Origin of the sequence: Desulfovibrio sp., from assembly GCF_009712225.1 — a bacterium.
Lineage (GTDB): Bacteria > Desulfobacterota > Desulfovibrionia > Desulfovibrionales > Desulfovibrionaceae > Desulfovibrio.
On the sequence record NZ_WASP01000003.1, the window covers coordinates 56,389 to 114,059 of the forward strand.

At 54.1% G+C, this 57,671-nt stretch carries 50 protein-coding genes and 1 tRNA gene (1 of these 51 running past the window's edge); 10 read left to right on the forward strand and 41 right to left on the reverse strand.

The window, feature by feature from the left end:
* Window positions 1-122: 122 nt before the first annotated feature.
* Genes traF through F8N36_RS01370 form a run of 15 tightly spaced genes read right to left on the reverse strand, consistent with a single transcriptional unit; the run spans window position 123 to window position 11,073 of the window.
* Window positions 123-695: a conjugative transfer signal peptidase TraF gene (gene traF, locus F8N36_RS01300; protein ID WP_291330943.1), complete on the reverse strand. Its 573-nt coding sequence runs from the start codon at window positions 693-695 to the stop codon at window positions 123-125.
* Window positions 673-1,164 carry a type IV secretory system conjugative DNA transfer family protein gene (locus F8N36_RS01305; protein WP_291330944.1) on the reverse strand — a complete coding sequence of 164 codons (492 nt, stop codon included), beginning with the start codon at window positions 1,162-1,164 and terminating at the stop codon, window positions 673-675. Before F8N36_RS01305 ends, traF begins: the two co-directional genes overlap by 23 nt.
* Window positions 1,118-1,696, reverse strand: coding sequence for a hypothetical protein (locus F8N36_RS01310; RefSeq protein WP_291330945.1), 579 nt, complete (start codon window positions 1,694-1,696; stop codon window positions 1,118-1,120). Before F8N36_RS01310 ends, F8N36_RS01305 begins: the two co-directional genes overlap by 47 nt.
* Window positions 1,696-2,616, reverse strand: a complete 921-nt coding sequence (gene trbG / locus F8N36_RS01315; protein WP_291330946.1) for a P-type conjugative transfer protein TrbG — start codon at window positions 2,614-2,616, stop codon at window positions 1,696-1,698. The genes F8N36_RS01310 and trbG overlap by 1 nt, the downstream gene beginning before the upstream one ends.
* An 8-nt stretch (window positions 2,617-2,624) precedes the next feature.
* Window positions 2,625-3,353, reverse strand: coding sequence for a type IV secretion system protein (locus F8N36_RS01320; RefSeq protein ID WP_291330947.1), 729 nt, complete (start codon window positions 3,351-3,353; stop codon window positions 2,625-2,627).
* Window positions 3,354-3,363: 10 nt separating this feature from the next.
* Window positions 3,364-4,476 (reverse strand): P-type conjugative transfer protein TrbL, encoded by a 1,113-nt coding sequence (gene trbL, locus F8N36_RS01325; RefSeq protein ID WP_291330948.1) that lies wholly within the window; start codon window positions 4,474-4,476, stop codon window positions 3,364-3,366.
* Between the two features lie 9 nt (window positions 4,477-4,485).
* Window positions 4,486-5,286, reverse strand: a complete 801-nt coding sequence (trbJ, locus tag F8N36_RS01330; protein WP_291330949.1) for a P-type conjugative transfer protein TrbJ — start codon at window positions 5,284-5,286, stop codon at window positions 4,486-4,488.
* A 12-nt stretch (window positions 5,287-5,298) separates the two neighbouring features.
* The gene (locus F8N36_RS01335; RefSeq protein ID WP_291330950.1) at window positions 5,299-7,725 is read right to left on the reverse strand and encodes a conjugal transfer protein TrbE; all 2,427 of its coding nucleotides are present in this window, start codon (window positions 7,723-7,725) and stop codon (window positions 5,299-5,301) included.
* Window positions 7,719-8,015, reverse strand: a complete 297-nt coding sequence (trbD, locus tag F8N36_RS01340) for a conjugal transfer protein TrbD (RefSeq protein ID WP_291330951.1) — start codon at window positions 8,013-8,015, stop codon at window positions 7,719-7,721. Before trbD ends, F8N36_RS01335 begins: the two co-directional genes overlap by 7 nt.
* The gene (locus F8N36_RS01345) at window positions 8,012-8,356 is read right to left on the reverse strand and encodes a TrbC/VirB2 family protein (RefSeq protein WP_291330952.1); all 345 of its coding nucleotides are present in this window, start codon (window positions 8,354-8,356) and stop codon (window positions 8,012-8,014) included. Before F8N36_RS01345 ends, trbD begins: the two co-directional genes overlap by 4 nt.
* A complete protein-coding gene (locus tag F8N36_RS01350) occupies window positions 8,328-8,555 on the reverse strand; it encodes a Com family DNA-binding transcriptional regulator (protein ID WP_291330953.1) in 228 nt (75 codons plus the stop codon). Before F8N36_RS01350 ends, F8N36_RS01345 begins: the two co-directional genes overlap by 29 nt.
* On the reverse strand, window positions 8,552-9,538 hold the full coding sequence (gene trbB / locus F8N36_RS01355) for a P-type conjugative transfer ATPase TrbB (protein ID WP_291330954.1): 987 nt from the start codon (window positions 9,536-9,538) through the stop codon (window positions 8,552-8,554). Before trbB ends, F8N36_RS01350 begins: the two co-directional genes overlap by 4 nt.
* Complete coding sequence (locus F8N36_RS01360; protein WP_291330955.1) at window positions 9,538-9,981, reverse strand: hypothetical protein; 444 nt, start codon at window positions 9,979-9,981, stop codon at window positions 9,538-9,540. The genes trbB and F8N36_RS01360 overlap by 1 nt, the downstream gene beginning before the upstream one ends.
* Window positions 9,982-9,989: 8 nt before the next feature.
* A complete protein-coding gene (locus F8N36_RS01365; protein ID WP_291330956.1) occupies window positions 9,990-10,715 on the reverse strand; it encodes a conjugal transfer protein TraL in 726 nt (241 codons plus the stop codon).
* Between the two features lie 19 nt (window positions 10,716-10,734).
* Window positions 10,735-11,073, reverse strand: a complete 339-nt coding sequence (locus F8N36_RS01370) for a TraK family protein (protein WP_291330957.1) — start codon at window positions 11,071-11,073, stop codon at window positions 10,735-10,737.
* Window positions 11,074-11,388: 315 nt separating this feature from the next.
* Here F8N36_RS01370 and F8N36_RS01375 point away from each other — a divergent pair, with 315 nt between their 5' ends.
* The 3 genes from F8N36_RS01375 (at window position 11,389) to F8N36_RS01385 (ending at window position 12,438) form a co-directional block, all read left to right on the forward strand.
* Window positions 11,389-11,679, forward strand: coding sequence for an immunity protein (locus F8N36_RS01375; protein WP_291330958.1), 291 nt, complete (start codon window positions 11,389-11,391; stop codon window positions 11,677-11,679).
* Window positions 11,680-11,704: 25 nt separating this feature from the next.
* Entirely contained in the window at window positions 11,705-11,917 is a 213-nt protein-coding gene (locus F8N36_RS01380) for a hypothetical protein (protein ID WP_291330959.1), read from the forward strand.
* Between the two features lie 131 nt (window positions 11,918-12,048).
* Window positions 12,049-12,438: a hypothetical protein gene (locus tag F8N36_RS01385; protein WP_291330960.1), complete on the forward strand. Its 390-nt coding sequence runs from the start codon at window positions 12,049-12,051 to the stop codon at window positions 12,436-12,438.
* On the opposite strand, the gene F8N36_RS01390 is transcribed toward F8N36_RS01385, so the two are convergent.
* A complete protein-coding gene (locus F8N36_RS01390; RefSeq protein ID WP_291330961.1) occupies window positions 12,435-13,871 on the reverse strand; it encodes a tyrosine-type recombinase/integrase in 1,437 nt (478 codons plus the stop codon). The two genes, F8N36_RS01385 and F8N36_RS01390, sit on opposite strands and share 4 nt — an antisense overlap.
* A 1,125-nt stretch (window positions 13,872-14,996) precedes the next feature.
* Here F8N36_RS01390 and F8N36_RS01395 point away from each other — a divergent pair.
* Entirely contained in the window at window positions 14,997-16,817 is a 1,821-nt protein-coding gene (locus F8N36_RS01395; RefSeq protein WP_291330962.1) for a methyl-accepting chemotaxis protein, read from the forward strand.
* A 191-nt stretch (window positions 16,818-17,008) separates the two neighbouring features.
* Here F8N36_RS01395 and F8N36_RS01400 read toward each other — a convergent pair whose 3' ends face one another.
* The 3 genes from F8N36_RS01400 to F8N36_RS01410 all read right to left on the reverse strand — a co-directional run bounded on the left by F8N36_RS01400 (window position 17,009) and on the right by F8N36_RS01410 (window position 21,122).
* Entirely contained in the window at window positions 17,009-17,485 is a 477-nt protein-coding gene (locus F8N36_RS01400) for a cupin domain-containing protein (RefSeq protein ID WP_291330963.1), read from the reverse strand.
* A gap of 228 nt (window positions 17,486-17,713) precedes the next feature.
* Window positions 17,714-20,575 carry a response regulator gene (locus F8N36_RS01405; RefSeq protein ID WP_291330964.1) on the reverse strand — a complete coding sequence of 954 codons (2,862 nt, stop codon included), beginning with the start codon at window positions 20,573-20,575 and terminating at the stop codon, window positions 17,714-17,716.
* Between the two features lie 406 nt (window positions 20,576-20,981).
* Window positions 20,982-21,122 (reverse strand): hypothetical protein, encoded by a 141-nt coding sequence (locus tag F8N36_RS01410; protein ID WP_291330965.1) that lies wholly within the window; start codon window positions 21,120-21,122, stop codon window positions 20,982-20,984.
* 677 nt (window positions 21,123-21,799) lie between these two features.
* Here F8N36_RS01410 and F8N36_RS01415 point away from each other — a divergent pair.
* Window positions 21,800-22,459 (forward strand): GntR family transcriptional regulator, encoded by a 660-nt coding sequence (locus F8N36_RS01415; RefSeq protein ID WP_291330966.1) that lies wholly within the window; start codon window positions 21,800-21,802, stop codon window positions 22,457-22,459.
* A gap of 158 nt (window positions 22,460-22,617) precedes the next feature.
* On the opposite strand, the gene F8N36_RS01420 is transcribed toward F8N36_RS01415, so the two are convergent.
* The 13 genes from F8N36_RS01420 to F8N36_RS01480 form a co-directional block, all read right to left on the reverse strand.
* Window positions 22,618-24,132: an outer membrane homotrimeric porin gene (locus tag F8N36_RS01420; protein WP_291330967.1), complete on the reverse strand. Its 1,515-nt coding sequence runs from the start codon at window positions 24,130-24,132 to the stop codon at window positions 22,618-22,620.
* A gap of 161 nt (window positions 24,133-24,293) precedes the next feature.
* Complete coding sequence (locus F8N36_RS01425; RefSeq protein WP_291330968.1) at window positions 24,294-24,578, reverse strand: ferredoxin family protein; 285 nt, start codon at window positions 24,576-24,578, stop codon at window positions 24,294-24,296.
* Window positions 24,575-25,861: an FAD-dependent oxidoreductase gene (locus F8N36_RS01430; RefSeq protein ID WP_291330969.1), complete on the reverse strand. Its 1,287-nt coding sequence runs from the start codon at window positions 25,859-25,861 to the stop codon at window positions 24,575-24,577. The genes F8N36_RS01425 and F8N36_RS01430 overlap by 4 nt, the downstream gene beginning before the upstream one ends.
* 270 nt (window positions 25,862-26,131) lie before the next feature.
* The gene (locus tag F8N36_RS01435; protein ID WP_291330970.1) at window positions 26,132-27,067 is read right to left on the reverse strand and encodes an FAD-binding protein; all 936 of its coding nucleotides are present in this window, start codon (window positions 27,065-27,067) and stop codon (window positions 26,132-26,134) included.
* A 16-nt stretch (window positions 27,068-27,083) separates the two neighbouring features.
* On the reverse strand, window positions 27,084-27,854 hold the full coding sequence (gene fixA, locus F8N36_RS01440) for a putative electron transfer flavoprotein FixA (protein WP_291330971.1): 771 nt from the start codon (window positions 27,852-27,854) through the stop codon (window positions 27,084-27,086).
* 85 nt (window positions 27,855-27,939) lie between these two features.
* Window positions 27,940-29,148: an MFS transporter gene (locus F8N36_RS01445; RefSeq protein WP_366247021.1), complete on the reverse strand. Its 1,209-nt coding sequence runs from the start codon at window positions 29,146-29,148 to the stop codon at window positions 27,940-27,942.
* A gap of 249 nt (window positions 29,149-29,397) precedes the next feature.
* Window positions 29,398-30,537, reverse strand: a complete 1,140-nt coding sequence (locus tag F8N36_RS01450; protein WP_291330973.1) for an acyl-CoA dehydrogenase family protein — start codon at window positions 30,535-30,537, stop codon at window positions 29,398-29,400.
* Between the two features lie 82 nt (window positions 30,538-30,619).
* Window positions 30,620-31,771 (reverse strand): hypothetical protein, encoded by a 1,152-nt coding sequence (locus F8N36_RS01455; protein WP_291330974.1) that lies wholly within the window; start codon window positions 31,769-31,771, stop codon window positions 30,620-30,622.
* Between the two features lie 143 nt (window positions 31,772-31,914).
* Window positions 31,915-33,045, reverse strand: coding sequence for a 2-hydroxyacyl-CoA dehydratase family protein (locus tag F8N36_RS01460; RefSeq protein ID WP_291330975.1), 1,131 nt, complete (start codon window positions 33,043-33,045; stop codon window positions 31,915-31,917).
* Window positions 33,045-34,268 (reverse strand): 2-hydroxyacyl-CoA dehydratase, encoded by a 1,224-nt coding sequence (locus tag F8N36_RS01465; protein WP_291330976.1) that lies wholly within the window; start codon window positions 34,266-34,268, stop codon window positions 33,045-33,047. Before F8N36_RS01465 ends, F8N36_RS01460 begins: the two co-directional genes overlap by 1 nt.
* Before the next feature lie 16 nt (window positions 34,269-34,284).
* Entirely contained in the window at window positions 34,285-35,076 is a 792-nt protein-coding gene (locus F8N36_RS01470; protein ID WP_291330977.1) for an acyl-CoA dehydratase activase, read from the reverse strand.
* Between the two features lie 20 nt (window positions 35,077-35,096).
* Window positions 35,097-36,329 carry a CoA transferase gene (locus tag F8N36_RS01475; RefSeq protein WP_291330978.1) on the reverse strand — a complete coding sequence of 411 codons (1,233 nt, stop codon included), beginning with the start codon at window positions 36,327-36,329 and terminating at the stop codon, window positions 35,097-35,099.
* A gap of 66 nt (window positions 36,330-36,395) precedes the next feature.
* Window positions 36,396-38,147, reverse strand: a complete 1,752-nt coding sequence (locus F8N36_RS01480; RefSeq protein ID WP_291330979.1) for an AMP-binding protein — start codon at window positions 38,145-38,147, stop codon at window positions 36,396-36,398.
* A gap of 786 nt (window positions 38,148-38,933) precedes the next feature.
* Here F8N36_RS01480 and F8N36_RS01485 point away from each other — a divergent pair.
* From F8N36_RS01485 to larB, 5 genes are all read left to right on the forward strand, one after another.
* Window positions 38,934-40,322 carry an MFS transporter gene (locus F8N36_RS01485; protein ID WP_291330980.1) on the forward strand — a complete coding sequence of 463 codons (1,389 nt, stop codon included), beginning with the start codon at window positions 38,934-38,936 and terminating at the stop codon, window positions 40,320-40,322.
* A 71-nt stretch (window positions 40,323-40,393) separates the two neighbouring features.
* A complete protein-coding gene (locus F8N36_RS01490; protein ID WP_291330981.1) occupies window positions 40,394-41,701 on the forward strand; it encodes a lactate racemase domain-containing protein in 1,308 nt (435 codons plus the stop codon).
* A gap of 520 nt (window positions 41,702-42,221) precedes the next feature.
* Window positions 42,222-44,237, forward strand: a complete 2,016-nt coding sequence (locus F8N36_RS01495) for a methyl-accepting chemotaxis protein (RefSeq protein WP_291330982.1) — start codon at window positions 42,222-42,224, stop codon at window positions 44,235-44,237.
* A gap of 71 nt (window positions 44,238-44,308) precedes the next feature.
* The gene (locus tag F8N36_RS01500; RefSeq protein WP_366247022.1) at window positions 44,309-45,100 is read left to right on the forward strand and encodes a LarC family nickel insertion protein; all 792 of its coding nucleotides are present in this window, start codon (window positions 44,309-44,311) and stop codon (window positions 45,098-45,100) included.
* Window positions 45,101-45,121: 21 nt separating this feature from the next.
* Window positions 45,122-45,865: a nickel pincer cofactor biosynthesis protein LarB gene (gene larB, locus F8N36_RS01505; RefSeq protein ID WP_291330983.1), complete on the forward strand. Its 744-nt coding sequence runs from the start codon at window positions 45,122-45,124 to the stop codon at window positions 45,863-45,865.
* Between the two features lie 667 nt (window positions 45,866-46,532).
* On the opposite strand, the gene F8N36_RS01510 is transcribed toward larB, so the two are convergent.
* From F8N36_RS01510 to mfd, 9 genes are all read right to left on the reverse strand, one after another.
* Window positions 46,533-46,609: transfer RNA gene (locus F8N36_RS01510), tRNA-Arg, on the reverse strand.
* Between the two features lie 166 nt (window positions 46,610-46,775).
* Window positions 46,776-47,042 (reverse strand): 30S ribosomal protein S20, encoded by a 267-nt coding sequence (gene rpsT / locus F8N36_RS01515; RefSeq protein ID WP_291330984.1) that lies wholly within the window; start codon window positions 47,040-47,042, stop codon window positions 46,776-46,778.
* 197 nt (window positions 47,043-47,239) lie between these two features.
* Window positions 47,240-49,324: a glycine--tRNA ligase subunit beta gene (gene glyS / locus F8N36_RS01520; protein WP_291330985.1), complete on the reverse strand. Its 2,085-nt coding sequence runs from the start codon at window positions 49,322-49,324 to the stop codon at window positions 47,240-47,242.
* 3 nt (window positions 49,325-49,327) lie between these two features.
* A complete protein-coding gene (glyQ, locus tag F8N36_RS01525) occupies window positions 49,328-50,206 on the reverse strand; it encodes a glycine--tRNA ligase subunit alpha (RefSeq protein WP_291330986.1) in 879 nt (292 codons plus the stop codon).
* 112 nt (window positions 50,207-50,318) lie between these two features.
* Entirely contained in the window at window positions 50,319-51,071 is a 753-nt protein-coding gene (locus F8N36_RS01530; RefSeq protein WP_291330987.1) for a DNA repair protein RecO C-terminal domain-containing protein, read from the reverse strand.
* Window positions 51,068-52,090, reverse strand: a complete 1,023-nt coding sequence (locus F8N36_RS01535) for a helix-turn-helix domain-containing protein (RefSeq protein WP_291330988.1) — start codon at window positions 52,088-52,090, stop codon at window positions 51,068-51,070. Before F8N36_RS01535 ends, F8N36_RS01530 begins: the two co-directional genes overlap by 4 nt.
* Window positions 52,091-52,171: 81 nt before the next feature.
* Window positions 52,172-53,122 carry a SurA N-terminal domain-containing protein gene (locus F8N36_RS01540; protein WP_291331385.1) on the reverse strand — a complete coding sequence of 317 codons (951 nt, stop codon included), beginning with the start codon at window positions 53,120-53,122 and terminating at the stop codon, window positions 52,172-52,174.
* Between the two features lie 116 nt (window positions 53,123-53,238).
* Entirely contained in the window at window positions 53,239-54,465 is a 1,227-nt protein-coding gene (locus F8N36_RS01545) for a peptidylprolyl isomerase (RefSeq protein ID WP_291330989.1), read from the reverse strand.
* Between the two features lie 74 nt (window positions 54,466-54,539).
* Window positions 54,540-57,671 carry the 3' portion of a transcription-repair coupling factor gene (mfd, locus tag F8N36_RS01550; protein ID WP_291330990.1) on the reverse strand. The gene runs 312 nt beyond the window's last position, so only the last 3,132 of its 3,444 coding nucleotides appear in the window; the start codon falls outside the window, past its right edge — the gene reads right to left on this strand; its stop codon occupies window positions 54,540-54,542.

Sequence of the window (57,671 nt, forward strand, 5' to 3'; positions counted from 1 at the left end):
GAAGAAGACTATTAAATTCTTTACAGGCCTGCTCTTCGTAGGCCTGTTGGCAACTGGACTGTCTGTTGAGCATACAACTTGGCAGGCACAAACAATCACAACTAACAGCATGACTATCTCTCCTAGGGGTGCTTAAAAGAGCGAACACAAGGACTCCTTTCAAGGCCCGCATGTTTCAAGGCATGATGGCCTTTTTCATTTTCGGGCCAGAGCCAAACAGCCTCCACCCGCTGGAGTCTGTCCAACGGAACGAACCCGAAATAGCGGCTGTCAAAACTGCCGGGATGATCGGCCAGCACCAGGGCCATGCCGGGAGGAACGACGCCCGGCATCAGAACTGGCGATATGGAGCGCCCTTGGCTGTCCACGGAACGGATCGGGAATGCGGACGGATCAACAGACTCCCCCGGCAGCGCGGCCAAACGCTTGAGCAGGGGCCGCAGGCCGGAGGGGCAGGAACCAGGCTCCAGATAGCCACGTTCCAAAGCCAGCTCCGCGAACTCACCTTGCAGACAAACACTCACCAGATCGTTTTTCTCTGGAAGGCCGGGAGCAAGGCGGTAGATGCCCATGGGCAGTGACGGCGTGGGATTGAAGCGCAGGCCCACGCCGGAGGCCAGGGCAAACGTCAGCGCGAGCCACACCCCAATGAACAGCACCCGCCGCGTCAGGCTACGCAACGAAGTACTGTTCACTGAAAGCCTCGTTCTTTTCAGGGGGAGCCGCGACAACAGGCGTTGCCGAGTACCACGCCGCAGGGCGCGGCTCGTAAAGAGAATCCGTTATGCCGCTTTGGTATTGGGGTGTGAGGCCGGGAACCGGAATCTTTGCGCGGGCCGAGAACACAGGGTCAAAGAAATAGAGAATTTGCCGACCGTAGATAGGCGATTGCCCGGCTGTGAAAATCAGCATATCGCCGGGCTTTACTACCTTGCCTTGAGAATCCTTCTCCGGGCCGGGGAGCCTCATGCACTCATCCGGCGTAAGCAGAGGCCGGGCTGTTTCGGAGACGTTGACCGAGGCGTTTTTCATATGCCCGGTTCTGGAGCCAGAGAGAGAAACCTTTTCTTCCACAACAGTGGTTTTGCCCGTCATGTCGGAAAGGGTTTTGGCCGTTTCAATGGTGTTCGGCGCGTAGGCAATACGGACATGGCAGTTTGCCATGAGCGCGTTGTCCTTGCCATACTCCCGCCGCTTCTTTGCTTTTGGTCACGATCTGTCGCGACTTTTGTAGCAGGGAGCGTTTGAATTCTATCTCCGTGCGGCTTTGCCCGGCTTCCGGCTGGCCGCTGGCGGTGTAGGCCCGCGCAATGGATTTTCCGTTATCTTCACTGTCCAAAATACGGAGATGCAGATACCACGAGGATTTTTCACCTTTCTCGAAAATGGCATCCAACGTGTAGGCTATTGCCAGAGTGTCAGTTTGCGCATCGGGAATCAGGGTGAAGCCCTTTGTGCGCAAACCATTTTCAAAGGCTTGGGCAAATTTATTGCCCTCGTCCTTGGCCGGGACGAGGTGAACGGAGGTATGCCCCGGAGGGTACAGACTTGAGAGGCAGTCCACGGCATCGGCGGCGATAGCGGCAACGGCGTTACCCTCCGGCAAAGGCCCGCAATAGGAACCCATAGGCTCGCGCCCTGCACAGCCCGAAGCCAACAACACCAGAAGCAGCAATGGGAAAATGACTATGCGCATCACTTTTTTCCCCTTATGACTTCCACTTTTTCCTGATCGCCATCCACGCCGACAATGAGCGCGATCCGCTCAAATAAGCCGTCCACAATCATGGCCGAATTCTTCACCCGGTAATTGACCAGCACTTCACGGCTCCCTTTGCGGACGAGCAAAACGGGCATTTCCCCGGACGCGGTTTTCTCCGGCAGCCGGATAACGGTTTGCCGTCCATCATCATATACCCGCTCTGGCTTCCAAGCGGCTTTGCCCTTCACCTCATAACGGAAATTGAGTTTAGATAAATCCGCCTGCTGGCCATCCACAGTGGTGGAGTTCCATTCGCGCTCTTTGGTTTCTTTCTCTTGCCGGGCCGCGCGTTGACGGTTCAGCGAGTCCGCATAGAGGAAACCGACATAGGGCGTGTGGCCTTTGCGCTGTGATACAAGACGCAGATGGTACACTCGGCGGTTTGTGGTGATCACCGTGGAGCTTTCAAGCCCCGCATCCACGGGCTTGATGAACAAATGCACCCTGGCGTCAGGGCCGGAACCCGCTGAACCCGATTCCACCATCCAGCGGGCCGAATCGCCCACCACGATTTCATTGACCACCTCTCCGGCTTCAAGCTCCACATCCGAAACCTGCATGGGCGTTGCCACAATGGTGGGCAGGCTGGCCCCGTGGACGTACACCACCTTGCCGCCGCCGGACAGAACCGGATCAACATTCTGCCGCGCCCAGTCATCGGAAAGGCTGAGAGCCTTTCTTTCCTTCGGGGTCAGCGGCACGACCTTGGGGCTAATATAGTCGATTTCCTGTACAGATTGGCTGGCGCTCATGCCGCCCAGGGGCGGCGGGTAGCCGGGGGGAATGTCCTGGGCCGCCAACGCGGTTCTTGCGCAGAGCGTAAAGGCAAGAAGCAGAAACAGTATCTTTTTCATGAGAAGCCTCATTCCTGATTGTTTTGCGGTTTGACGGGAGCCGGAGTACCGACCACTTTGCCAGCGGACAGCGCCGTAATGTAGACGCCGCCCGGATTGCGGAGCAGAACAGCGTCCACCGTGGGCGGGTTGATCTGGATTGTCACCGTGGCCTCATAATTGTGGGAATCCAGCATGACGCCCGCATGACTGCGGACGGTTTCAACCCATTCCACCCGGTAGGAATCGGTACTGACCGGCAGCGGCAGCCCCTTGATTTCCACATGCACCAACTTGCCGCTTTTGGCGATTTCATAAGGATTATTTGCTTCGTACCATTGACGCAAAACGCCTTTAGCGCTTCCGGCCATGAAAAAGGAAAGCCGCTCGATCATTTTTTGCTGGAGTTCCACGTCCGCCGTGACCGTGCGCCAATCACTGACGCACTTGGCAATTTCCGCTTGGATCAGCCGCTGCGGGGTTTTGCTAGCCACATCCGCCCGCGCCATAACCGCCGCTTTGCCGAGAGCGTCCACTTCGATAATGTAGGGAATGGTCTTTGTCTGGCTTGCCTGTATGACGTTGCCAGTGATGGAAACGCCGGTGATGAGCAGACAGAGGAAGGCGACCATACGCCATTGCGCGGCACGGTTGATATAAGATCCGTAGCGTTCAAGCCACTCTTCGCGTCCGTCCAGGTAGGGGCTTCCCCCTTTTTCCCGCACGGGTAGTTTCACTTGTGATTTGAAAAAAGGCATAGATACCGCCTTATGTGTCGTTATTCATCTTGGCACGTTCAAGCCGGTCCTGCATTTCAGACCGGGTACGGGTACTGAGGGCTTTTTCGCCGGAAGCCTTAGCATCCTGCCGCGCTCCCCATAGCGATTTCGCCATGTGCGCCGCTTTGCTCAGGCCCCTAGCCCCGTCCATGCTTGCCACCTTGGCCGCGTCTTTCACGCTCTGAACGGTGTTGCTCCCGGCGACCATCGTGCCGAGAGTCGCCCCTCCCACGGCGGCAGCCGAGGCTGTAAGCGCCGCGCCGCTGGAAACGTGGGAACCGTTGATAATGCCCGCACAGACATCTGGCAGGGATTTAACCAGGGCCAGCAGCACCACGGACGCGCCAATGACCACAAAAATATCCTGCAATTCCGCAGTGGACGTGGAAAAACTCTCGATAAAGGCAATGCCCACCCCAAGCACGAGCTGCATAACAAAGAGTTTGAAGGCCACGGCCAGAACGTAGCGGATCGCGTTGACGGCATAATCCTTGAGAAAGGCGCTACCGCCGAAACCGACCAGGATAACAGCCGCCGCCATTGCCACCATTGCTTCGCACTTGATGAACACCACTTGCGCGGAAATGAGCGCGAAGCAGACAATGATCACCAGGGCGGCAATGAGCAGGGCTATGGAGTTGCCCGGCGACCAGACGGAAAGTTTATCCAGCACCAGTTTGACGAGTTGCATTCCGGTCAGGAACGGAGACTCTGAAGAATAGTCGCCGGGGGTCAGTTCCCTGCCGATTGCGCCGAGGCCGTTGATCAGGTTCCACGACCATTCCTTGTAATAGGTGATAACGGCCATGAAAAACCCGGCCATGAGCAGGAGCATGACAAACTGTTTCAGAATGTCGCCAAGCTGATCGCGGTTGAGCGCTGCTTTGATGCCAAGAAAGCACACCTCCAGAATGACCAGCCCGCGGAACACAACCAGGGCGTACCGCTTCAAGGTCGGCTCCCAGGTGCTTGTTTTGTTGTAAAACTCATGCACCAGCTTGGAGACGAAATCTTCATCAGCGGCATGGGCCAGTTCCGGCAGGAGCAGAATCGCCAGCGGAGGGAGGCAGAGCACGGCCAGAAGCAGCAAATATTTTTTCATGGTCGCCGCCTAAAAAGGGTCTGGCTTGGCTTTCGCACTGCCGATCCGGTTTGTTTTCAATGTGTCCCGCCATGCCTCTTGGGCCATCTGGCTTTCTTTCTCCGCCTTCATCTGACTGGCTAAGTTGGACTGCACCTGTGTGGCCATGAGTTCGCGGAGCTGCCGGGCCTCCTGCACCTGGAGGGCGGAAAGCTGGTTCCCCGCCATGATCGCCTTTTGCTGGCCGTCCGGCGTGGAAAGCAATTCCTCAAGATAGGACTGGAAGCGCCCGGCATCCTTTTGCAAATCGTCAAGCTGGTGGCCGGAAAGCTGAAACGTGGCCTGTGAAGCCTGATCCACGGTTGCAGACCACTTGTCCCACTGCTGTTGATATTGTGCGTTGGCGGCTTCAACCTGTGCCGGGCTGGCCCCGGCCAGCTCTTCGAAAAGCGCCTGTTCGGGAAACAGGGAATTGAACACCTGTCCAAGCCCCACAATATCGCCGCGCAGCGTCTTGAGGTTGCCGGAGAGGTTGGCAAGGCGGGTCAGATTGCCTTTGAGTTCATTCACCAGATTGGCCGGGAGTTGCGCGGTGTTTTGCAGCATATTGGCGTACTGCTCGATATTCTGCTGCACCATGCGGATTTGCTGGGCCGTTTGCGTTACGGACTCGTGGTATTCACTGATAAGCGTGGAAAGTTGCTCCATGTTTGTGGCGCGATCCAAAGCCTGCAACAGACTGTTGCTGCAATTCACGCACGAAACAGTCAGGGCATGGGCTGGCGTGGCGAACATGCACATGAGGGACAAGACGGACAGTAACTTTTTCATAGAAACTCCTTGTTATGCCGCGCCGCGTTCCCGCAGCCATTCGTACTGCCAGCCGCCGGAACCATATTCCGCAGCAAGCGCCTGAATCCGGGCAAGGCTCTCCTTATCGGAGGAGCCGACAAAGGCCAGCGTCTTGGGGCCAAGGGCAAGTTGTACTTGTCGCCTGCCGAGGGGCGAGACAACGTAATAGTCGCGCTTGGGCGTGGCGCGGGCGATAATGTTGATCTGGGTTTCGTTTAGGCCCATGCCCACATAGAGTTCGCGTGGCGCCTCTTGCGCGGCGGTGATATTGGGCAGGAAGATTTTTGTGGGGCAGGATTCGGCCAGTACATCCAGAATGCCGGAGTTTTTGGCGTCCGAGAGGCTTTGCGTGGCGAGGATTACCGCGCAGTTGGCCTTACGCATGACCTTCAGCCATTCGCGTATTTTCTCCCTGAATATAGGGTGGCCGAGCATGATCCAGGCTTCATCCAGCACAAGGATGGTCGGCGTTCCGTCCAGTGACGTTTCAATGCGGTGAAAGAGATAGGTCAGAACCGGAATCAAGTTTTTGTCGCCCAGGCTCATGAGTTCTTCAATCTCAAAGACCATGAACGGTGAAAGCGTCAGATCGTCCGTGTCCGCATCCAGCAGCCGCCCCATTGCCCCTTGCGCGGTATAGTGCTGGATAGCATCCTTAATCTGGTGTTCCTGAACGATGTGGAAAAAGCTGGTCAGGGAACGCAGATTGTCAGGCTGTGCCGACAAATCCAGCATGGCCGCGTGAATGGCGTTGCGGTGCGTGGGCATGACCGTGATGTGTTGCAACTCCATGAGGGAAGCGATCCACTCTTCCACCCAGGCCCGTTCCGCTTCGGAATCAATGCGCAGAAGCGGCGCGAATGCCAGACCTCCCGCAAGGCGGTCAGCGTTGCCGAGATTGTAATGCGTCCCGCCGGAGCCGAGGCAGAGCGGAAACATGCTCATACCCTTGTCAAAGGCAAAAATGCGGGCGTTTGCATAGCAGCGGAATTGTGCGGCCAGTGTTGCCAGCAGTGTGGACTTGCCCGCGCCGGTCGGCCCGAAAATCAAGGTGTGGCCGAGGTCGCCCACATGGATGTTGAACCAGAACGGCGTAGATTTATCCGTTGTCAGCACAGCCAGGGGTCGGGAGTTGGACGGATAAAACGGGCAGGGGCAGACGGGAGAACCCGTCCAGACCGAGGCCAGGGGCAAAAGATCAGCCAGGTTCAGCGTATTGACCATAGGCCGCCGCAGATTGGCGTAGCCGTTGCCCGGATGCGTTCCAAGCCATGCTTCCAGGGCGTTGATAGTTTCAACCCGGCAGCCGAAGCCAAGCGTCTGGATGTTCCGGCGCAGTTCCCGCGCCCAATCTTGGAGCTGCTCCTGATTTTCGTGCATCAACACAATGCAGGAAGTCAGGTAGCCAGCCCCAACATAGCCGCCCTGCACTTCGGTCAGGGCGTTTTCCGCGTCTTCGGCCATGAGCAGCGCGTCACGATTGGCGCGGGCGTTGGGGTTGTTAAAAAACTGGTCAAGAAAGCGATACACTTGTTGCCGCCACCCCTTACGGTAGGAGTCTATTTCCTTGGTGGCATCGTACTGGTCAAGGCAGATAAAGCGGGTGGAAAAGCGGTACTCCAGCGGAAGCGATTCCAAATCCGCGAACATGGCCGGGAAGGATTCTTGTGGCAGCCCGTCAATGGAAAGCAGCGCAAGGTGTTTTCCGCCAAGCCGGGGAATGACGCCACCGACCAGATCATTGCTGGCAAGAAGGTGATCCAGATACATGGCCCTTTCCGGTACGCGCAGCGGGTGCAGATCTCCGGAAACGCATTGCTGGATATGGGATAAAAGGTCAGATTGCGTCCAGGCTTCGCCATCATCGCCATACGCTTCATATTCCGAGAGCCGCTGCATGTGCAGAACGGAAGACAAAGCGTCTTCCAGTTCTTCCAAGGTGTTTTGGAACTGGCCCAGTGCTTTTTCCAGAATCGGAGAAGAAATACCACCCGCCTGAACCTTTCCGACTAGTTTCGCAGTTTCAAAATTCGGCCTGTAGGTGACGGAAAAAATGGTGCTGGTGCTGAAACAGCGGTTTCCACTGAAAAAGGCCCGGCGTTCATCGTCAATGAGCTGCGTCACCGGATCGGGGAAATGCCCTTTCTCCGGCGCGGGGTAGGCCCGATGGCTGCTGCGAATGGAATCCACATGCAGCATCCAGCCCGTCCCGAGCAACCGAATCGCGTTGTTGAACTGTGCGGACACGAAGGCCAGTTCATCAGGCGTGGAGCTACCCGTGTCCTGTCCCCGGATTTCCCAGCTAGCCAGAAACGAGCCGTCTTTATTGAGGATGACGCCCGGTGCGATCAGAGCGGCATAAGGGAGCAAATCCGGCAAGCCTTTGGCTTTAGAGCGGTAATCTATGAGTTTCAGCATGTGAAACCCCCTACAGCCCGCCAGCGACTTGCCTTTGCCGGGTAAAACTCCTGTTGCTTGATATGCCGTAGCCAAACCCGGCTCATAATCGGATCAGCCTTTGCCATGCGCCGGAGCACAAACACGGCAACAATCCAGAAAACGACTGCGGAAACTATGGAAACAGCCGTCAGACCGCCCACGCCCACCAGCAGCGCGATAAGGGCACTGGTCATCACCAGTTCCCTTTCCGCGCCGAGGATATGGGCGTGACGGTGCAAGGATTGATGGATAGGAAGCGGCCTGCTCATATGACCGCCCCGGAGAAAGAGAAGACACTGTTAACGATGCTGGCAGCAAACGCGATGAAAGAAATGCCAAAAACCACGGATAAAAGCAGCTTGAAACCGCCGCTGATGTCGTCCTTGTTCATGATAAAAATGACGCCGCATAGGGCCATAGCTACAATGGAAATCCATTTACCCGCAGGCCCGGTAATGGTGTTTACCACCCGTTCCAGAGGGCTGGAAAATTCCGTGATGCCGCCCGATGCCAGCGCCAGTTCAGGGCAGGCCAGCAGGCAGAGGGCCAAAAGGCCGAAGAGGGAAGGGAAAAGAGACGGTTTACGACCGGAAGTCTGAAGGCTGTGCATGACGATCTCCATTGTGGAGGCCGTCATTTCCCGATTGGGGCGGCGCGAGGTTGGGGCGTACAGCCCGCAAGACGATTCTGCTTTTACAGCGAGGGCAGAAAAGCTCGATTTCTCCAGCTTCAATGCAGCCCTTTGCCAGAAGTTTTTTGCACTTACCGCAGCGAAAAGTGCCGGGGCCGTGCGTCTGTTCAGTGCTCATGCGCCATGTTCCGCCTTTACGTTGTACAAATACTCTGTGTGATAGGTGTCCGTTTTCGGGTCAAAGCCGTCCACACGCAGGATGTTGGCTATTTGCCGCCGATTGTCCGGGGTCTTTTCCATGAAGACCACCAGATCAACCGCCCGGCCTATCAACTTCTGCTTGGGGCCAAGGCCCGCTTCCTCAACCAGTTCTTCCAGCCGGGGAAGGGCTTCTTCCGCGCTGTCCGCGTGAAACGTGCCCACCCCGCCCGGATGCCCCGTATTCCACAGTTTCAGGAGTTCCAGGGCGGCGGCGTCCCGCACTTCACCTATGAGTATGCGTTTGGGAGCGTAGCGCATACTGACTTTCGCCAGCTTCCGCATATTAACGTCGGCAATGACCGAAGTACGGAAAAACACGGCGTTGGGGCTTTTGGATTGCAGTTCCGCCGTATCCTCTATGATGATCAGGCGGTGTGACGGCGTGAGCGTGGAAACTGCGTCAATGACCGCATTGACGAAGGTGGTCTTTCCGCTGGAGGTTCCCCCCACCACCACGATATTCCAGCGCCGGAGCACGGCGTCATGGATGATTTCAATCACCCGCGCCGTGATGGAGCCGGAGTCCAGGTATTCCTGGAGCGTAAACACGCGGCTGGCCTTTTTGCGCAGCGAGAATGAAGGCCCAGGCCCGACAATGGGCGGAAACGTCCCTTCAAAGCGGGAACCGTCCAGCGGAAATTCGCCTTCCACTATGGGACTCTTTTCATTGACCGTCAGATTGAGGCCACTTGCCACCTGAGAAAGAATCAACCGACTTTGAGCAGGCGGAACCGTGCCGACACATTCATGGTCTTGCCCGTACTTTTCAATCCAGAGTGTACCGTCAGGGTTGAGCATGATTTCTATGACTTCCGGGTCTTCCAGCGCGTTCATAAACACAGGCCCGCAGGAATGGCGCAGCCCGGCCAGCAGCCGGGGATCATCACAAGCCCGTAGCATCAGCGCACCGCCTTCAAAATGAACACAGCCACATTCAACAGCGCGGACAGGCCCACAACCACGGCAGCAAGGGTCACATTGCTCTTGAAGGTTGCAAGCCGGGCCGCATGGTCGTCAAAAACCTTGCGGATGCCTTCAACAGAAGCCGAGGACAGGCTTGTGGAAAGCTGGTTCACCACCGTTTGCACACCGGCAACATAGGCGTCCGTTTTTTCGGCCATGAGCCGGGTCAGCCCCTTTTCGTGCCGGGCCTGGAGCTTGTCCACTTCCGTCAGATAGGCGTTGAGTATTGTAGCGATCATCAGCGTGGCGTCATCTTTCGGCAGCATCACGTCATGGGCCTTGGACACCACGGAACGGATTTGTTCCAGGGTAAGGCCCACTCCCGGCGCGTTGCCCAATTCCGCTTCAAGAGGCGTAGGAGCGTCAGCTTCTTGTGACATAGCCCCCCTCACGCGATAGCCGCGTTATTCACGGCTTCCACCAATTCGTTCCGGTAGCGTTGCAGGCGGGAGCGCACCACTATGGACTGGCCGGAATTGATAGCAGTCTCAAAGCTCTGGCGCTTGGCGAACAGAGTTTCCAGGTCTTTGCCGATGGTGGCCTTGTTGCCTTGAGGGATGGTGATTATGGCGTGGAATTGCCCAGCGAACTCCTGATAGACCTTAAATTCCTCAAAGGGGCGGCCATCCATGACGATTTCCCCGAAATAGGGATTCAGCCAGACCACAATGGGCGTTGTCGGAAAGCCGAGGGCCAGGGAACGCAGGCCGAGAACCGTATCTCCAATGGCCTGCCCGCCCGTGATGACCGAATGAAAAAATACGGCGTGTCCGCCTTCTTCCAACATGCCGATAATGCTGTTTTCTTTGATATAGCCGTTGAGAGCCAGGAAAGAGGACGCGCCGTTGTCCACAATGACGTGGGTTTCCGGCTTTTGCTCCATGATCGTGTCGATCAGCGTATCGAACTGGCGAGGGTCAATGTCACCGTTTTTCAAAATATCAAGGCACGTCACCTCAAATTCCTTGAATCCGGCCAGTGTCGCGTTCACCGGGTCGGTATCGAAGGCAGCGACCTTTTTACCGAGCAGGCGCAACACCTGATACAAAATCGACGCAATCATGGATTTGCCCACGCCGCCCTTGCCCTGCTGGATGAAATGCACTGTTGCCATCGCATAGACTCCTATGGGGTTAAATGCCGTCTTCCAGGCTCATTTTGCGCGGGTCGGGAAACGGCTCTTTGACGGCATTGACGATCCGGGGGCCGGTCGGAAGCGTTTTTGACGCTGACGGTTCTGCGGCATTGGCTGATCCTTGATCTTTAGGGACGCTTGGAGCACCAGTCTGAATTTTTTTCTGCATGATCTGGCAAAACGTGACATAGGCCATAGAAATGTGCTTTTTTCCTGTCAGCCGTTCATGGATCAGCTTTTTGGAATAGCCTTGAGCCAGAAGCAATTTTATCTCTTCCAACTGCGCCAGAAATTGCACATAGGCCATTGAGCGCCGCAAGGGCTCATTCTTGGGCATGGCCCGACTCGCAGCCGCGTTGAATTTCCCGCAATTTTGTGTCCAACAACACCTCAATGCGTGAGGGGAGTTCTTCCCCTCTTTCGATTTTTCGCCGTATTTTCCTGTAGTGTCTTGATGTGTATCCAAGTATTTCAGCTACTTTTTCATGCGAGCCAAACTGAATAAAAAGCGAATTGACCGCGTCACACATAGGATTTCTCCTAATTTTTATAACAAGAATTTCTTTTGCAATATACCTTTATTTTCTTGTAGACAAGGTCAAAAAATCCGGGTAGAAAAAACACGCACTATTGCAATTTTTAAGGAGCTGCCATGAATGGCGATCATTTTTCCCAGAAGGTAGAGCGAGCATTTGTAGAGATTGTCATCGAGAGAGCCGAAAGAAAGGGCTTCAAGAAGGGCGAGTTTGCGGCGCAAATTTGGCCGGAAATGTCACCAAAGGCAGCGGCTTCGCGGTGGACTTCCATACGACTCAAGGCGTCCAATACCGGGAAGCCTCAATCGGTATCGATTGCGGATGCTCAGCGCATGGCAGCAGTAATAGGAAAAGAGTTAAGCTACTTGTTGGCGATTGCGGCAGAGCGGGCCAGCGGACAGAAGTGAATATGCTGACAAAAGGAGTTGGGTCATGACACGGCAGCAGACGGAAAAAATGAAGGCATACGAGGAAAAGGCGAAAGAATTGGTATCCCTGACCCTCAACGTATGTGAGGAGAGATTGACGCAGCCTGTGGAGCCTACCACGCTCCAGGGGGATGCTTTGGCGTCCGCCGCAATGAGTGTTCGGGAGTCCGTGAATACGTTTATTGCCGTTTCTCGGCTTTCCGTCGAGGAAAAGTAGGTATATTTTTTTGGTCTACTTCACAAGAAATTCTTGTAAAATAAACCATGTTTTCATGACGTAAAATCTGCCACTGTTGCGCTATCAAACACCGGCGGAGCCTTTACCGCCTGCTCGTCTGGAGGAATCAAATGCAGCCTGAAGATTTTTTCCCCTCCCATGGGGACGAATTGGAAAAATATTTGACTGTAGAGCAGATGAAAGCCCGTATTCAAGCCGAACTCAACGGGAAATTGAGCACCGTCCTAGCCCGCATGGACTCTATGCAGGAAACCTTTGAACGGACGCTCGGACCGCTGGCAGCTTCCGTGCAGGAAATTGAGGAAATAAAGCGAAAGGTCAATCTCACGCCCGAAGAGGTTGAAAGGGTCTATAGCCTGAACGCTGCGACCTTGGCTAACAAAAGAGCCAAGGCCGCAGGGCCGCGCTACATCAAGGACGGGGGCAAGATTCTATATCCTCAGAAGGATCTGCAAAAATATCTCAACGAGCGCGAGATATTGACCCGTGATGACGATTAACCGGCTTGGTCGACCCAATCCAGAACCGATTGCGGAACTTGCTCAATCCCTTTCTCTTTAATGAGGTGAGTCAGAATGGCGTTCAACTGTTCTATTGTGGAGTCAGCATCCTTGCTTATCAGGTTTTGCGATTCGGTAATCGGGCACAGGTGGGCATAGCGTTCCGTCATGGTAGTGGTCTTATGGCCGACAAGGCGGGCGATCTTGAACAAGGGAGTGCCCTTGATGGCCTCCCAGGAACAATAGGTATGCCGCAGCGTATGGAAAACCACCTTATCGAGCGGGTCAATCCCGGCAGGATTGAGGCCGCATTCGCTGGCGGAGCGGTCAAACGTCTTATTAGTGCTGGAACCTACCGGGATTCCACCCCGGCCAGTGAATATCAAATCGGAAGAGCATTTACTTACCCATTCTTCAAACACCGGCCTGACAGCCTCCGTAATCCGGTAAGTGCGATACTTCGCGCTGTTCCTTCTCCGATAGATGATAACCCCACGCTCCATATCAACGCACTCCAGATGCAAATACTTCACATCCGTTGGGAAAAGGCCCGTTTCCTGGGATACGAAATTGATAGTGTCCTGAGCAACTTGCCCACTGGTGAAGATGATAATTCTTTTCCGCCGCTCCAGGGCTTCCGTAAAGGCGTTCCAGGCTGCATCGTTCAAGGTAATGCTGCGCCGTCCGGTTTTGCCCCGGATCTGCCAGACCCGCGTTTCAGGTTGCAGGTCATGGATCTTCGTCCCGGTGACTTCGCTCAACCGAGCGCCAGTATTCAGAGAGATAGTGGAGATCAAAAACCATTTACGGCTGTGCCGGTTGATGGTTTCCAAAAGCAGATCCGCTTCACTTCTGGACAGAAACCTAGTGCGGGCGTTGTCCACCTTGGGCATATCCACTTGTTGAAAGGGGCTCTCCCCCTTGAACAGCCCCCATTTCTTGAGTTTGTTGATCACGTTCCGCATGTCGCCCAGGATGAGGCGCACGGAGGCCGGAGCAAGCCCCTTTTTGAGCAGAAAAAGTTTGTAATCCTCCAGTTCCAGAGGAGTGATTTTGTCCACGGGTTTGTTAGCGAACAGCGGAGCCGTATGAACGCGGTATCTAAGCGCAATGTCATACCCGCCATTTTTCAGGTTCGGGAACCATTTCTCCTTAAATACTTCATAGCCTTGGCCGAAGGTGATCCCGTTGCTCTTCTTGGTTCGCTTTGGCGTTTCGCCGTTTCGTGCGGCAACCATGAATTCGCTGCGCTTATCCGCCGCATACTGCGCGGTAACTTTTTCGCTGCGCCATCCGACCTTGTGCCAGCGGAATTTTTTGTCCTCATCTCGGTAACTATAATAAAAGCATTCGTCAGGCTTGCCGTCGAAGCGTTTTGTATCGCTAACATATCGATATACCCCGACAAACTTGGTCTTAATCATGCCTTTCATTTTTCTAGCTCCCTTATAGCTAGAAACGTATTTCTAGCTTTTTCTAGCACGTTTTCGAGCATGCTGCGGGGTAAATTATGACCCGCTGTGAAAAACATGAACTCGAAAGGTCTTGTAATAGCAACAAAAATGAGCCACTATTATATCTAGTGACGTGCTGTGATGGTAAGGGAACTTTATTCGTAATCAGCAGGTCAAGAGTTCAAGTCTCTTAGCTGGCTCCACAGAAATCAAGCCCTTACGGTGAATAACCGGAAGGGCTTTTTTGTTGGTGCTACCGGAGCCACCTGCCAGAAACACTGCAGCGCGCCATATAAAACCAAGCGGCTGGCATTCACCCTGTCATGGACGAAATGTCAGCCGCCTGTTTTACCCACCCAGCAAGCATGTAAAGGCTGGCCGTGGGACATGATTATTCAAAAAAACTGCCTTTTCCGCTCAGTCACAAACGCCTTCGTGTTCAGGGCCTTCAGGAATAGTGCAGGATTGCAACTTTTTGCCAGTGCCGCTGCACTCAAAACAGTTTGTTCCGTCGTTGTTTTTTCCACTGCCCTCACAAGCGGCACAAGTGGTGTAGTCATCAACTCGCGAATTCTGGGCCATAATGTGTCCCCCTTGCTGGAGTTATGCTATCAATCACCACTAGCACTACCCCATCAGAGTTACAAGCGCATTTACCAGCGCCCACCAGCATCAAGGCGGCTCCAGTCGCAAGATCATTCTCCTCACGCTGTTTGGCGGTCTGAGCACAGAATGGCAGACAACAAGCAAATTTCCACACGATCTGGTCCAGCTTGCCGGAAATTTTTTTAGCCTTTATTCAAGCATGGTTACCGTGCAATCAACCCGCGTTCGAAATAAAAGTGCCCATTTTGAGTAAAGTTTCTGACAGAGCCGCCGTAAAACAACACATATAAAAATACCTTTCACAAAAAAACTTTTTACCTATTGCAAACTATTTAATAATTTTTTAATATTTGGTTTGACTTAAAAAGTCGCTTAATAAATAGGCATAAAAATATTAACAGGTTAATAACTTTTCAAAATATCAAAATGAGATAGATTCACGATATCGGACTTTGAAGCGCTCACAAAACCGCCAAAATCTTCCTGGTGAGGCACCATATGAGTATCAAATTCAAAGTGCTGCTCCTTTCCATCATCGGCCCGACCCTGCTGGCGATCACCATCTTTGCATACGCTGTGCAAAGCATCTGGACGTCTGAAGAAGAGGCCGTTGTGCATTCTGCCAAAGGCATTGTGAGCATGGCAGAATCGGCCCGCAACGAAATGGCACTGAAATTTGACGGAGTCATCAAGCCTCTGGACGAAATTTCACGTGATAAACTTGTGGACGCAGTGCCGATCATTACGGCCATCAAGATGGCTCGCCAAAACGCCAGCAAACTCGGATATCGCTTTCGGGTACCCAAATATTCCCCGCGCAATCCCGAAAATGAGCCCAATGCCCTTGAAAGGGCCGCCCTTGACCAGATCAAGTCCAAGGGATTGCCTGAGCTCATAGTGCGCCAGCCCGATGCGATACACTACTTTAAGCCCATCGCACTTACTTCTGAATGCCTGTTCTGTCACGGCGACCCAAAAGGTTCGCCCGACCCCATTGGCGGTACCAAGGAAGGCTGGAAAGTCGGCGAAATTCATGGCGCGTTTGAAATCATCTATTCACTTGATGACGCCGTCGCCGAGACGAAAAAGGCCGCCCTTGCCATTGGCGGTGCCACGGTTGCAGTGCTGGCGATTGTTGTCTGTGCGGTGTGGTTCATCATGCGAAACAGCCTTGTGGCTCCGCTCATACGGCTGCAGAATTTTGCCCGCGAAGTTTCGGAAGGCGAACTGGACACCCAACCGCACGGCACTTTCAAGGCAGAGCTACAGGCACTTGAACGGGCCCTGACAGCCATGGTTGTGCGACTGAAAGAAAAAATACTGTTCTCGGAACAAAAAACCGCCGAGGCAAAGGCATCAGAAGAACGCGCCGCGCACAATGCCCAGGAAGCGTCAGACGCACGCGACGATGCTCTGAAATCGCGCGCACAGGGCATGGTTGAAGCGGCAGACATGCTTGAAGGCGTTGTAAACTCCGTTATCTCGGCATCGCAGGAAATTTCTGCTCAGGTAGAGCAATCCAGCAACTTTGCCTCTGGCCAGGCCGCCAGCATGAATTCAGTTGCCGCAGCCATGGAAGAAATGAACTCATCGGCCGTTGAAGTTTCAAACAATGCGGCCCAGGCTTCGTCATCCTCTGAGGTGATCAAGACAAATGCGCAAAAAGAACTTAACGCGGTCAAAAATATGGTTGGAGCCATCAGAACAGTGCAAACAATGGCCAACAACCTCAAGACCGGCATGAGTGAGCTTGGTCAACAAGCAGAAGATATTGGCAAAATTATGAACGTAATCAACGACATCGCCGATCAGACCAACCTGTTGGCCCTCAACGCCGCCATCGAAGCCGCCCGCGCAGGCGATGCCGGACGCGGATTTGCAGTGGTTGCCGACGAGGTGCGCAAGCTGGCAGAAAAAACCATGTTGGCCGTTACGGAAGTTGGCAATGCCATCAAATCGGTGCAGCTAGGCACTCGCAATAACGTCAACAGCGTGGACATGGCAGTCGAAGCCATCTCAAAGGTTAATGGAATGGCAGAAGGGACGGGCGAGGCCATCAGTCAGATCACCTTGCACGTTAATGAAATGGCAGAACAGATTCAGGCCATTGCACATGCTGTAGACGAACAAATGCGGGCCTCTGACGAAATAAACAAATCCATTTCCATGGCAGACCATAATTCTACTGAAACTTCTGCGGCACTTCAGGAAATATCAACCGCGCTGACAGACCTTGCCCAGCAAAGCCAGGTGCTGGAATCGCTTATTACCAGGCTGCGCACAGGGGCGAAACAGATAACTGTGAAATTCGATCAGTAGCCACTGCATAAACGATGCGGCACGGCCTTGCAGATAATCTGCAGGCTGTGCAAGAGGCACAAAATAATACTCCCTGCTTTGCCAGCGAACCCGCATCAATAAAAACAGCCCCTGAACGTCACGCCAGCTTCATGCGGCGTGACGTTCAGGGGCTGCCTGTGTTTGGATGTTGTGCTGACAGACAGCGGAGCTTACTGCGTGTTAATGGCCAGATCCTGCCCGGTCACGCCGCAGTAAACCAGAAAAAGCTCCACCCCGTCGCTGCCCGTGTATCCGTAGTGCGGTTTGTTGACCATCTCCGCCAAAAAGTCACCCTGCTTGAGCTGCTGCTCAAGGTTGTCGGCTTCGCTTTTTACGGTCAGGCTTCCACTGTGCACGTAGGCAATATTGGGCATGGGGTGCGTATGGCTGGCAAGCCGCGTGTTGGGCGGAATAACAATCTTCACAATCTTGATGTCAGCGTTGCCAGCAGGGTACGGCCCATATTCCTTACCATCCCATGAGCGCACTGCCTCAAACAGCACGGTTTTGCTGACGGCAGCGGGTGGTGTGGCGGCAAGGGCCAAACCGGCGCCAGCCTGCCCATAAGTTTTTCCCCCGGCCCAAAAGCCTGCCGCAAATATAACCAGCCCCGCAACAACACTGAAAAACAGATTCCTTCCGCGCACGCAAACCTCCACAAATGGCTGGGCGCATCGCCTGCGCACGCGAGCCTGCTGGTTATCCACAAACTGCCCTGCCACCGTCGCCCCAAGGCCATGAAAGACCTTGCACGGCTCAGCGATGCTCCAAGGCTGGCGGCTTTGTAATTCTTTACTCTGCAAATACACAGAGATGAATTGCCTTGCAACACCCGGCCCCGGCCGTTCGGCAGTGATCGTCAAAACAGCCCCTGGCTATCCCTCTGCCCGGCTGCCCCTGCGCAGCCAGTACAGAATGGTTGTAAACATCTGATCCGGCTCAACCGGTTTGGCAATAAAATCGTCCATTCCGGCTTCAAAGCAGCGTTCACGATCTTCGTTAAAGGCATTGGCGGTCATGGCGATGATGGGCAACGTCTGGGCAACAGGCATTTTTCTGATCTCGCGCGTGGCCTCAAGACCGTCCATATTGGGCATCTGCATATCCATCAGAATCATGGAAAACTCGCTTGGTCGAGCTGCCTGCATGACTGCCAGAGCCTCCAGACCGTCCCGGGCAACTTCTACCTCAAGACGCGCATCTGCCAGTGTTTCTGTAGCAACCATCATATTGATTTCATTGTCTTCAACCAGCAGGATGCGCCTGCCTGCAAAGTTTGCGGCGATTTCCTGAAAAGCGTTTTTTATCTGTAGCCTTGGCCTCACAGGGCTATCGCCTTCAGCCTTGTCGAACAAGGCCGTAAACCAGAAGGTGCTGCCCTGCCCCACGGCACTGGTAGCTCCTGCCTGACCGCCCATCATTTCGGCCAGCTTCTGGGTGATGGACAGGCCCAGCCCTGTACCGCCGCACCGCTTGGACATTGAAGCATCACCCTGCTCAAAAGGAGCAAACAGATTGGGCAGCTTTTCCGGCTCAATACCAATGCCGGTATCAATGACCTCAAAGCGAAGCCTGATCTGCTTTTCGGTTTCTTCTTCCATCAGCGTACGGATGGTAACGCTGCCCGATGGCGTAAACTTGATAGCGTTGCCCACCAGATTGAGCAGGGCCTGCGTAATCCGCATGCTGTCGCCACTGAGGGCACACGGCAGCGGATCAGATTCTATGCGCAGCTGCAACCCCTTGGCGGAAGCCCCCTCTGCCAGTATTGACAAAACATTGTCTGCAATGACCCTCACATCCATGGGTTCGTGAACAATAAGCAGCTTGCCGGCCTCGATCTTTGAAAAATCAAGGACGTCATTGATCAGACGCAACAAATGTCTGCCAGAAGCCTGAACCCGCTCGAGCTTTTCGGCCGTGTCATTGTCCTGAGATCTTTTTCGCAAAAGGTGGGCAAGCCCGATTATGGCATTGAGGGGTGTGCGTATTTCGTGGCTCATATTTGCCAAAAACGAACTTTTGGCCGCATTTGCCGCTTCTGCCTGGGCGCGGGCCTGGGACATCTGGCTCATCACCCTGCGCTCGTTTGTGATGTCTTCAATGACGGATACAATGCCCTTGGGACGGTCGCTGGCGTCAACCGCAGTGCCGGTCATACGCGCCCAGACAAGGCTGCCGTCCCGGCGCACCAGTTCTTCTTCCCTGCGATGGATTTCACCGTCCCATATCCTGTCATAAGGCACCTTGCCCGCATCAATGTACGCGTCCTTATTAATATACCATATTTCCACAGATTTTCCGATCAGTTCGCCATAGGGCCAACCAAGCATTTCGTGCAGCCTGCGGTTGGCACGTACGAATTTGCGGTCTGCGATCAACGCTATGCCAGAGCTGGCACAATCAAATATGGTCTGCAGCTCGGCGGTTCTCGCAGTGAGTTCGGCAGAGCGGATCGCAACCTGCTCTTCCAGCTGATCGTTTAACTCTGCCGTGGCCTCTTCCGCCAGCTTGCGCTTGCGATTCTGGATTGCCAAAGCAATGGACAGGGCCAACAAAGCAATAATTGCGATTGTTGCCGCAATGGTAGGATAGCGATATTCGCCCCAGAGGGTACGCGGGCGATGCAGAAAGATGGCATTTGAAGGGAGCAGTTCGGGGTCTGCGCCCCAACGCTGCAGCTGCGCCCAGTCAAACATGGGCTGCGAAGGTACTGTTGCATCAGCATTGTTCTTGCCGATTGTGCGCTCTCCGCTCAACAGCTCAAAAGCAATCATCCCCAGATGCCTGCCCACAGTTTCGGTAATTACAGCAGAACCACCAACAAGCCCCTGCCGGATATGGGCATCGTAGAGAGCAAAAACCGGCGCGTTGGCCTGCCTTGCAATTTCTGCCGCAACATCGGCCGGAACAAAGTTGCGCCCTGTTATGTCCTTGAAATAGGTTCCCAGCAAAACAAGGGTATCAGGTGGCAGCATAGAAACATGCTTGAGCATTTTCTCATAGGGCAGCGCAGCGGTATCCTCAAGTTCAAGATTTTTCGCCACAGACATGCTCACAGCGGCAGTCTGCGCAAAGAATGATGCCTGCCTGCTGTCCACACCACCCACAACGATCAAACGCCTCGCGTGTGGAAAAAGGGCCAGTCCGTAACGAATGGTTCCTTCAATATCCCACCGGCTGGTAATGGTCAGCACGGGATTGGGCGGACCTCGCCATGAAACGACAGGGGTGGAAACAAGTGTGGCAAGCACTGGCACATGGGGAGGCACGAAGCCGTAGCCTTCTTGCGCCAGAAAATCGAGCGCGGCCTGATTCTGGGTAATGACCACCCCAATATTTGCCCTGGAAATCTTGTTTCGCAAAAGTTCGGCGAGCAGGCTGCGCCACTGCGCGCTGTCGTTACGCACAAGGTCGAGCATCTCTACGTAAACATCGCTGAAGCTAAGCCCCTTTTCACGCAGTGCAGCCACGGCAGCCGTTGTAAGCGTGTCAGAAACAGGAAGCCCATACTGTGCGCCGGACAGCAGCAGCACAGCCTTGCGCTCTGGCCTCACCTGCCCATCTGACTGGTTGGCACTGTGACCAACGGCTAGTGCTGACGAAATGCCAGAAACAAAGACAAGCAAAAAAAAGGCGTAGCACAGGGCAACCGGTCGCACTACAAAATTGCGCGGTGTGTGGGGGGGAGGCAACGTGCTTTTTTGCGCTGCTCCAAAGGCTGGTTGTGATTGCATCTATGCACCCCTGCATCGCAAGCCCGGATAGTAAGGCGATAAATCTGCGCTGGGGGAATCAATGTCGTGTGCGTTGCGCACATTGAGCATCTGATCAAATCATAAAATTTACTCTATATACATACTCAAGTGAAGTCCAGCGACGACTATTGGTGCACATAAGAAAAGTGCGCATCGGACAGATTGCCGACGCGCAACTATTCAATATATTTCTGTGGATACGTAACATACTGGCAAATCACGTAAGCTGAAATTTTTAGTCAGTTTGCTATTGCGGCTCGGCGTTTTCCCGATCTTGCTGCGCACCATGTGTGATAATAGCACATAACGATTTATAGCAACTGCAAAATCACCATCCCGACAGCACCCAAATCCAGCAGACACAAGGCGTTGATACTGGTATACATTACACAACGTGTGGAAATTCCCGCAAAAAGATAGCCATCCAGCCACCTTCGAGACTTTGCAGCAGCACATAAACCGACGCCAGCGAAAGTGGAGCAAACACACGCGCCAGATCAATACAGAAACCCAGTTCAGGTTTCATTTGTGTACCTCTGGCTTTTTCAGAGCACGTCAGTATTCCTTGGTTACGCCTGCGCTGCCACAGGCCATCACAGTTCTCGCTTTAAACGATTTAGCTGAAATGCGACCAATCGCCCACCTAGGGGAATACTGATTAAGGCCTGAGCCACCCAATTGACGGAAGCACATAATATATTTATTTTGCCGACCAAGTTGATACTCCTCCGACAAATACTTCCATCTTGGTCGGTTGCGCACCTCGCAAAGATAGCCCAGGATGATGCACAATGGATAAGCCGCGTGCACCTGCTTAAAACGGGATGGTCGGACTGCGAGAAACAAGTTACCGCCGTTTGAAGAAACACAACACGCTAACAACCTGAACGGCGGGCGGCTTTTTGTTCAAACAAGCAGGCATGAACTATCCAGCCTGATGCAGGAATAAACAGATGCCAGACTAACCGTCAATAATGGCGCAATGGAGAAACGGACAGGATATATTAGTCACAAAAATATACAATTGATAGAATTATGCGACCACAACATGAACAGTATGCATTATTGACGAAACAATATTTATTTTATATTATAAACTATAAATAACATAAATAGCCATCGCAACAACGCATATAGAGTCAATATTTCATATGAAGCAACCAGCATCCTCGCTCATACAAGAACAATAATTGGAACATAACAATGCTAAATGACAGAAAAAAACAGGCATATAATTTCCTTAGAAATGCAATCATCAGCAATGAGATCGCTGCGGGCTCACCCATTCGCGAGCAGGAGCTGACTAAACGCCTGAAAATGAGCCGTACTCCCATTCGTGAGGCCATGCGCGAGCTGGAAAAAGATGGACTTTTGATCAGTTATCCTGCCAGAGGCACCTTTGTTTTAGTGGTGACGCCTTCTGATGTTGCTGAAATTTATGATCTGCGAATTCTGTGCGAGTTATGGGCACTTGAGCAAGGCCTACCACGAATGCACGATAATGAGATTGAAATTATCGACAGGCTTACAAACGAAGCCGAAGCAAATGTTGACTGGGAAAAATTCCATCTTTCAGATCTACTGCTGCACAACCTCATTATTGAAAAAAGTTACAATAAAAGATTGGTGTCGTTCATACAGGCCATTAACGGCCAGATTGAACGCATCAGAAGGTTCAATGCAAAGGGTAAGGCCAGATATGACCTTGGTATTGTAGAGCACAAAAAAATCCTCAATGCCCTGTTTAACAGAAACCTACCTGCTGCCAAGAAAGCTCTGGAAGAACACTTACGTACAAGCAGATCTACCGCCATCGAAATTGCCAAAATGTTTGAGCTACAGTCTGTGCCCCAAAAGTCCTGATTGGCGTGTCTCTACACGGCAATTCCAGACATCATTATGCAACGGCGCACTGATGGGCACTTGCTGATCGTGTAAAAGCGCCCATGGGAAGGACATGGGCGCTCAAGGGGAGGGAAAGGCGCGAGGCAAATGCGCCCCTTCCTTGTCGTGGAGGAGATTTAGAACTGATAGACGAAGGTCACGCCCACATTCCAGGCGTCGCGTACGTTATCGCTCTTGCCATTCATGCGACTGTTGCCCCATACGGTCTTTGACTTGTCAAGGTACAGTGCATCATAGTTTGCATCAACGTAGACAACAAAGTTGTCGTACATCTTGTACTTGTTGCTCAAGCCAAATTCGAGGACGGCGTCATTGCGCGTCAGATACAGACCTTCACGTCCGGCGATGCTGCCGTCGTTGGCAGACATCCATGACCCAGTGGACCGGTTGATCTTCTTGAGAACACCCGGATCATTGGTGCCCCCAATGTAGTTGATGCGGAGAGTGTGGGAAAGGTTGTCGATAAAGCTCATGTCCTTCAACCGGGCGCCTATACCCCAAAGGCCGGACATGGACTTGCCCACGATGCTGTCCCGGCCCATAATCGGATCGCCATGAAAGGCAAAACCAGAATAACTGTTGGGGTTATTGGGATGCAGAAAAGGCATGCGCTCCGAACCGTTGCCCAGGTTGTCGTCGTCGCCCGAAGCATACCAGCCGTAGAGACCAGGGGTGGCCCAGTCCAGTTTGTATTCCATCAGCACAGTACCCAGCCAACCGGCCCGGTTCATGGAGCTGTCGTCATATTGCACTGAACCGTATTCGAAATCCCACGAGAAGATAAAAGGATCAAGAATTGTAACCTGCCCAGGCAGGCCCACCCACACGGCGTTGCCGTACTGGGAGAGCTTCTGGTTATGACGCCCGCCGAACAGTGGCAGCAAGCCCGCACGCAACGAAGAACCGGACGCATTGCTAGCGTAAGTGTATATCTGCGTGTTGTTGACGGAGTTGTAGTTAATGGCGGGTCCGATGCCAGCGTACATGCCCCAAGGTGTCACCTTGATGCCGTCAAAGGTCAACGGCACGGTTAGACCGAAGGCATCAAGGTTATCCATGTAATTGACGTAACGGCTGGTCGCCGCTGTGGAGTTGTCATTAAGAATACGGGCCCAGAATCCAGTGACACCCACGTTATCATTGATAGCATACGAAGTGGTGATTGCCGCCACATCGTCTGCCAGCACCTGGTTGCTGTTAATAAAATCTGGGAGCTGCATAGGTTGAATACCCATGCGTACCTTCAGATCTGTCTGCGGGACAGCCCAATCAAGATACGACCATTTAACTTTTACCCATGTTCCATCTGCCCCCAAGGATGCGCCACTTGCATTACTGCCCCAGTATTGGGCTGTCCCTCGGTTATAGCCGCCAATTTCAAAGTGCACGGTTCCCGAAAGGGATTCTGAAGCGACAGCATCCAACTGCAAACGAACCTGCTGGTTAGCTTCAAACTCGTCTTCAGAGCTGTTGAACCCAGTCCTTCCATTACCGCCTGTGAAGGAACCATTGGCACCGTAGCTAAAATTGTACGCCCATCGTCCCTTCATTTTGAAATCGATGGCATTCGCTCCAGCCGGCAGTGAAAATAATAAACCTGCCGCCAAGAGTAGTACTGCTATCTTTTTCATCCTCTACTTCTCCTTTCTAAGCAGTGCACGATACACAAACTCCCTGACACCCTATTCTACAGATGCATACAGTGCAGCGTTCGTTCCTCAATAAACACAACCCAACAATGCATCTTGTAAAAACAAATCAAGCATCAAAAATCACAGTTTATAACTGTATTTTATCCAAATCTGTATTCAACACCGAGAGTTCCACAGGGATACTCCCATTTTTTTATAATTGTTTTTCCACACAACACTCGGCACGTTCCGCATTCAAGACAGCCTGCGTAGTCAAAGAATATTGATCCGTCATCGCCACGCTTGTACAAACCTGCAGGGCAAGCCATCATCAGCTTTCTGAATTCTTCAGGATCAGGGTTGTCTACCAGTTCAATATGAGCGTTGCTTTCATCCACATAGAATTTATTGACGCCAAGTTTGACATCCACGTTTACGCTGTTCATATGGACCGCACTCCTTTGAAGCCGTCTTTCATCAGGTTCAAGGGGCCAACCTTTCTGATCTCGCACCAGAGCTTTTTCCACAGGGGCTGCTCCGGCCCGTTGATGGTGAACATCTGGCGCATAACGCCCGTGACCATTTGCGGGTACTCGTTAAAAATTCTTGAATTATCCAAGAATGCTGGCAGATTTTTATAAAGGCTCATGTCCTTCATGATGAAGCTTTCATCCAGAAGGGTTTTGTAGGAGGCAAGCCCCCTCTCGCTGAAATCGTTTGCCTTGCGGGCGGCCATAACAGCCTTGGCCGCAGCCTCGCCAGAAGCCACCGCCAGATCCATGCCGCGCACCGTGTAGCCCACGTTGAGGCAGAAGCCCGCAGCGTCGCCCGCTATCAGCACACCGTCTCCCACGAGCTTGGGCACCATATTGAGCCCACCCTCAGGCACAACGTGTGCCGAGTACTCAACAAGCTTGCCGCCGCTCACCAAGGGGGCCACAGCCGGATGATTTTTAAAATCTTCCAGCATTTGCGGCACGCTCTTGTTGGTGAGGCCCACGCTGTGCAAGCCAAACACAAGCCCCAGAGAAACGGTATTTTCGTTGGTGTAAAGAAAGCCACCGCCAAGGAATCCGTTTGAAGGGTACCCGGCAAACAGCCAGGCCAGGCCATCCTTTCCTTCGCAGCCAAAACGGTCGGCCATCTGGGCGGGGGTCAACTCTATGAGTTCTTTCACACCAACGGCCACAGTGTGGGGCGTGACCTTGTCGACCATGCCGAGCTGCTCGCCCAGTATGGAATTGACGCCGTCCGCCAGTATGACCACATGGGCCTCAAGCTCATCATCGCCAGCTTTTACGCCGCAGACCTTGCCGTCGCGCACGATAAGCTCTTCGACCCGCACGCCGGGAATAGGCTGCGCCCCGGCGCTTTCGGCCTTTTCCATAAACCACTGATCAAACTTGCCGCGCAGGATCGTGTACGACTGCTCCTCGGGTCGCATGGAACGCGCGGTCTGGTAGTCCATGGTCACGGCACTGTCTGCGGTCAGAAATGAAATCTTTTCGCGGGCGACGCGACGTTCAATCGGAGCCTCGTCAACAAACCCGGGTATGATCTTTTCCAGGCTGTGCGCGTAGAGGCGCCCGCCAGTCATATTTTTGCTGCCAGCGTAGTTGCCCCGCTCTATCAGCAGAACAGAGAGACCTTCCTTGGCAAGCAGATAGCCAGCGGTGCAGCCAGCCAAACCGGCCCCCACGATAATTGCGTCAAACTTGTCATCCGACATAGCGCCACCTCTCGTCATAATTTTGCATCAGCCCTTGAGCGTCATTCGGGCCCGCACAACTTGAATCTTTACCCTGCGCTGCTGCATCCCTTGCCCACACCGGTCACGCCTTGCGGCAAAAATCGTCTACAACCGGTATACAGTCACAACAACAATGGAGGCTGCCTTGTTTTACGGTTTTCTCGATCGGTGACGCATCCTCTCGAGAAAACCGTTTCCACGGGTTCTTTGCGCCGACACTACATACGTAAGTCAGCATTTTTACATTATTTATTTTAAAAGACTGGTCAGGCCGGGCAATACCTTATACAGGTCTCCCACAATGCCGTAGTCCACAAAATTGAAGATGGGAGCGTTTTTGTCCTTACTTACCGCGATGATTACCTTGGAACCGTTGGCCCCAACCATGTGCTGAATCTGGCCGGAAACGCCCACGGCAAAGTACACGTCGGCCTTCAGCATCACGCCCGAGACGCCAATGTAGCGTTCACGCTCCATCCAGCCTTCGCCTTCAGCCACGGGGCGAGAGCAGCCAAGCTCCGCTCCGATGACCGTGGCGAGATTTTCCGCCAGGGCGAGATCTTCTTTTTTGGCAAATCCGCGCCCTACGCAAAGCACCTTTTTGGCTTTACACAGATCAACAGAACTGCCCTGTTTTGGCGTCTGTCCCACAACCTTGGGCATAATGGCCGGGGGCACAAAAGCGCCCTGCTTCAGTTCGGCCTTGCGTGAAGCGTCCGGGGCTGCTGGTTCGAACGAGCCGGAGGACAGAGTAAGAACGCAGACCGGTGAGGTGATCTTTTCGCTGCCAGAGGCCAACCCGCCAAAAACCATGCGACCGACGGTAACGGAGTCGGCAATTTCAACCTTGGTCACTTCATTGGCTACAGCCGCGCCAAGCTGCACGCCCATGCGGGCGGCCAGGGCACGACCGCGCTTGCTGGGGGGCAACAAAACCATGGCCTTTTTGCCGCAACCGGCGACCAAGGCGGAAAAGGAGGGGGCGTAATCTTCAAGCATTACGTCTTGCTGCGGGGCAAACGTGTAAACGACGCCAGCGCCAAGCGATGCTGCGTACTGGGCGTCCTCGTCGGTGCCCACCACAAAAGCGCACACGTCTTCGCCCAGGGCGAGCGCCCCGGCGATGATTTCGGGCAGGCGGTCCTTTTTATCGCTGAACACAAAAATTATGGGCATTTTAGACATTGCTCACTCCTTACAGCTAGTTCAAAATCTTTCGGATATTGGCCGCAAAAGCTGCGATCTGTTCTTCCGAATCGCCCTCGATGATTTCCCTCTTCCGATCAGCCTGATCAGGGGCAAGGATGGAGAGCACTGTGCTGGCGGGGGCAGAACTATAACCAGCATCTGCCAGCGAAATTTCCTCCACAGGCTTTTTGCTGGCTGCCAGAATGGCCTTCATGCTCGGGATCTTGGGCACGTTGATGTCGGTGGTGACGGAAAGAACCGCAGGCAAGGGCACTTCGACGATTTCCACTTCGTCCTCCAGATCACGTTCTACCCGTGCAGTGGAACCGTTGATCGTGATTTTGCCCACGCTGTTGATTGTGGGCACGCCCAAAAGCTCGCCCAAAAGCAGGCCGGTCTGCTGCGCGTAAAGGTCGGCCGAACCTTCGCCGCACAAAATGAGGTCAAAACCCAATTTTTTTGCGGCTCCAGCCATGATTTTTGCGGTTTCACCGGGCAGGATTCCGGCAAGGGCCTCGTCGCCCACAACGGCAAGGCTGTCTGCCCCACGGGACAAAATATCCTTGCGAACCTTGGTGTTGCTCGTGCTTACCTTTGCGCCCACAGTCAGGGCAGTTACTGTGCTGCCCTCCTGGGTAGCCGCCAGTTCCACGCCGGCTTCCAGGGCATTCAGGTCATAAAGGCTGATCTTCAAACCGGCGGTGTCCAGTTTGAGGGTTTTATCGTTATTTACGGATATGTCCTGTTCTTCAGGAACAATCTTGCAGCAGGAAATGATTTTCATAGTTCTCCTCGCGTCTTATTAGTGTAATATTGAGATGCTATGTATTTTTGTGGACAAGCTACGAGACAAATACAGTGTGTATTCGCTAAATTCCGTATTCTCTGGCCTCCCTACACTTGTTCAGAACAATGGTCAGGCCAGTCCCCAGACCACCAAGTAAAATGATAAAGATGGTCATTGGCGCATATGAACCACTGGTGCCGTGTAGCACCCCCGCCACATAGGGCCCCAGAAATGACGCCACAATGAGCACCATATTGACCATGCTGAAATTTACCGGATAGTTGGCTTCACCATAAAAAGAGCGGATAAAAACGGCATTCATGGGCAGCACCCCACCAAAGCTCAGACCGATCAGCACAAAACCAGTTACGGCAAGTCTGATATCGCCAATTCGCAAGGCGTACAGCAGGATGCCCCCTGCAATGCAAAATCCCGCGCCCACAAGCAGCATGACGCGCGCACGCCCGATCTTGTCGTACAGGCCGCCAACGATCACGCGCCCAAACCCGTTGCAGACGGAAACAATCCCTGCCAGCAGAGCTGCCTCATCCGCACCGATGGCCATGCCCGCCATAAAGGGCACGGAATGGGCGATGAGCATGAGCCCGGCGGCGGAAAGCAGGCTCGACCATGCAAAAAATATCCAGAAGCTTGGCCGCTGCAGCATGAGCGATGCCGTGATGTTCTCCCGCCTCTGCCCCCTGCAGGCTGCGGAATTTTCAGAGTAGACCTGCCCGGCTCTGGGAGGGGCCATAACCGTTGAGCACAACAGAATCACAACCGGAAACGCCACGCCGATGGCAAAAAATGTCAGACGCCAGCCGATGTCTTTGACCAGCAGACTGCCCGATGCCCCTAGAACCATGCCGCCAAAGCCGAAGGCCATCATCAAAAGCCCCGAGATAAAGCCTGTACGGTCAGGGAACCAGCGCAAAACCGTGCTCAAAACCGCGTTGTAGGCCAGGCCGACGCCAAGGCCCACCAACAGTCCGTAGGTCATGTACAGCTCGGTCAGCGACGTTACGCGCGAGGCAAGGCTAAACCCTGCGCCCATGGCCAAAGCGCATCCCCACAGGGCAACACGCGAAGAAAATTTTTTTTGCAAAAAACCGGAAATCAGCCCGCCCACACAGAACATTGACATACATATGGAAAATGCCATTGATGTTTGAGAGCGTTGCCAGCCAAATTCTTTTTCCATTGGCCCGGCAAAAACAGACCACGCATACACCACGCCAAGGAGAAGAAGCGTAAGCATTCCTGAAAGTGCTATAAAATTGCGCTTTTGCATCAGAGTGCTCGCTTTTCTTGCAATACGTTATTCATAATCAGCTCCAACCCATCTTCTGTTAGTATTTGTCTGCCCGGTAATTCTGTATTTTTTGATGGAGCCGACATGTACGCCATGTACGATGCATTTTGTGTTGCCGGATTTGTTACGCGTATCCGGCCCTGGTGCGGTTGATGCGGCCACAAATGGCGGCCTACGCATTTACCGGCGGTCCCGGCCCACTGCCGGGACCGCCGGGCGCATGGCATCCTACCCGAGAACGTGCTTCGCAATGACGATCCGCTGAATCTCGCTCGTACCTTCAAATATTTCGGTGAGCTTGGCTTCGCGGAACAGCCGTTCCACAGGGTAAGATTTGGTGTAGCCCATGCCGCCGTGCAGCTGGACGGCGTGGTGGGTCACAAACATGGCAGTTTCAGCGCAGAACAGTTTGGCCATGGCCGACTCTTTACTGAACTTTTCGCCAGCATCCTTCATGGCCGCGGCGCGGTACACCAGCATACGGGCGCAGTCCACGCGGGTGGCCATATCGGCTATCATCCACTGGACGCCCTGATTGGCGGCAATGGGTTTGCCAAACTGGATGCGTTCCTTGGTATACTTGACGGTGGCGTCCAGAGCGCTTTGGGCCAGCCCAAGGGAGATGGCGGCGCAGCTCATGCGACCGCTGTCCAGCGTTTCCATGGCTATCTTGAAGCCCTGGCCTTCCTTGCCCAGCATATTGGAGGCGGGGATGACGCAGTCGCAAAAATCGACGGCGCAGGTTTCCGACCCGTTCATGCCCATCTTTTCTTCTGGTTGACCGATGGTGATACCCGGAGTGCCCTTTTCAACCAAAAAGGCTGTGATGCCTTTGACTCCTTGGCTTTTGTCGGTCATGGCCAGCACGATAAACACGGACCCGGCGGGCGCGGCCGTAATCCACAGCTTGGAGCCGTTAATCACATAGGTATCGCCCTGGCGCACGGCCGTGGTCTGCTGACTGGCGGCGTCGCAGCCCGCCCCAGGCTCTGAAAGACAAAAGCAGCCGAGCTTGTCGCCATTGATCATGCCTGGGATCAGGCGCTCCTTGATTTCGTCGTTGGCGTATTTGAGCAGAATAGGCGTGGTCAGCGAGCACTGCGAGCCTATAATCATTGCGTGGGCGGCACTGACTTTGGCGATTTCCTCAGTTGCCAGCACATAGCTGACGGCGTCGGCGTTACTGGCGCCGTATTTTTCGGGCAGACAGAAACCAAACAGCCCAAGATCGGCCATGGGTTTGATGCTCTCGGAAGGAAACCGGTGGTTTCTGTCGATCTCGGCGGCAATTGGGGCCACATGCTGTTCAACAAATTCCTTGACCATGCTTTTGATCAGGGATTGTTCCTCGGTAAGTGAAAAATCCATACGAGCTCCTCTTTTTCAGACATTTATGCAGATGATCCGCCGGTAACGGCATGCAGCCGCCCATCTCGCCGCATGGCAGGCACTAAGGTTTTTCATGCGCACCGTTGCGCTTTGCATAGCCACGTATCTTCATGGGGCCAAAAAGCAGCAGCGGTATAACGGTGAGCACCAGACCGAACAGGCCCATGTAGGCAAAGCCCTTGGCCACAATAGTCACCAGCCCAAGCTGAGAGACTGCGAACGCATAAAGAAGCGTAATAATTGCGATTATGCAATTTCTTGCACGCAATGATGGTATTTTTCCCTCAGGCAGCAGCTTCCAGACCTTGGAGTTTTCAAAACGGCGCACCGAGGCAAACACAAAGGCGAACGCTGTGGAGATAAAGGCGAAAAACATGGCGATGGTGTAGAACGTACGCAGCAGGTTTTGATCAAGATGCTCAACGATGTAGAGCACCGGAATCGGAATTTTTTCGCTAAGTACTTCAGGGTAGTAGCCAAGCAGCATAAAGCACACCAGAGCCAGGCACGTGCCGTTGATCAGCACCCCGGTTATGGCGGCCTTTGCGCACTGCGCACGGCTCTGCAGAGGCTCGGCCACTGAAACAAAAGGCGCGATAAAGGTCTGGAACGAGCAATAAATCAGGGTCATCCACAGAGCGTGGGTCCAGCTGAAATCGGCCGGGGCGATCTGGTTATGAATGTTGGCGATGATCACGTCCCATTTGGTGTTGATGCCAACCGCCACCACCGCACCCAAAAAGAACAGAAGGGCAACGGTCTTGATGCCTGCCAGGCGACGTACCAGCTCAGCGCCAAACACAGAGCACAGGAACACAATGGTGGTCATGATCATGGTGCCCAAAAAATACGGGGTGCCAAACGAGTGCTCCAGAATGGACGAACCACCGGCTATGGCCGCAGCCGGGGGCATGCACAAAAAGATGATGAATACAGCATCCTGAAGATTGGCAAAAATTTTGTCGAAGGGGTAATAAAAGCGGTCAACCCATGACCGCAGGTCGTAGGATTTGCTGACCCGCGCAAACTCCCACATCATAAAAACGCAGCAGCCCTGAATGCTCATGGCAAGGAAAGGAAGGAACACGCATGTCCAGCCACTGGTGAGAAAATACCTCACCTCTTGCTGCCCGGAGGCAAAACCGCCGCCGGAGTGCATGGCAAACCAGAAGGTTGAACACAACAACCAAGCAGGAATGAATTTTTTGGTCATACTCAGGCCCATTTTTTCAAAGGGTTGAGAACCGCCCCCGACACAGCACTGGCAAGCAGTGCGCCTCAAGCGCCGCCCGTTTTTATAAAACCGCCACACATCAAGGTTCCCGCGCCAGAACCGCTCCGGCGCGGGAACACCGGTCAGGCCGAAATCACGTCCGCAAAAGTCTGCAACGCGGTACGCGCCTGTTCAAAGCTGCGCATCTGCTGGTCAACCTCAACACTCACCATGGGAATACCAGCCGCATCCAGGGCCTTTTTCACCATGGGGAAGTCAAATTCCTCGGGGTCGCAAAACTTGGTCATCAAAAAGACAACGCCCTGCGCGCCATGCTTTTTGACCATGTCCACAATCATGGGACCGCGCTTTTTGTCGGGGTCGTACAGTACAGAGCAGCCCTCCATGTCGGAGATCTGTCTGGCCAGGGCATTGAAGGGATCGGCATCCGCCGGAACATCGGTGCGGTACTGGCGCGACTCTTGCGCCACTTCGTCCGCAACCACGGCAAACCGGTTGTCGGCCAGAACCTGCAGCAAGGCCTGGCTATCGGCCAGAATGCCTGTTGTGACGACCTTGTGCCCGTCCCAGTCCTTCATGGGCTGCTGGCGGCACAGTTCAATGATTTGCCTGACAGTGGCGGTGTGCTCACCCTTGTCCATAAAACCGCCGCTCTTGATGACGGCATTGCGCTGCGCGGGCGAAATCAAATGGGGGTACAGCGCCGCCACATCAGAAAATTCACGCAGGGCAGCGCGCTGGGCGTTGCAGATATCAATGGCTTTTTGCAGTGAAGCCGCGTCCACCTTATGCCCCGAAATGGCCGACAGTTTTTCGGCGATGGTCACGTACTGCTTGCGCATAAACTCGACGCCTGCGGGCAGTTTGCGGTTTTGAGGATGGATAACGGGAATGAATGGGACGTTTTTGACGCCCACCTTCCAGTTTTGCCCAAGACACTTGAGCGTGTCGCAGAGCACGGGAATCATGGCGCCCGAGAGCTTGTCGAGCTTGCCGTTCAGGCCCATCTCAAGACAGGTCTGGGCAATGCCGCAGTAAAAGGAAGGAAAATATTTTTTGGCGCTGGAAATTTCCATTTCTGCGCCCCAGACAGCAAAAGGCGTCATACCGGCGGCGATCACCAACTCAGCTGGCGAGTATACCGGGAAACACCCAATGGCCTTTTTGCCCTGCGCCACGATTGCGTTCAGTTGCGCAGCCGGATTGGCCGCCACATCAGACAGTTTCTGAAGGGTATCGTTGAGCGTGCTCATTATGCTTTCGCCTCCTTATTGGCAGCCATCACTTCGCACAAAGCTTCAATGCGGGTCTGGTACTGAGCTTCTGAGAAGACGCGGGGGTCAGCCTGGTCGCCATCAAAGGTAACGGTGGGGATATGCAGCGTGTCGCGTATGCGGCGCTCCACTTCGGGCATGATGCCACTCCAGAGCTTGCAGCTTCTGTTGGTATGAATGATGGCACCGTCGATTTTGTTTTCGCGACCCACGTTGATGCGCATGTCGGCGGCACGCTCGACAGACACGCAGTTGGGCACGTACGAGTAGGCGCGCATCATTTCGGCGGTGTTGTTGTAAAGAACGCCAAAGGCTGTGGCGTACACCGTTGCTGTGACGTTGATGCCGTGCTCTTTGAGGGGAGCCGATGTGGCACGCAGGTACGGCCAACAGGCGATGCCTTCAAACAGCACGCGATATTTCTGTTCGCCCTTGTAGGTGGAGGCGCCGGTTTTGACGGCGGCCTCGTATTCGTCAGCAAGCTGCTCAAAGGCCTCGGCAGCCTCAACGGTACCGCGAGCGCATACCGCGACGGCCATGTGGTTGAACAGGTCAAAGCCATTAAGGGGTGATGGCACGTATCTGGTGAACTCGGCGGCGCGCAACCAGGCCTTGGCCGTACGCTGCGAGACAGCCATTACTTCCTTGAAGCGCTCTTCAGAGAACGGCTTTCCGGTAATTTCAGAAAGCTGCTGCATGGCATGGTCAAACTGCGCCTTGATGTACTCCACAGAGGCGTCGTCGGTTTCGTAATCATTCTTGAACGGAATATCGATGAGGATCATGGGGATATTGCGTTCTTTGGCGATATTTTCGTACCACTTTATCATGCAGTTGCAGATATTGTTGCAGCACAGGACAAAGTCCGGCTGGGGCATATCCATTTCTTCGCAGCTGCCAATGTCTAGAAAGGCCAGACTGGTGCGCGCATAGGCGCAGATGTCGTTGGAATACCCCAGGCCCTCGGCATGCTCACACATGCGCAAACCGCCACCTTTGGCCGCAATGGCTGCCGCCTGGTTTTCTGGATAGACAACCTTGATGCCGAGGGTCTGCGGAATTTCCTGCGGGAAATTCGAGGCGCACCACCCCACCATCTCACCACGTTTCTTGGCCTCCCAGGCCTCTTCGTAAGCTTTTGCGGCAATGTCGCGCAGTCGTATTTTTGCCGGCACCGGTTCGCCAACATTCTGTTCACTCATGGGATGTCTCCTTGAGCTAAGATTTTTTGGAACAGCTGTCGTACGCGTACAGGGCAGCCCCCAAAGCTCCGCACAGCACGGAGAGGGGCGACACCTGGATTGGCGTATTCAGTTCTTCCGAAAGGATGCGCACAACTTCAGAGTCAGTAGCCACGCCACCGGTCATGGCGACCAGGGGCGTGACGCCAACCCGTTTCACTAATCCTGCGGTTTTGCTTGCGATCGAATGATGGATTCCATCAATAATGTCAGGAATTGATACTCCGCTTGCGAGATGCGAAATGACTTCAGATTCTGCAAATACGGTGCATGTTGAGCTTATTTTGACATATTTAGTCGCTTTTTTTCCAAGTGATGCCATTTCAGACAACTTGACTTCGAGCACTCTGGACATAACATCGAGGAATCTTCCCGTGCCTGCAGCGCATTTGTCATTCATAACAAAGTTTTCAAGCATACCTTGTTCTGAAATATGCATGGCTTTTACGTCCTGGCCACCTATATCTATAAGCGTACGTACTCCAGAAAACAGACGCACGGCCCCACGGGCATGGCAGCTCAGTTCGCTCATCTCTTTGTCCGCCTCTTTGACCGAGTTGCGACCATAGCCAGTGGCACAGACAAAGGAGATGTCGCCAGAGCTTTTACCGCAGGCCGCCAGAGCTTCGCCCATGGCCCTGCCGGGGCCGCTGGTACCCGCGCCTACGGGGACCACCGCCTTGGAGACGATGGCTTCACCGTTCTGCAGAATGATGCATTTGGAAGCGGAAGAACCGATGTCTACGCCCATTGTCAAAATAGAATTCATGCACAAAACCTCACTTCACCTTATTTCCAGGCGCAAACTTCCTTATTGGCGATCATTTCGTCGACCTGCTCCTTGGTGTAGCCAAGGCTGCCAAGAATCTTGTAGTTATCGCCGCCCACAAGGGGAGCCTGCTTGTATTCCGGGAGGCCCATTTCTTCAAAATCTATGGGGATACGCACGAGAGTACGGTTGTTACCGTTGGGGTATTGCATCTTGTAGAAGGTCTCGATTGCCCATGCCTGCTTGTCTTCGAGGATTTCTTCCCAGGTCTGCGCAATAGAGAAAGGAATATCGTGGGCGGTGAATATCTCGGCCCATTCCTTGACGGTTTTGGTCTGGAAGGCTTCCCACAAAATGTCGTACAACTCGGGTGAACGCTTGTGCTTGGCCACGACTTCCATCTTGGTGTAGCGCTCGTCTTCAGCCAGATCTTCACGCCCTATGCACTTCATGAAGGTGGGGTAATAGGCATCATAGACGGGCATACATATCTGGATGAACCGGTCATCCTTGGTCTTGTAGGCCACAATGAAAGGACTGATGGTTTCGCGGCGGTCGATGGGGTATACTTGGCCGTAGTCGGAATACTGCGCACCCTGGATCATGATGCCCTGGGTATAGATGGCTGTGTGCAGCAGGTTGGTGGAGACTTTTTCCCCTTTGCCGGTGCGCTGGGCGTTGATGTAGGCGGCAAGAATGCCTGCGGCCAGCATCATACCGCACTGATGATCGCCCAGACCGGGAACCACATTCATGGGCACCGTACCCTTTTGGTACAGGGTGCCCAGCATTCCGCCTCGCGCAAAAAAGGCAGTGTAGTCAAAACCGGGCAGATCTTTGTCCGGACCTTTCTCGCCGTAACCGGTGGCATTGGCGTAGACAAGCTTGGGGAAAACAGTTTTGAGGTCGGCGTATGAGAGCTTGGCGCGTTCGAGCGCCTGAGGACGCCAATTGGTTACAAAGATGTCGGCCTTCTCCAGAAGTTGAAAGAGAATTTTCCTGCCGCCGGGCGTCTTCATATCCAGGCCTAGGCTCAGCTTGTTGGCATTTTCAAGATCAAAGGTGGTATTTTCGTTATGGTCGAGAGGGCGCCCCTCGGTGGGAGCGGTCCAGCGCAAGTTATCACCCTTGGCTCCTTCGATCTTGATGACCTCCGCGCCCATATCGGCCAGCATGCGCGTAGCGGAAGGAACGGCAATAAAGGTTGCCAGCTCCACAATTTTGACCCCTTCCAGCAGTTTTCTCTCAGACATTGATTTTCTCCTTAATTGCGTTGGCTACAGAAAAGACAATTTACTATTACCTTAAATGCACTATTGCTAAGCACATTCAGCACTAAGTCTATCTTTTAAATATTGAATATTAATCTTTCCATTATCGTTTAATGGCATTTCATCAATAATCATAAACTTACTTGGAATCTTATAATGAGCAATTTTACCATATAATTCATTTTTTAAATCACTTTCTGTTATTGAATGTCCTGCACAAGGAATAACTACTGCAACAACTTCTTCTCCAAGATCTTTTGAAAATACGCCAAATACTTTTACCTGATACACGTATGGAATTTTTTTCAATGCACATTCTATTTCTATTGGACTTATATTTTCACCTCCACGCACAATAATATCTTTAATTCTATATGAATAATGCCAATCACCATGTATATCTACAAATCCAGCATCGCCAGTATGGTACCAGCAGGTATCATCCATAACCGTTGATACCTGCCCATGCAGCCCTAGATACCCCCTCATCACATGAAATCCACGGGTCCACAGCTCGCCGATTTCACCGGGCAGCAGTTCATCACCGGTATCTGGATCGACGACCTTCATTTCCACACCGGGCAAGGGCACACCGATAGTGGTGCACTTCAGCTCTATATCCGCATCTGGGAATGTTTGAGTGCAACAAGGTGAGGTTTCCGTTTGACCATAGGCAATGGAAAGACCATCCATGCCAAGCCTGTTTACTATGGCAGCCACAAGCGCTTCACTGCATTGTGAACCTGCAATGATGCCTTTTTTGAGAACCAGATTATTTGATTCTCCCACAGATACTGCTTCCAATAATCTTCCAAACATTGTTGGAACGCCGTGCAGAACAGTACATTTATACTCTTCACAATATTTTATGACGTCAGAGACCCTGTATCGTTCAAGTATTACCAGCGGAACACCGCAAGCAATGCTGCCAATAAGACACGTCGAAAGACCAAAACAGTGAAATAGCGGTACCGCCATGCAGCACAAATCTCTTGCGGCATCCAGCCCGAGACGCTGGATGGAGAAAAAAGCATTATTGACCAAGTTGTCGTGCGTGAGCATTACGCCCTTGGGGCGGCAGGTACTGCCAGAGGTAAACAGGATGCTCGCAACATGGTGCGGCTGGACGGTTGCGCGGATGCTGGCATAAAAATCGGCGGAAAGGCTTACGCCGAGCTCAGCCAGGTCAGCAGCCCGCACGGAGGAGGCAATGGCACTGCCGCCGAGGTTGACCGAAAACTTGAGCGTTGATGGTTCTGTGGCGTCTGCACAATCTACAAACAGCTCATTGACCACTGTCGCGTAATCCACATCGCGGTAGCCGTCCGCATAGCAGATGCAAGCGCATCGGGTGCGGAGGACAATGTCTGCAATCTCCGGCCGGGTCAGATGAATACTGACCGGCACAAACACCGCGCCAATCTTGATAGCTGCAAGGCCACAGACAATCAGCGAGACCGAATTGCACGACCACCCCACAACGGTATCGCCTGCACGCAGCCCTTTGACCCACAACCCCTTGGCATAGGCATCGGTCAACGCGTCAAGCTCCCTCCAGGACAACCGCTCGCCGGTGCTCGCCTGAATTAGGGCGTCAGTTTCCGGCCAAATTTCAGCGGCATAGCTGAGAAAGTCGCCAATGGTTAAAGCAAAAGGCCTCATACTTACCCCTTGATCAAATTCAGCATTCATAAATCGCGGCAGACCACGAACCGATAAAAAGCATTCATTTAAAATACATATTGTCGACAATGAAAATTCAATATCTACGAAAAAAATATTATCTCTACCCACTGACATTAAAATAGATAAAAAATAATCAAATATTATTATAAATAAATATGAAATATATAAAAGTAAAAAAATAAATAATTTCTAAAAACAATTTAATATTACATATGTCCTACTACAACTTACCATAATAACACCAATTGCAAAATAAAATTCAAATATTAACTTGACAAATATTTTTTTATTAAAGTTATTTTATCATTTATTTTTCAAAATAAATTAATTTTAAATCACTACAGCAAGCATATACATTGATGTCGACAATGAAAATTCATTCTCTGTCTCAAAGTCAATAAATAATTTGGCATTTCGTAAATGAAATTTTTCCCTTACATGAAAACTTAATTAAACAAGAATATTATAAACTATTTCTGACCACACACCCATAACGACTACTTGCCACCCTGACTGCTACCTCGTGTTTTTTCGACTAGCCCCCTTTTAATTTGCTGTCAACAAGCCAATTTTAAAAAATTTAAAATTGTCGACAATTGCGATTTTTTTTGCACATCTTATTCTATACCCCTATTTGAGATAAAAATCACAAATAAGCCATAAAAAACTCATATTCTAATTTTTTTTGGTTAAAATACATTTAAAAAACATTGTATATTTGTTTTTAAAAAAAAATTGTCACGTGTGAACGATGTTACTATTGCAATTAGTTCTATTTTAAATTGTATACAATGCAATAAATTAATTTTTACATTATGTGTTTTACATTTACTGCGGACATTTTTTTAAAAATTAGCATTTTTTTAAAAAAATATTATTTCTTTACTTTTTAAAAACACGATGAGAATTCTCATTTTATCAGAGCATGAAAAAGTTCGTTCCTCAAACGTACTGAAACTGTTTTTGAGGCTGAGAAAACAACTGGTGAGGTGGGAGATGGCTCAAGCTATCGACGCAGTTCATGCTCCAAGCAAAATCCGATGGCTTTTGCTTGGAATCGTCTTCATGTCATGCCTTATTGCGTATCTGGACCGGGTTAACCTCTCGGTCTGCGCTACGTTCATCATGGAGGATATGAAATTTGACCGAGTTCAGCTCGGGTATGCAATGTCGGCTTTTTTTGCCGCCTATGCCCTGACCCAAATTCCTGGCGGCATTTTGGCCGAACGGTGGGGTATACGGAAAAATGGCGCATTCGCAATGTTTTGGTGGTCGTTGTTTACATTTTTGACCCCCCACGCATGGGGTTTTGCAAGCTTTGTTGTAGTGCGGTTTCTCTTTGGCCTTGGCGAAGGCCCGCTGTACCCAAACAACGGCTTCTTCTTTGCCAAGTGGTTCAGTTCCAAAGAAAAAGCCATTGCAAACTCGTGGATGAGTGCAGGCACACTGCTTGGACCCGCCCTGGGCCCGCCGCTGACAGTATTTTTGGTAACGCACACCAGTTGGCACTGGGCCTTCTATGTATTTGGCCTTGCAGGTTTTATCGCCACGGCGCTGTGGTGGATCTACGCTAGAGACACCCCAGCCGAGCACCCAAAAATCAATGATGCGGAACTGCTGCTCATTACTGAACAGACCAACATTCAGGATGCAGTTTCCGAGGCAACCAAAAAAATCAAAACCCCCTGGGGCAAGTTTCTTAAAAACCATCGGTTCTGGGCCATAGGCTTTCAGTATATGGCCAACAACTACATAACCTTCTTGTTTATGTCGTGGGTGCCGCTGTATCTGCAGCAATCACGGGGCGTGAGCTTTACGCAGATGGGCGCACTTGCCGGTTTGCCGTTTTTGGCGGCGGCAATCAGCACGGTTCTCACCTCCATACTGAGTGACAAACTTGTGCGGATGGGCAAATCCAAGATGCTTACCCGCTCTGCCTTTGGCTTTTTTGGCATGAGCGGCTGCGCTGTGTTTCTCTACTTTGCAACCCAGGTCGACACCGTTGCCCAAAACATCATTCTGCTTTCCTTAAGCTACGGGTTCCTTGGCTTTAACCTTACCGCAGCTTGGGCTGCCTGCCAGGACATTGGCGGAAAGTACGGCGGCACGGTCGCTACCTGGATGAACTTTTGGGGAACCATTGCCGGCGTGGCTGCTCCGGTTTTGACCGCTCTTTTTGTTGATTGGGTTGGCTGGGAAAATGCCTTCGTCATCAGCACCGCTATCGTCGGTTCTGGTGCACTGACCTGGCTGGTTATCAATCCTGACAAAAAGCTGGTCGAAGATTAGAAAAACCGAGCCGGGCAGGCCATTTATGACCTGCCCGGCTTTAAAACACTACGCTAGAAGGATGACCGCATATGCAGTTCAATTTTCCTCCGATCGACATCCCTGTTGAGGGTCTCGACAAGGTTAAACTCCCCCAAATGTATTCCATTACACAGCGGTACGATGACCAGCGCGTTGTGGACATTTCGGGACAGCTTGCGGCGCAGCTTGAATCGCAGATCGGCAACAAGGAAGCATTCAAGGGAAAAAGCATCGCTCTTACCGTGGGCAGCAGGGGCATACCCCACCTTGACGTCATGGCCAAAACCATCTGCGACCGGCTTAAAGCATGGGGGGCTGCACCATTTATAGTGCCCTCCATGGGCAGTCACGGCGGCGCGACGGCAGAGGGACAGATAGAGATGCTGGCCGGATACAACATCACAGAGCAGAGCATTGGGGTTCCGATCAAATCATGCATGGATGTAGTGCAGTATGATTCGCTTGAAGACGGCACGCCGCTTTACTGCGACAGAAATGCCTGGGGTGCGGACGGCATTGTTGTGTTCAACAAGGTCAAGCCCCACACCGATTTTCGCGGCACACACGAAAGCGGACTGGCCAAGATGATCGCCATCGGGCTGGCAAAACACAAGGGCGCGTCCATGTTCCATATGAAGGGCTTTGCCTGTTTCCCCGATGTGCTGCCTGCCATTGCCGAAAAGTTCATCAAAAACGGCCCACAACTCATGTTTGGCGTGGGAGTTGTGCAAAATGCCTACGACGAGGTTTGCAATATCGATGTGTGCCCCAAAGAGGGCATCATCAAGATGGATGCCGACCTGCTGGTAGTCGCCAAAGGCAAGATGCCGCGCTTCAAGTTTCAGGAATGTGACGTGCTTGTCATTGACGAAATAGGCAAAAATATCAGCGGTAACGGACACGATCCCAACATCGTGGGACGCAACAACTCCGGCGACTTTCTCGAGGTATTCACGCTCAAGCGCCTGGTCATCCTTGGCATTACGCCAGAATCACACCACAACGCCGCTGGCATCAACCTTGCCGATATCACCACCCGCAGGTTGCTCAACGAAGTAGATTGGCGGGCCACATGGATCAACGTGCTCACCGCCAACCGGCCCAACGGCGGCAAAATTCCGGTCTATGCCGAAACCGACCGCGATGCCGTAATCATGGCCATTCGCACCGGAGACAATGTTAATTTTGAGCACCCGAGGGTCGCCCATATCAAGAATACTCTCTGTATGACAAGAATCGACGTTTCGGAAGCCATTTACAACGAAATCAAGGACAGGGACGACGTAAGCTTGATCAGCGGCCCCTTTGAGCTTGATTTCAATACCGAGGGCCGCCTCACACCGATTGAAGAAGCCTGACCAGCTGGCGTGGCAACCAGCATGGGGCACCCGCCGGTGCTGTGCGCAGATCGCACTGGTGTTTCGAAAAATGCATGACAGCCGCGCTGCAATGCTTTGCTTACAATTTGCCGCTCATCTTTACCCGTTAGCTTTCGGGCTATCCCTACCGCCTCCGGCAACGGGTAAGGATGACGGCATATAATTTTCCAGTCGCACTGTACTCCCGAAAGATACGGCAAAATTTCAATTCTTCTGTCACAGTTCAGCAAACATGCTTGCAAAATACAGACTATGAAACAAATATAATTTTACCATATTTATTATTTTTATACTTAAAAATACTTTTTAATTCTGTTTTTTTGAAAATTTTATTGTCATATTACCTGCATTCAGCATTTATTTTAAAAGTATTTTTTCCAAAAAAATTCAAGTTAATACACAATGCATCGCATTTAACCTTAAATACAATATTTTAAAGAATACTGATCAAAAATACGTATGCCACAAGGAGCCTGCAGAAATGAAAGGAAGCGTCAGAATGAAGCTATTGGTGCCTTCCATTGCCATGCTGGTTTTATGCATGGGGGTATCAAGCTATTTTTCTTCCCAAAAATCCGCACACGAGGCATCGCAGGTGCTGGTTGGAACGGCCCGTCTTGCAGCGCAGGACGTTAGCAAGAATCTTGATGATATGCTGTCATTTGTGTGCAACGTGCTGGCACTCGAAAGCGGCAACGAGAGACTTGACGGGCTGCTGACCGACCAGGGGCCGTCTGAGAGTGAATTTAACGATGCGGTCAAGCTGCTCAAAAAACTTGTTGCAACCAGCAACCTTATCTCCGCAGCCCGCGTCTACAACACGCAGGGCAAATGCATCGTAAGCGATACGGGGATAACCAATATAGATGTCAAGGACAGGGATTACTTTAAAAAAGTCATGACCGGTCAAACTAACATAAGCAACCCGCTTATAAACCGCGCCAACAATCTGCCGGTATGCGTCATATCAACGCCGATCCTCCGCGACGGTAAAATCACCGGTGCCCTGATTGTGGGCATAGACCTTTCACCATTTACCGAAAACATGATTGCGCCCACTAAAATAGGCGAGAAAGGTTATGTGTATCTTGTGGACGGCAACGGCATAACGGTAAGCCACCCAGATGCAGCGCAGATCATGAACCTCGACATCTCCCACTTTGAATGGGGCCGCAAAATGCTTTCCACAGGCAATGGCAGCATTTCGTACGCCTTTGAGGGGCATGGAAAAACAGCCGTTTATGCCAAAGTCAAATCAACTGGCTGGATTGTAAGCGCCATTGTCAGCGAAGACGACACCACGGCTGTTGCCAGGGTCATATGGACCTCGAGCATGGTTTTGAGTGGCGTAGGTGTAGGCCTTGTGTGTTTGATTCTCATTTTTATTGTCAATCCCATCCTGGCCGCTCTGCAAAAATGCGTCGCCTTTGCCGAGGCGGTCACCATGGGCGACCTTGGCAACCAGCTTGAAATCAATCGCAAGGACGAGCTTGGCAAGCTTGGCAACGCCCTGTCCATCATGGTTGAAAAGCTTAAAGAAATGGTGACCACCGCCGAAGTCAAAACGACGGAAGCCGAACAGCAGACTCGCAAGGCCAATATAGCCATGGAACAGGCGGAATCCGCCCGTCGCCAGGCGGAAGAAGCCAAGCGCGAGGGCATGCTTGCCGCTGCAGGGCAACTTGAAGAAGTGGTATCGATCATTTCATCAGCATCAACACAGCTTTCGGCACAAATCGAGCAATCAGACCAGACCACGCGAGAGTCGGCCCAGTGCCTTTCTGAGGCCGCCGACGCCATGAACCAGATGACCGCCGCTGTGCACGATGTGGCCGCCAGCGCATCGAGTGCGTCAAGCATGTCTGAAAAAACCAAGGCCAATGCCGAGGATGGGGCAAACATCGTGCGGGAATCCCTGCAGAGCATTGCCAGGGTCAACGATGTTTCCATGGAACTGAAAAAAGACATGACCCAGCTCAACGAGCACGCTCAGGCCATCAACCGCATAATGGGCGTTATTTCAGACATTGCAGATCAGACAAACCTGCTGGCGCTTAATGCGGCCATTGAAGCAGCCCGTGCGGGCGACGCCGGGCGTGGTTTTGCCGTTGTGGCTGATGAAGTTCGCAAGCTGGCGGAAAAAACCATGACCTCAACGCAGGATGTGGGCAACGCCATTACTGCCATTCAGAGCAGCACGACAAAAAGCGTCTCTGGCATGGACAACGCCTTGCTGCAGGTTGAAACGGCCACAGACTGCGCGGGCAAATCCAGAGAAGCGCTGCAGCTGATCGTCAGCGACGTAGAATCCACAGCCGGACAGGTACGGGCCATAGCTGTGGCCTGCGAGGAACAGTCGGCAGCCAGCGAGGCAATCAACAATTCCATCGAGCACGTCAATAGCATGTCAGAGCAGACAGCCCGGGCCATGAATGAATCCGCACGCGCCGTGGCCGACCTTGCCCAACAGGCCCAAAAACTGAGCGCTCTAATCAATGAAATGAAAAACGGTTAAGCGCCAGCAACCATCAGCATAAAAAATGCCAGCAATGCAAGGTTGCGTTGCTGGCATTTTTAGGGGATACCATGAACATACTCTATTATGATTGTTTTTCCGGCATCAGCGGCGACATGAACATGGCAGCCATGATTGATCTGGGCGTCGACCCGCAATACCTGAAGGCAGAGCTGGACAAGCTTGGCCTGGGCGCAGAATTCGAACTGAAGGTCTCTGTCTGCGCCTGCGGCGGCATTAAAGGCACGCAGGTACATGTTTGTCAGGGCAGCGAGCCGCACCACACGCAGGAGCACGTTGTCGCTAACTCCGCACATCATGGGCACCCCCACGCCCATCGCAGAAACCTTGCTGCCATCGAAACCATTATCATGTCCAGCGGCCTGCAGCCGGAAGTAAAGCAGACAAGCCTGCGCATCTTTGGCCTTATAGCGCAGGCAGAGGCCAAGGTTCACGGCAAGCCCGTCAGCGAGGTGCACTTTCACGAGGTAGGCGCAACAGATTCCATTGTGGATATCGTGGGCGCGGCTGTCTGTTTTCACGCTCTGCGTGTGGACGCAGTTTGGGCCTCACCCCTCGAGCTGGGCAGCGGTTTTATCCAATGCGCCCATGGCACCATGCCTGTACCGGCTCCGGCAACGGCAGAGATTCTCCACGGGTTGCCCACAACCAGGGGCGGAACAGACCACGAGGCGACAACCCCAACGGGCGCGGCGATTATAGCGGCGCTGGCCAACCGTTTTACTTCAACACCAGCCATGTCCACCTGCAAGACTGGTTATGGCATAGGGCATCGCCCATCCAGCCGCCCCAACATGTTGCGGGTGCACATTGCAAGCGACGACTGCCCTTCCCATCTGTAGCGCAATGCCCAGGTAAGACAAATGACAACCGACACATTGCAAGACATGCTGGCAGCCGTTAAAAACGGCGAACTCTCCGTCGCCGAGGGCATGAATGCTCTGCGGGATTTACCCTTTCGGGATTTGGGGCATACAAAGTTCGATTTTCACCGCGCGCTGCGGAACGGATTTCCCGAGGTGGTGTACGGCGAGGGCAAAACGCCGGAACAGGTGGCCGAACTATTTTGCCTGTCGGGAGCGCAAGGCAACATCCTTGCCACGCGCGTTTCGCCCGAAATGGCCAGTCATGTCCAATCCTCATGCCCAGATGCTGAGTATAGCCATCTGGGGCGCACCCTGACATTGGCCCGACACCCCCGGGTTTGGAAGCAGGGCGAGGTAGCCATTGTCACGGCTGGCACATCCGACCTGCCCGTTGCGGAAGAGGCGCGCGTTACCTGCGACATATTGGGATGCAAGGCCCGCATAATTTCCGATGTCGGCGTCGCGGGCATTCACCGCCTGTTAACGTGCCTGCCCGAGATCCGCTCTGCACGGGTTGTCATTGTAGTTGCGGGTATGGAGGGAGCTCTGGCAAGTGTTGTGGGCGGCCTGATACCACAGCCGGTTATTGCAGTTCCTACATCTGTGGGGTACGGAGCCTCCTTTGCGGGACTTTCAGCCCTGCTTGGCATGCTCACCTCCTGCGCAAGCGGCGTAACCGTGGTGAACATAGACAATGGCTTTGGAGCCGCCTGCGCCGCCTGCAGAATAGCCAGTGCGTAACAAGGCAAAAACACTTGCAATAAACGGCAACAGTCTTGCCGCCCCTTTGTCTTGCGGGCTGGCCGGGCAGATATCAGGCACCAGCCCACTGCAAATTTTTTCAGCAACAGCATGCCATATGGTAGTGCCGTATTTGAGGTCAACGACCGGGGAAAAAACAGTCTTTCCTCCGGCCATCGCATCAATCAACAACTCCCGCGACCTCAACGGAAACAAGCTCCCAGCGACATCACGGCAACACTTAAGCCCATTGGTGCTGCGTCTGTTCTTAAGGGTCGCCAGAACTCGCCGCTTGTCTGCCGCTTTTCTGCACTCAATGCCTAGATGCAACCTCAGGCACATTAGTTGAAATTGAACGTTTAGAGCCTCCCAGAGCAGCGGCGTTAATGCGTGGGCATAAGTTCGGATACCAACCATGCGCTCCACACAATGCACTGTTTAAACAATTATAGTTAACCGCGGGTATCAACTCTTGTGCACACTCTTGCCCTGCCCGCGACTCCGATTCGAAGAAGAGCAACGGGGCCACCCGCATTCGATTTGGCGTAGTCATATCAAGCTCACGGGAGGCTTGGCGTATCATTAAAAATGGGGAGAGAATTTTGAGGGATATGCACAAAACAGAAAAAGCCCTTACGGTGATTAACCGTAAGGGCTATATTTCTTATGGTGCGCCCGAAGAGATTCGAACTCCTGACCTACAGGTTCGTAGCCTGTTGCTCTATCCAGCTGAGCTACGAGCGCGTTCAACGAAGAGGAACTTAACTCAAGTCGCAGTCACCGTCAAGCTTTTTTTCAAAATATTTTTTGAAAAGCCTGCGAACTTGTTTAAAAATTTAACTTGCAACTTCCCGTAAAGGAATGTGCTGCCTCTCGGGCAAGCACGCCTCAAACCGACAGAAAAAAACTATTAAGCGCTGATGCCGTTAACGGCATGAGCCAGACGCGAAATTTTGCGAGCGGCTTTTTTCCAGTGCAGGGCGCCCTTACCGGCAGCCTTGGCAAGCACGGAAGCGGCAGCGGACAGGGCTTCGCTGGCCTGACCCTGTTCGTTGTTCTGGATGGCGGCGCGAACCTGCTTGATGGCATTCTTCACGCGGGTACGGGCGGCGCGATTGCGGCCTGCCCGCTGCAAGCTCTGCTTGTGACGCTTGAGGGCTGACTTATGGTTGGCCACTTTGAATCCTCCACATATGTTGGGCTTGCCCGCGCAAGCCATGAAATCAGAAATCGGCGCGTTGTCGCGGAGATGGGTAATTACCACTGGCTCGGGTAGCTGTCAAGCAATCGGGCCATTTTCTCAAATATTTTTCTAAATCTGGTTGCGAGGCGCACAACAGCGCGCCCCGCGCCCCTTCTAATTACACAACCAAACTACATCTGCAAGGCCGAAAAATCGGCCAGGCGCGCAAACCGTGCCCCAAGGCCGTGCAACATGCTCAGCCTGTTGCGACGCAGGTCGGCTTCGTCGCACATGACCATTACGCCCGCAAAAAAGGCATCCACAGCTGGCCGCACGTCGCTCAGGCAGGCCAGCGCGGCTGCATGGTCGTGGGCAGCCCACAAGGCATCAAGGCGGGGCAGCATTTCTTCCAGCGTGCTGGCAAGAGCTTTTTCCGCGTCTTCACGCAGCAGGGAGGGATCCCAATGGTCAGAAAGATCTTCGGCCTGCCCCTGCTTGCGCAGAATATTGGCAACGCGCTTGAAGGTCTGCACCGCTGCCTCGTAATCCTTGGCCTGACTGAAAGCCGCCAGAGCTGCAAGGCGTGCACCGCAGTCCTTCACGTCTTCAGCGCCAGCACCAAGGGCGGCGTCCACCAGCAGGGTGTCCTGGCCCTGGCTCATGAAGTAGTTGCGCAGACGCGCGGCAAAAAATTCCATGAGCTTGTCCAGAGCCTCATGCGGGGCCAGCTTCCACTGGCGGTCGCCGTACAGCTGCTGCGCCATGGCAAAGAACTGCCGCACGTCGATGGTAAGGCCAAAATCAAGCATGATGCGAATGATGCCCAGAGCGCAGCGACGCAGACCATTGGGGTCGGCAGCACCGGTGGGAATCATGCCCAGGCCGAAGCAGCCCGCAAGGGTATCTGCCTTGTCAGCCATGGAAAGCAACGCACCAGCCAGCGATTTGGGCAGCGGAGAATCCGGCCCGGCGGGCAGATACTGTTCGCCCAGGGCATCAGCCACGGCAGAGCTCTCGCCCTTGCGGCCAGCGTAGATACCGCCCATGATGCCCTGCAGGGTATCAAACTCGCCCACCAGCCCGCTCACAAGATCAGCCTTGGAAAGGCGACCGGCACGCGCTGCATCATCGGCAAGCTTGGGGGCGCAGCTGTCAGCCAGCCAGCGGCACAGGGCCTCGAGGCGACGGGTTTTGTCGCCCATGCTGCCAAGACCACCGATAAAGATGACCGTATCAAGCTTTTGCAGCCAATGGTCGAAAGTCTCGCGCAGGTCGGCCTGCCAGAAGAAGCGGGCATCTTCAAGGCGGGCGCGCAGCACGCGTTCCCAGCCGCGCTTGACCACGCCCATGTCTTCGGGCGTGATGTTGAGCACAGTAAGAAAATGCGGCAGCAGATCGCCGTTGGGCGCTTCAATGCCAAAGCTCTTCTGGTGGCTCTCCATGCTGGTGAGCAGCACTTCGCGCGGAACCTCAAGATAGGCAGGATCAAAATCGGCCAGCAGCGGCACCGGATGTTCCGCAAGCCCCTGCACTTCGTCCAGCAGGCTGTCTTTCCACAGCACCTTACCGCCAGCAGTGGCAGCCTGGGCGTTGCCGCCATCAATAATAACGCTGCGGCGTTGCGCCGGGTCGATGGTGATGGCGCAGGGTCCGGCGAGGGTTGCCAGAAAATCGTTGGCATGAGCCACCGCAAATGGGCCAGCACCGTGAATACGGTGCCCGCAGGTTTCGCGCCCGGAGGTCATGGGACCCACCGTAAAGGGAACTACGGCATCGTCGAGCAGAGCCAGAATCCAGCGCAGCGGACGTGCATAAGCCATGGTGTGAGCGCCCCAGCGCATGCGCTTCTGGAACGAAAGAGCCGTGATGACCGCAGGGCAGATTTCTGTCAGCAGGTCAGCCGCAGCCGCTCCGCCGGTGCGTTTGCGCACGGCCACGTATTCGCCCTTGTCCGTTTCTACGCGAAACACGTCTTCAAGCGTGCAGGCATTGGTGCGCACAAAGCCTTCGAGGGCCTTGGTGGGCTTGCCTTCGGCATCATAGGCCACGCGCACGGGTGGGCCGGAAACCACTTCTTCCCTCTCCACCTGCACGGGGTTGAGATCTTCAATAATAACAACGGCGCGGCGCGGCGTGCTCATGACGCGCACAGCGCCATGTTCAAGCCCGGCCTCACCCAGAGCGCCGTTAAAACGAGAGGAAAGCTCGTTTTCTTCCGGGGCCAAAAAACGGGAAGGCAACTCTTCGCTGCCGATTTCAAGCACAAAGGTCGCCACGGCTTACCTCACATCCTTTTTGAGCATGGGATAGCCCAGTTCTTCACGCTGGGCCGCATACAGTCGCGCCACACCGGCCGCCAGGGCACGCACCCTGCCGATATAGCCGGTGCGCTCGGTGATGGAGATGGCTCCGCGGGCGTCCAGAAGATTGAAGGTATGAGAGCACTTGAGGCAGTAATCGTACGCGGGCCAAGGCAGCCCCTGCTCAAGCAGGGCCTTGCACTGTCCTTCAAAATCGCTGAAATGCCGCAGCAGCATTTCGGGATTGCTGGCCTCAAAGTTGTGGCGCGACTGCTCCACTTCATTCTGATGATAGATGTGGCCGTAGGTGACGTTTTTATTCCAGGCCAGATCGTACACAGATTCCACACCCTGCAGATACATGGTGAGGCGCTCGAGGCCGTAGGTCAGCTCCACGCTGATGGGCGAAAGGTCAATGCCGCCCACCTGCTGGAAATAGGTAAACTGGCTCACTTCCATACCGTTGAGCCACACTTCCCAGCCAAGACCCCAGGCACCCAGAGTGGGCGATTCCCAGTCGTCTTCAACAAAGCGGATGTCGTGCTGCGCAGGGTTGATGCCCAGCGCGTTGAGGCTTTGCAGATACAGATCCTGCACGTTGTCCGGCGAGGGCTTCATGATCACCTGAAACTGGAAATACCGTTGCAGGCGGTTGGGATTTTCGCCGTAGCGGCCATCGGTAGGACGGCGCGAGGGCTCCACATAGGCCACGCTCCACGGTTCCGGCCCAATAACCCTCAAAAACGTGTTGGGGTTGAACGTACCGGCCCCACATTCCACACCCGAAGGCTGTTCAATAACGCAACCCTGGTTGGCCCAGTAGTTCTGCAAAGTTAATATGACATCCTGAAAATACATGCGCTGTCCTTTGTTCGTAGCCTTTCTCAGACGCATACGCGCGGCATTTGTTTAAACCGCCGCCCCTGATCCATCCCAAAACCTGAGCCGAAAATATATGGCGCATACGCGCTCAAACGTGGCGAAAGTATCCCCCTTCCCACGACAGGCCCAAGTGATATTGCACAAATCCGTCGATTACTTTGGCACAGGCCCGCCGATCTGCCGCAGGCAGTTCCTCGGCGTGCCAGCCGGATGGAAATTCTTGCTGCACATGGCGCAAAAGGTCAAGTCCGCCCCCGCCCAATTCCACACCGTAACGCGCTGGCCCCGCCTCGGCGCGGCAAGAGGGGCAACGCAGCTGGGCTTCGTCAACCACAAACTGCGCAGGGCCTGTTATCTCGGTTCCGCACATGCCGCACTTGCCAAGGTCGGGCGCAAAACCCAGCACCCCGGCAAAACGCAGTCTGAAAAAAAGCGGCAGCAACGAAGGCACGTTTTCCGCTTCTTCAAGGGTTTTGCGCAGATCCTCCACCAACTGAAAGGCCTCGTCCGCGCCTTCGTCGTTTACGCCAAGGGCCTCAACAAAACGCAGACAGTTGGCAGCCAGCCCCATGCGCCGCCAGTTGCGCCGCAAGCTTTGCGGCCCGCCCAGCAGCACGGCTTCCTCAAGATTGAGAAAACCGCCGCGCCCCGATGTTTTAACCCGGCAGTGCAGGCTGTTGAGCACATCGAGGCAGCCGCAAAAACGACGCCTGCTGCGGCTGCCGCCAAAGGCGAACAACGTCAGCAGGCCGTGTTTGCGACAAAGCATTTTCAGCCACAGATCTGATTCGCGAAAGTGCCCGATGCGCAGCACCAACGCGTGATCTGCCCATTCGGTCATTGCCTGTCCGCTGGGGGAAACGTCAGGTTGCGTACCTGACCGCTCTGCCCTGGCTGGGGCAGCTCTTCGCCATCATAGCGCAGGCGCACGCCACCAGCATTGCCAAGCTTCAGCTCCAGACTCTTGCTGAAAGTAAGGGCAAAGGTGTCGCCCTTGCGCAACGAAAACTGACGGGTATCGGTTTTATCCGCATTGGAGTGAATCCAGCACTCTTCTGTGGCCGTGATGATGAGCTTGTGCTGCGAGCCTGGCTGCGTTTCGCCGGTCTGAGCCGGAGCGGCCTGGGGAGCAGTAACCGGTGCCGTAGCAGTCGGAGCGGGTGCCGCAGTGCCACGCACGGGGGGCAAACCGGCTGCGGGTTGCGCAGGCTGACCAGTGGTCTGGCTGGCGGGCTGACTGGCAGCAGGTGCAACCGCACTGGCCTGAGCAGCCGGAGCCGAAGCGGGCGCTGCAGGCTTGGCGGCTACGGACGCTGCGGACTGGCCAGACGCTTGACCAGATGCTTGGCCAGACGCCTGGTTTGCCGCAGGTGCAGCAGCAGGAGCGGAATGGCCAGCCAGATTGCCGGGATCAACAGATTCTGCACTTTGCATGGGCGCAGGCTGCGCCAGACGGCGCGTCTGCCTGCCCAGAAAGTCCAAGGCGCCCTGCTGCCAGGCAAAGAACACGGCTGCCACAATGCCCGCCATCAGCACGCCGGCCAGTATGGGCTTGAGATTGCGGCGCGGAGTAAGGACCATTTCGGGTTCGTATACATTTTGCGGAGCCGCAGGCTCTGCCGCAGCTTCAAGCGCGCCGAGCGCCTCGCTGACTTCTTCTGTCGAAAGGCCCACGTATGAAGCGTATGAGCGGATAAACCCCTTGGTGTACGCCAGAGGGGGCAAGGACTGCTCGTCCCCTTCCTCCAAAGCGCGCAGAAGACGGGCGCTGATTTTCAGCTTGTTGGCCGCGTCTTCCATATCCAGACCCCGCTTTTCGCGCTCAACGCGCAAAGCAGCGCCCAATTCCACTAAGGTCATGTAAAGCCTCGATAATGGTCTTGCCGCCCCTGGGGGCGGCTGTTGCCAGCAAAAAGCCCGGAACCGCCCGTGGCGGCCCCGCTACATTCGAATGTCGATAACAGCCCTGCTGCGAAGCTGATTGGAATAATCCTCAAAACGTTCCATTGCCTTGGGCTGACGCAGAATGCCGTCAATCATGGGCTTGGCCTGCTCAAAGGTGAGCAGCTTCATTTCGCCGCCACCGGGGCGGTACAGGCGCACCTGCGCCTTGCGGCCCTGCAGTTCAAAGATGTCGGTCACTTCCCCGGGCTTCATTTTGGAGAGGCGCGCTTCCCATTCGGGGTTGAGCTTGTCCCACTCAACAGGGCCCATATCGCCGCCGTTTTCCTTGTTGGGAGCGATGGAATACTTGCGGGTAACCTCCTCAAACGAGGCAGCGCCCGACTTGATCTGCGCCGCAAGGGCAGCAGCGTTTGCATTGGGATGGTACACGAGCAGGGCCATGTGCAGACCAGTGCGGTCGTACATGGTGTCCTTGTGCGAGTCGTAATAGGCCTTGACTTCTTCGGGGGTAACCACCACGCGGCGGGCCACTTCCATGGCCATGACACGCTGGCGGATCAGGCTTTTTTCAATATTTTTGCGCAGTTCGGCAACACTGGTTTTCTGCTGGGCCAGCTTTTCCTCAAACTGCTGCTTGTTGAGGTTGTTTCCCTTCATGATCTTGGTAATTTCGGCGTCCACATCGGAAGGAGAGATGGTAACCTTGAGCCGCTTGGCTTCCTGAACAACCAGAATATCCATGATCATACCGTCCAGCGCCTTGCGCAAAATGGCGTCAACAGCGGTAGCCTGGGCAGGATCGTTGGGATTGACGCGCGCCCGCATAAGATCGGGTACGGCATTTTTTTGCAGGTCAAACATGGTGATAACCTGACCGTTTACCACGGCTGCCACCTTGTTAATCTGGGCGGCCTGAGCGCCAAAGGCGGTCATGAAACAGATAACCAGCGCAAAAACAAGCGTCTTTCTCACAGTATACTCCCTGATTGCGCGAAAAAATCACGCGCTTTATCTATAAAATTGTATCCCAATCCATCGCAATATGCAATGCGAGCACACAGCCGCGGCAAATGACACGACACCGAACACATAAATGCCCTGTGTCAGCGTCTTTTTGCGGAACCGTTTTCCCTTTTGTGCGACTGATCGGGGGCTGCTTTTACGGCCCCGTTTTCGGGGGCATGCCCCTGATTTTCAACCGTGCCGTTTCCTGCACCGCCCTCGGGAATATCGCCTTCGTACACCTCGTCGTGCGGCACGGGCAAGGCCTTTCCATCATCCTGTCCGCCGGGTGCGGCAGGTGCGGCTGCCCCCTCGCCGCCCTGCCGCGCATCGCGGTTCGGGGGCACGGCCAGCAGGTCTGGTGCAATGTCTTTGGCAACCTTGATCTTTGAAGCGGCCAGCGTTTTTTCCAGCCAGCTTTCAAAGGCCTCGGACATTTTCTGCTCGCGCAGAACGTTTTCCACAAGGGGGTAGGTTTCTGCCAGATTCATCTGGGTGGGCGGACGCTTTTCAATCAGGGCGAGCCCACGCCACAGGCCTTCTTCCTGCCGTGGGGTGGCGCACTGGCCGGGCTTGAGGGCCCCTGCAGCCTTTTGCCAGCTTTGGGGCAGATCGCCAGCGCGTACGTTCAGGCACTGAAGCTGCACTTTTTTGCGCGCTTCGCTCATGCCTCCGGGAAAAACCGCGCAAAAGCCTTCCACATCCTTGCGGGATTCTGCCGAAATAAGGCACACGCGCAGGGTTTCGGGCATCTGAAAATCGTCTTCGTGGGTCTGATAGTAGTCGCGCAGCTCCGGCAGCGAAATTCGTATACCCGAAGCCAGCACCTTTTTCTCAAAGGCAAGCATGGAAAGATGGTCGAGCAGCAAGGCGCGCCATTCGGCGGGGTCAAGCGATTCCTCGGTCAGGTACTTGTCCAGCCCGTCACCGCCGCCGTAGTCGTTCTTCACCTCGTTAAAGGCGGCTTCAAGCGTTGCGGGGCTCACGGCCATCTGCAGGCGCTGCAGGTCTTGCCGCACCAGAGCGTAAATGATGAGTGTTCCCAGCGCCTCGCCGTATTCACGGCGCATGTTTTCCAGCGAGGGTGTGCGCATGGCCCCCAGCGAGGGCGAACGGCTGTCGAGCAGGGTTTGCAGCCTGCGCAGTGTGATGGGTTCGCCGTTGACGATAGCCACCACGCCGTCGGGCAGGCGGGCTTCGAAACAGGCGGTCAGCAGCAGGCAACAGCAGCAGACCAGCGCCAGACACAGAGGCCGCGCAGCACGCCGCACCACCGAAGGCTGTGCGAAGGTTTCAATCTGACGCGCAGGGGCAACAAGGGGCTGCATGAATCGGTTCACCATAATTTCCATATACTCATGACAGTTTCATGACCGGACAACTGGTTGGCCCGCAATACCGCTTACACGCCGGGCGTAACCCTGATGCCCTCAAGGGCTGCGCGCAGTTTGTCCAGCCCCTCTGCAAAGGGCACATCTGCGGGCAGGGGCAGGTGCAGACCGGCTGGTGGCAGCATGCGCGCGTCCTTCATGGATGCGGTAAGCGCCACGATGCGCTCTGGCTGCACGGCGTTCTGCCCGTCGGGCCACACAAGACGCACGTGGTTGATATGCACATCTGCCTTTTGCACCTGCAGTTCGGTGAGGAACTGCTTGAAGTCCAGCACGGCGAGGAAGTTGCGCAGTTCTTCGGGGAAGGGGCCAAACCGGTCGCGAATGCCCAGTGCGGCTTCTTCGCACGCGGCTCCACCTGCGGCCGAGGTAAGCGTTTTGTAGCAACGCAAACGCTCGCGCCCGTCTTCAATGTACGATGCGGGAATATGCGCAGGCAAGCCCAAAGTAAGTTCCGTTTCCACGGTATGGGCTTCGGGCGTGCCTTTGAGGCGGCCCACTGCCTCCTCGAGCATCTCAAGATACAGATCAAGGCCCACACGGCACATGTGCCCCGACTGCACTTCGCCAAGGATATTGCCCGCGCCGCGCAGGCGCAGGTCTTCCATGGCAACTTGAAAGCCAGCGCCCAGATAGTCCATATCCATGATGATGCGCAGTCGTTCCTCGGCAATGGAAGTAAGGCGCTCGGCATCGGGCACCACAAAAAAGGCGTATGCCTGCCTGTCGCTACGGCCCACGCGGCCACGCAACTGGTAGAGCTGACCAAGGCCAAACATCTGCGCCTGATCGACCACCAGGGTGTTGGCACGGGGAAAGTCCAGGCCGGATTCAACGATGGAGGTGCACACCAGCACATCCAGTTCGCCGTGCCAGAATTTGTGCATGGTGTCTTCCAGCTCGGTTTCAGACATCTGCCCGTGGGCCATACCCACGCGGGCCGAAGGCACGAGGGTGCGCACGTATTCGGCCACCCGCTCCAGCCCCTGCACACGGTTGTAAACCCAGAATACCTGCCCCTCGCGCTCTATCTCGCGTTCAAGCACCTTGCGCAGCACAGAATCATCGCGGCGCAGCACGGCCGAAGCCACGGGCTTGCGGTCCTGCGGAGCCGTTTCGATAATGGAAAGCTCGCGTATGCCCGACATGGAGAGCTGCAAGGTACGTGGAATGGGCGTGGCCGTGAGGGTGAGCACATCCACGTTCTTTTTGAGCGCCTTGAGCTTTTCCTTGTGGCGCACGCCAAAACGCTGTTCCTCATCCAGTATGAGCAAGGCCAGGTTGGGCAGCTTTACGTCGCTTGAAAGCACGCGGTGCGTGCCGATGAGAATATCCACCTGCCCGGTGGCAGCCGCCTTGAGCACTTCCTTTTGCCTGGGGCGCGTCACAAAACGGCTGAGCAACCCCACATTGACGGGAAAACCCGCCAGACGCGCGCGGAAGGTCTGGTAATGCTGCTCGGCCAGCACCGTGGTGGGACAGAGCAAAACAACCTGCCGCCCCTCGGAGGCCGCGCGAAAGGCCGCCCGCAGCGCAACCTCTGTCTTGCCAAAGCCCACATCTCCACACACAAGCCTGTCCATGGGCTGCGACTTGTCCATGTCGTCCAGCACGTCCTGAATGGCCTTGGCCTGATCGGGGGTTTCCTCAAAGCCAAAGGTGGCTTCAAATTCGTGGTACAGCTCACCCGGCGGGTCGTAGCGAAAACCCTTGGTCACCTTGCGGTAGGCGTACATCTCCACCAGGTCGGCGGCGATTTTTTCAATGGCCTTGCGGGCCTTTTCCTTGCCCGATGTCCAGCCCGTGCCGCCAAGGCGGTCAAGCGCGGGTTCCACACCCTCCGAGCCCTTGAACCGCTGGATAAGCCCCATGCGGTCGGCAGGCACATAGAGCTTGTCGCGCCCGGAATATTCGATGAGCAGAAAGTCGTTGGCAACGGCGTTCACATCCATGTGGTGCAGGCCCGCAAAACGGCCAATGCCGTAATCGCGGTGCACCATAAGATCGCCGGGTTTGAGATCGTCAAAGGAATCCAGCCCCTTGAACACGCGAGAAGAAACGCGGGGCGTCTTTTCGGCCTTGGGGTACAGAATGTCTTCGCCCAGCACCAGAGCATTGTCCCACGCCAGATCAGCGCCCTGACGATAGGGCGAAACAAGAGCGAACAGACCACGCTGGTCGGGCGCGTAGCGTTGGACCGGAGCAATGCCGTCCTGCTCGGCCAGCTTCAGAAATTTGGCGCGGCTTCTGGCTGACGAAAAGCTCAGCACCACCTGCCTGCGAGCGCCGTGCCATTCCTTGAGGGCGGCGGCAAGGTGCTGCCACGGGCGGTCCTGCGCGCCAGAAAGCGGAAAAAGATCGCTGAACGAATGCAGGGTTCTTTCCGCAAAATCCAGGCCGCGCTCCTCCACGCCCATGACAAGGGGCTCGGCGTACACTCGCTGAAAGGCGTTCCACGGTGCGGGCTGCGAACTTTTACGCAGGGCCAGCGAGGCCGGTTGCGGCAGGGGGGAGTCTTCTATCTCCAGCCTTTCCTTGAGGGCAAGGCGACCATCGCGCAGGGCCTCTGCGCTGTCGGCCTCGCCGGGCAGAAGCCACAGGCAATCCTGCGGCAGCCAGTCTTCAAGCAGGCTTGGAGCTTCTACGGCGCAGCCCGGCAACAGCCCCGCCCCACCGGCATCCAGTGCCTTTTTGAAGGAATAACAATCGTTTTCGCCAATGCGGCCTTCGGCAAACATACGGTCAAAGCGCTTGCGCGTTGCCTCGGCGTCGCGCGCGTCAAAGGCCAGCGGGCTTACCGGCAGCAGGGTCAGCTCGTCGCAGCCCTGAAGCGAACGCTGGGTTTCGGCATCAAAAAACCGCATTTCTTCCAGCGTATCACCAAAAAATTCAAGCCGCACGGGGCGAGCATAACCAGCGGGGTACAGATCAAGAATATCGCCGCGCCGGGCCATTTCGCCGGGACGCGTGACCATGGTGACACGCTCGTAGCCCCACTCCACTGCCTGCTCCAGCAGCAGTTCTGGCGCGTAGTCGCTGCCCTTGCCTATCTCGAGTGTACGGGAATGGAAAAAATTGACTGGCATGTAGCGCAGCAGCAGGCTCTCTATGCTGACCACAAGCACACGGGGCTTGCCAAGGCT

Bases quoted from the DNA above. Each gene is read 5' to 3' on its own strand.
- F8N36_RS01305 (WP_291330944.1), bottom strand. From the start codon at position 1,164: ATGGCAAACTGCCATGTCCGTATTGCCTACGCGCCGAACACCATTGAA.
- F8N36_RS01435 (WP_291330970.1), bottom strand. From the start codon at position 27,067: ATGTCTAAAATGCCCATAATTTTTGTGTTCAGCGATAAAAAGGACCGC.
- F8N36_RS01495 (WP_291330982.1), top strand. From the start codon at position 42,222: ATGAAGCTATTGGTGCCTTCCATTGCCATGCTGGTTTTATGCATGGGG.
- F8N36_RS01545 (WP_291330989.1), bottom strand. From the start codon at position 54,465: ATGCAGCCCCTTGTTGCCCCTGCGCGTCAGATTGAAACCTTCGCACAG.
- F8N36_RS01365 (WP_291330956.1), bottom strand. From the start codon at position 10,715: ATGGCAACAGTGCATTTCATCCAGCAGGGCAAGGGCGGCGTGGGCAAA.
- F8N36_RS01395 (WP_291330962.1), top strand. From the start codon at position 14,997: ATGAGTATCAAATTCAAAGTGCTGCTCCTTTCCATCATCGGCCCGACC.
- F8N36_RS01310 (WP_291330945.1), bottom strand. From the start codon at position 1,696: ATGCGCATAGTCATTTTCCCATTGCTGCTTCTGGTGTTGTTGGCTTCG.
- F8N36_RS01385 (WP_291330960.1), top strand. From the start codon at position 12,049: ATGCAGCCTGAAGATTTTTTCCCCTCCCATGGGGACGAATTGGAAAAA.
- F8N36_RS01370 (WP_291330957.1), bottom strand. From the start codon at position 11,073: ATGCCCAAGAATGAGCCCTTGCGGCGCTCAATGGCCTATGTGCAATTT.
- F8N36_RS01320 (WP_291330947.1), bottom strand. From the start codon at position 3,353: ATGCCTTTTTTCAAATCACAAGTGAAACTACCCGTGCGGGAAAAAGGG.
- F8N36_RS01420 (WP_291330967.1), bottom strand. From the start codon at position 24,132: ATGAAAAAGATAGCAGTACTACTCTTGGCGGCAGGTTTATTATTTTCA.
- F8N36_RS01465 (WP_291330976.1), bottom strand. From the start codon at position 34,268: ATGAGTGAACAGAATGTTGGCGAACCGGTGCCGGCAAAAATACGACTG.
- trbJ (WP_291330949.1), bottom strand. From the start codon at position 5,286: ATGAAAAAGTTACTGTCCGTCTTGTCCCTCATGTGCATGTTCGCCACG.
- F8N36_RS01460 (WP_291330975.1), bottom strand. From the start codon at position 33,045: ATGAGCACGCTCAACGATACCCTTCAGAAACTGTCTGATGTGGCGGCC.
- F8N36_RS01350 (WP_291330953.1), bottom strand. From the start codon at position 8,555: ATGAGCACTGAACAGACGCACGGCCCCGGCACTTTTCGCTGCGGTAAG.
- F8N36_RS01380 (WP_291330959.1), top strand. From the start codon at position 11,705: ATGACACGGCAGCAGACGGAAAAAATGAAGGCATACGAGGAAAAGGCG.
- larB (WP_291330983.1), top strand. From the start codon at position 45,122: ATGACAACCGACACATTGCAAGACATGCTGGCAGCCGTTAAAAACGGC.
- fixA (WP_291330971.1), bottom strand. From the start codon at position 27,854: ATGAAAATCATTTCCTGCTGCAAGATTGTTCCTGAAGAACAGGACATA.
- F8N36_RS01405 (WP_291330964.1), bottom strand. From the start codon at position 20,575: ATGCAATCACAACCAGCCTTTGGAGCAGCGCAAAAAAGCACGTTGCCT.
- F8N36_RS01425 (WP_291330968.1), bottom strand. From the start codon at position 24,578: ATGAACAGCGTAAACGTGGATGTCAAACTTGGCGTCAATAAATTCTAT.
- F8N36_RS01470 (WP_291330977.1), bottom strand. From the start codon at position 35,076: ATGAATTCTATTTTGACAATGGGCGTAGACATCGGTTCTTCCGCTTCC.
- F8N36_RS01390 (WP_291330961.1), bottom strand. From the start codon at position 13,871: ATGAAAGGCATGATTAAGACCAAGTTTGTCGGGGTATATCGATATGTT.
- F8N36_RS01475 (WP_291330978.1), bottom strand. From the start codon at position 36,329: ATGTCTGAGAGAAAACTGCTGGAAGGGGTCAAAATTGTGGAGCTGGCA.
- F8N36_RS01530 (WP_291330987.1), bottom strand. From the start codon at position 51,071: ATGACCGAATGGGCAGATCACGCGTTGGTGCTGCGCATCGGGCACTTT.
- trbB (WP_291330954.1), bottom strand. From the start codon at position 9,538: ATGCTACGGGCTTGTGATGATCCCCGGCTGCTGGCCGGGCTGCGCCAT.
- F8N36_RS01445 (WP_366247021.1), bottom strand. From the start codon at position 29,148: ATGCAAAAGCGCAATTTTATAGCACTTTCAGGAATGCTTACGCTTCTT.
- F8N36_RS01375 (WP_291330958.1), top strand. From the start codon at position 11,389: ATGAATGGCGATCATTTTTCCCAGAAGGTAGAGCGAGCATTTGTAGAG.
- trbG (WP_291330946.1), bottom strand. From the start codon at position 2,616: ATGAAAAAGATACTGTTTCTGCTTCTTGCCTTTACGCTCTGCGCAAGA.
- F8N36_RS01360 (WP_291330955.1), bottom strand. From the start codon at position 9,981: ATGTCACAAGAAGCTGACGCTCCTACGCCTCTTGAAGCGGAATTGGGC.
- F8N36_RS01345 (WP_291330952.1), bottom strand. From the start codon at position 8,356: ATGCACAGCCTTCAGACTTCCGGTCGTAAACCGTCTCTTTTCCCTTCC.
- F8N36_RS01485 (WP_291330980.1), top strand. From the start codon at position 38,934: ATGAGAATTCTCATTTTATCAGAGCATGAAAAAGTTCGTTCCTCAAAC.
- F8N36_RS01490 (WP_291330981.1), top strand. From the start codon at position 40,394: ATGCAGTTCAATTTTCCTCCGATCGACATCCCTGTTGAGGGTCTCGAC.
- F8N36_RS01335 (WP_291330950.1), bottom strand. From the start codon at position 7,725: ATGCTGAAACTCATAGATTACCGCTCTAAAGCCAAAGGCTTGCCGGAT.
- F8N36_RS01430 (WP_291330969.1), bottom strand. From the start codon at position 25,861: ATGTCGGATGACAAGTTTGACGCAATTATCGTGGGGGCCGGTTTGGCT.
- trbD (WP_291330951.1), bottom strand. From the start codon at position 8,015: ATGAGCAGGCCGCTTCCTATCCATCAATCCTTGCACCGTCACGCCCAT.
- F8N36_RS01455 (WP_291330974.1), bottom strand. From the start codon at position 31,771: ATGACCAAAAAATTCATTCCTGCTTGGTTGTTGTGTTCAACCTTCTGG.
- trbL (WP_291330948.1), bottom strand. From the start codon at position 4,476: ATGAAAAAATATTTGCTGCTTCTGGCCGTGCTCTGCCTCCCTCCGCTG.
- F8N36_RS01535 (WP_291330988.1), bottom strand. From the start codon at position 52,090: ATGACCTTAGTGGAATTGGGCGCTGCTTTGCGCGTTGAGCGCGAAAAG.
- F8N36_RS01410 (WP_291330965.1), bottom strand. From the start codon at position 21,122: ATGAAACCTGAACTGGGTTTCTGTATTGATCTGGCGCGTGTGTTTGCT.
- F8N36_RS01500 (WP_366247022.1), top strand. From the start codon at position 44,309: ATGAACATACTCTATTATGATTGTTTTTCCGGCATCAGCGGCGACATG.
- F8N36_RS01480 (WP_291330979.1), bottom strand. From the start codon at position 38,147: ATGTCAGTGGGTAGAGATAATATTTTTTTCGTAGATATTGAATTTTCA.
- F8N36_RS01415 (WP_291330966.1), top strand. From the start codon at position 21,800: ATGCTAAATGACAGAAAAAAACAGGCATATAATTTCCTTAGAAATGCA.
- glyQ (WP_291330986.1), bottom strand. From the start codon at position 50,206: ATGTATTTTCAGGATGTCATATTAACTTTGCAGAACTACTGGGCCAAC.
- F8N36_RS01450 (WP_291330973.1), bottom strand. From the start codon at position 30,537: ATGGATTTTTCACTTACCGAGGAACAATCCCTGATCAAAAGCATGGTC.